The sequence below is a fragment of the Burkholderia sp. 4M9327F10 genome (assembly GCF_005503145.1).
Taxonomy (GTDB): domain Bacteria; phylum Pseudomonadota; class Gammaproteobacteria; order Burkholderiales; family Burkholderiaceae; genus Paraburkholderia.
The window spans coordinates 57,313-102,651 of the sequence record NZ_SCNV01000028.1 but is presented as its reverse complement, the minus strand read 5'-3'; the positions used below and the strand labels follow the sequence as shown (position 1 = coordinate 102,651).

The 45,339-nt window shown below is 63.1% G+C and carries 45 protein-coding genes, 1 tRNA gene and 1 riboswitch (1 of these 47 only partly in view); of the genes, 17 read left to right on the top strand and 29 right to left on the bottom strand.

Annotated features, from left to right (window positions below):
* Positions 1-333 precede the first annotated feature (333 nt).
* Both FFS45_RS23670 and FFS45_RS23665 read left to right on the top strand, forming a co-directional pair.
* Entirely contained in the window at positions 334-708 is a 375-nt protein-coding gene (locus FFS45_RS23670; RefSeq protein ID WP_137957057.1) for a type II toxin-antitoxin system RelE/ParE family toxin, read from the top strand.
* On the top strand, positions 701-1,006 hold the full coding sequence (locus tag FFS45_RS23665; RefSeq protein WP_137957056.1) for a DNA-binding transcriptional regulator: 306 nt from the start codon (positions 701-703) through the stop codon (positions 1,004-1,006). Before FFS45_RS23670 ends, FFS45_RS23665 begins: the two co-directional genes overlap by 8 nt.
* A gap of 52 nt (positions 1,007-1,058) precedes the next feature.
* Here FFS45_RS23665 and lnt read toward each other — a convergent pair whose 3' ends face one another.
* The 7 genes from lnt to FFS45_RS23630 form a co-directional block, all read right to left on the bottom strand.
* Positions 1,059-2,729 (bottom strand): apolipoprotein N-acyltransferase, encoded by a 1,671-nt coding sequence (lnt, locus tag FFS45_RS23660; protein ID WP_137957055.1) that lies wholly within the window; start codon positions 2,727-2,729, stop codon positions 1,059-1,061.
* 34 nt (positions 2,730-2,763) lie between these two features.
* Entirely contained in the window at positions 2,764-3,660 is an 897-nt protein-coding gene (locus tag FFS45_RS23655; RefSeq protein ID WP_137957054.1) for a transporter associated domain-containing protein, read from the bottom strand.
* Positions 3,661-3,894: 234 nt separating this feature from the next.
* On the bottom strand, positions 3,895-4,566 hold the full coding sequence (locus FFS45_RS23650; RefSeq protein WP_137957053.1) for a gamma-glutamylcyclotransferase: 672 nt from the start codon (positions 4,564-4,566) through the stop codon (positions 3,895-3,897).
* A gap of 34 nt (positions 4,567-4,600) precedes the next feature.
* Positions 4,601-5,062 (bottom strand): rRNA maturation RNase YbeY, encoded by a 462-nt coding sequence (gene ybeY / locus FFS45_RS23645; protein ID WP_137957052.1) that lies wholly within the window; start codon positions 5,060-5,062, stop codon positions 4,601-4,603.
* Between the two features lie 66 nt (positions 5,063-5,128).
* Positions 5,129-6,190: a PhoH family protein gene (locus FFS45_RS23640; RefSeq protein ID WP_137957051.1), complete on the bottom strand. Its 1,062-nt coding sequence runs from the start codon at positions 6,188-6,190 to the stop codon at positions 5,129-5,131.
* Between the two features lie 33 nt (positions 6,191-6,223).
* The gene (gene miaB / locus FFS45_RS23635; RefSeq protein WP_137957050.1) at positions 6,224-7,609 is read right to left on the bottom strand and encodes a tRNA (N6-isopentenyl adenosine(37)-C2)-methylthiotransferase MiaB; all 1,386 of its coding nucleotides are present in this window, start codon (positions 7,607-7,609) and stop codon (positions 6,224-6,226) included.
* A gap of 144 nt (positions 7,610-7,753) precedes the next feature.
* Positions 7,754-8,725 (bottom strand): LysR family transcriptional regulator, encoded by a 972-nt coding sequence (locus FFS45_RS23630; protein WP_137957063.1) that lies wholly within the window; start codon positions 8,723-8,725, stop codon positions 7,754-7,756.
* Between the two features lie 113 nt (positions 8,726-8,838).
* On the opposite strand from FFS45_RS23630, the gene FFS45_RS23625 reads away from it, so the two are divergent.
* The 3 genes from FFS45_RS23625 (at position 8,839) to ribB (ending at position 11,960) form a co-directional block, all read left to right on the top strand.
* Positions 8,839-10,014: an MFS transporter gene (locus tag FFS45_RS23625; RefSeq protein ID WP_137957049.1), complete on the top strand. Its 1,176-nt coding sequence runs from the start codon at positions 8,839-8,841 to the stop codon at positions 10,012-10,014.
* 145 nt (positions 10,015-10,159) lie between these two features.
* Positions 10,160-10,843, top strand: coding sequence for an XRE family transcriptional regulator (locus FFS45_RS23620; protein WP_137957048.1), 684 nt, complete (start codon positions 10,160-10,162; stop codon positions 10,841-10,843).
* A gap of 93 nt (positions 10,844-10,936) precedes the next feature.
* Positions 10,937-11,097, top strand: a riboswitch (FMN riboswitch).
* Positions 11,098-11,240: 143 nt separating this feature from the next.
* Positions 11,241-11,960, top strand: a complete 720-nt coding sequence (gene ribB / locus FFS45_RS23615) for a 3,4-dihydroxy-2-butanone-4-phosphate synthase (RefSeq protein ID WP_137957047.1) — start codon at positions 11,241-11,243, stop codon at positions 11,958-11,960.
* A gap of 139 nt (positions 11,961-12,099) precedes the next feature.
* Here the strand turns inward: ribB and FFS45_RS23610 are convergent, their stop codons facing one another.
* The 4 genes from FFS45_RS23610 to glpD all read right to left on the bottom strand — a co-directional run bounded on the left by FFS45_RS23610 (position 12,100) and on the right by glpD (position 17,074).
* Positions 12,100-12,786 carry an HAD family hydrolase gene (locus FFS45_RS23610; protein WP_137957046.1) on the bottom strand — a complete coding sequence of 229 codons (687 nt, stop codon included), beginning with the start codon at positions 12,784-12,786 and terminating at the stop codon, positions 12,100-12,102.
* A gap of 117 nt (positions 12,787-12,903) precedes the next feature.
* On the bottom strand, positions 12,904-13,611 hold the full coding sequence (locus tag FFS45_RS23605) for an MIP/aquaporin family protein (RefSeq protein WP_137957045.1): 708 nt from the start codon (positions 13,609-13,611) through the stop codon (positions 12,904-12,906).
* 155 nt (positions 13,612-13,766) lie between these two features.
* A complete protein-coding gene (glpK, locus tag FFS45_RS23600; protein WP_137957044.1) occupies positions 13,767-15,266 on the bottom strand; it encodes a glycerol kinase GlpK in 1,500 nt (499 codons plus the stop codon).
* Positions 15,267-15,508: 242 nt separating this feature from the next.
* The gene (gene glpD, locus FFS45_RS23595; RefSeq protein ID WP_137957043.1) at positions 15,509-17,074 is read right to left on the bottom strand and encodes a glycerol-3-phosphate dehydrogenase; all 1,566 of its coding nucleotides are present in this window, start codon (positions 17,072-17,074) and stop codon (positions 15,509-15,511) included.
* Positions 17,075-17,254: 180 nt separating this feature from the next.
* Between glpD and FFS45_RS23590 the strand changes: the two genes are divergently transcribed.
* Positions 17,255-17,632 carry a hypothetical protein gene (locus FFS45_RS23590; RefSeq protein ID WP_137957042.1) on the top strand — a complete coding sequence of 126 codons (378 nt, stop codon included), beginning with the start codon at positions 17,255-17,257 and terminating at the stop codon, positions 17,630-17,632.
* A 14-nt stretch (positions 17,633-17,646) separates the two neighbouring features.
* Here the strand turns inward: FFS45_RS23590 and FFS45_RS23585 are convergent, their stop codons facing one another.
* From FFS45_RS23585 to FFS45_RS23575, 3 genes are all read right to left on the bottom strand, one after another.
* The gene (locus FFS45_RS23585; protein WP_137957041.1) at positions 17,647-18,294 is read right to left on the bottom strand and encodes a TetR/AcrR family transcriptional regulator; all 648 of its coding nucleotides are present in this window, start codon (positions 18,292-18,294) and stop codon (positions 17,647-17,649) included.
* A 207-nt stretch (positions 18,295-18,501) separates the two neighbouring features.
* The gene (locus FFS45_RS23580; RefSeq protein ID WP_171029726.1) at positions 18,502-18,699 is read right to left on the bottom strand and encodes a hypothetical protein; all 198 of its coding nucleotides are present in this window, start codon (positions 18,697-18,699) and stop codon (positions 18,502-18,504) included.
* 354 nt (positions 18,700-19,053) lie between these two features.
* Positions 19,054-19,833, bottom strand: coding sequence for a DeoR/GlpR family DNA-binding transcription regulator (locus tag FFS45_RS23575; protein ID WP_137957039.1), 780 nt, complete (start codon positions 19,831-19,833; stop codon positions 19,054-19,056).
* 315 nt (positions 19,834-20,148) lie between these two features.
* Here FFS45_RS23575 and ggt point away from each other — a divergent pair, with 315 nt between their 5' ends.
* The 3 genes from ggt to FFS45_RS23560 all read left to right on the top strand — a co-directional run bounded on the left by ggt (position 20,149) and on the right by FFS45_RS23560 (position 23,873).
* Positions 20,149-21,786: a gamma-glutamyltransferase gene (gene ggt / locus FFS45_RS23570; protein WP_137957038.1), complete on the top strand. Its 1,638-nt coding sequence runs from the start codon at positions 20,149-20,151 to the stop codon at positions 21,784-21,786.
* 574 nt (positions 21,787-22,360) lie between these two features.
* The gene (locus FFS45_RS23565; protein ID WP_137957037.1) at positions 22,361-23,188 is read left to right on the top strand and encodes a ferritin-like domain-containing protein; all 828 of its coding nucleotides are present in this window, start codon (positions 22,361-22,363) and stop codon (positions 23,186-23,188) included.
* 163 nt (positions 23,189-23,351) lie between these two features.
* Positions 23,352-23,873, top strand: coding sequence for a hypothetical protein (locus FFS45_RS23560; protein ID WP_137957036.1), 522 nt, complete (start codon positions 23,352-23,354; stop codon positions 23,871-23,873).
* A 123-nt stretch (positions 23,874-23,996) separates the two neighbouring features.
* On the opposite strand, the gene FFS45_RS23555 is transcribed toward FFS45_RS23560, so the two are convergent.
* From FFS45_RS23555 to FFS45_RS23540, 4 genes are all read right to left on the bottom strand, one after another.
* On the bottom strand, positions 23,997-25,592 hold the full coding sequence (locus tag FFS45_RS23555; protein ID WP_137957035.1) for a DEAD/DEAH box helicase: 1,596 nt from the start codon (positions 25,590-25,592) through the stop codon (positions 23,997-23,999).
* Positions 25,593-25,775: 183 nt separating this feature from the next.
* On the bottom strand, positions 25,776-26,396 hold the full coding sequence (locus tag FFS45_RS23550) for a hemolysin III family protein (protein WP_137957034.1): 621 nt from the start codon (positions 26,394-26,396) through the stop codon (positions 25,776-25,778).
* A 124-nt stretch (positions 26,397-26,520) separates the two neighbouring features.
* Positions 26,521-27,819 (bottom strand): cytochrome c, encoded by a 1,299-nt coding sequence (locus FFS45_RS23545; RefSeq protein ID WP_137957033.1) that lies wholly within the window; start codon positions 27,817-27,819, stop codon positions 26,521-26,523.
* Positions 27,820-27,840: 21 nt separating this feature from the next.
* The gene (locus FFS45_RS23540) at positions 27,841-28,572 is read right to left on the bottom strand and encodes a c-type cytochrome (protein ID WP_137957032.1); all 732 of its coding nucleotides are present in this window, start codon (positions 28,570-28,572) and stop codon (positions 27,841-27,843) included.
* Positions 28,573-28,947: 375 nt separating this feature from the next.
* Here FFS45_RS23540 and FFS45_RS23535 point away from each other — a divergent pair, with 375 nt between their 5' ends.
* Positions 28,948-29,154, top strand: coding sequence for a hypothetical protein (locus tag FFS45_RS23535; RefSeq protein WP_137957031.1), 207 nt, complete (start codon positions 28,948-28,950; stop codon positions 29,152-29,154).
* A complete protein-coding gene (locus FFS45_RS23530; protein ID WP_137957030.1) occupies positions 29,151-30,080 on the top strand; it encodes a CopD family protein in 930 nt (309 codons plus the stop codon). Before FFS45_RS23535 ends, FFS45_RS23530 begins: the two co-directional genes overlap by 4 nt.
* Before the next feature lie 93 nt (positions 30,081-30,173).
* Here the strand turns inward: FFS45_RS23530 and FFS45_RS23525 are convergent, their stop codons facing one another.
* The 4 genes from FFS45_RS23525 to dgoD form a co-directional block, all read right to left on the bottom strand.
* Positions 30,174-30,395, bottom strand: a complete 222-nt coding sequence (locus tag FFS45_RS23525; RefSeq protein WP_137957029.1) for a YodC family protein — start codon at positions 30,393-30,395, stop codon at positions 30,174-30,176.
* 110 nt (positions 30,396-30,505) lie between these two features.
* Complete coding sequence (locus tag FFS45_RS23520; RefSeq protein WP_137957028.1) at positions 30,506-30,808, bottom strand: hypothetical protein; 303 nt, start codon at positions 30,806-30,808, stop codon at positions 30,506-30,508.
* 233 nt (positions 30,809-31,041) lie between these two features.
* Positions 31,042-32,310 carry an MFS transporter gene (locus tag FFS45_RS23515; RefSeq protein ID WP_137957062.1) on the bottom strand — a complete coding sequence of 423 codons (1,269 nt, stop codon included), beginning with the start codon at positions 32,308-32,310 and terminating at the stop codon, positions 31,042-31,044.
* Between the two features lie 114 nt (positions 32,311-32,424).
* Positions 32,425-33,573, bottom strand: a complete 1,149-nt coding sequence (dgoD, locus tag FFS45_RS23510) for a galactonate dehydratase (RefSeq protein WP_137957027.1) — start codon at positions 33,571-33,573, stop codon at positions 32,425-32,427.
* Between the two features lie 135 nt (positions 33,574-33,708).
* Between dgoD and FFS45_RS23505 the strand changes: the two genes are divergently transcribed.
* Positions 33,709-34,449, top strand: a complete 741-nt coding sequence (locus FFS45_RS23505; RefSeq protein ID WP_249362901.1) for a FadR/GntR family transcriptional regulator — start codon at positions 33,709-33,711, stop codon at positions 34,447-34,449.
* Between the two features lie 36 nt (positions 34,450-34,485).
* Here FFS45_RS23505 and FFS45_RS23500 read toward each other — a convergent pair whose 3' ends face one another.
* Positions 34,486-36,024 (bottom strand): DHA2 family efflux MFS transporter permease subunit, encoded by a 1,539-nt coding sequence (locus FFS45_RS23500; protein WP_137957026.1) that lies wholly within the window; start codon positions 36,022-36,024, stop codon positions 34,486-34,488.
* 194 nt (positions 36,025-36,218) lie between these two features.
* On the opposite strand from FFS45_RS23500, the gene FFS45_RS23495 reads away from it, so the two are divergent.
* Positions 36,219-36,665 carry a MarR family transcriptional regulator gene (locus FFS45_RS23495; protein ID WP_137957025.1) on the top strand — a complete coding sequence of 149 codons (447 nt, stop codon included), beginning with the start codon at positions 36,219-36,221 and terminating at the stop codon, positions 36,663-36,665.
* Positions 36,666-36,728: 63 nt separating this feature from the next.
* Here the strand turns inward: FFS45_RS23495 and FFS45_RS23490 are convergent, their stop codons facing one another.
* Together FFS45_RS23490 and FFS45_RS41820 are read right to left on the bottom strand one after the other, a co-directional pair.
* Positions 36,729-37,160 carry a response regulator gene (locus tag FFS45_RS23490; protein WP_137957024.1) on the bottom strand — a complete coding sequence of 144 codons (432 nt, stop codon included), beginning with the start codon at positions 37,158-37,160 and terminating at the stop codon, positions 36,729-36,731.
* 76 nt (positions 37,161-37,236) lie between these two features.
* Positions 37,237-37,608: a response regulator gene (locus tag FFS45_RS41820; protein WP_171029725.1), complete on the bottom strand. Its 372-nt coding sequence runs from the start codon at positions 37,606-37,608 to the stop codon at positions 37,237-37,239.
* Between the two features lie 531 nt (positions 37,609-38,139).
* Here FFS45_RS41820 and FFS45_RS23480 point away from each other — a divergent pair.
* The 3 genes from FFS45_RS23480 to FFS45_RS23470 all read left to right on the top strand — a co-directional run bounded on the left by FFS45_RS23480 (position 38,140) and on the right by FFS45_RS23470 (position 39,489).
* Entirely contained in the window at positions 38,140-38,526 is a 387-nt protein-coding gene (locus tag FFS45_RS23480) for a DUF2917 domain-containing protein (RefSeq protein ID WP_171029724.1), read from the top strand.
* 70 nt (positions 38,527-38,596) lie between these two features.
* Entirely contained in the window at positions 38,597-38,869 is a 273-nt protein-coding gene (locus tag FFS45_RS23475; RefSeq protein WP_137957021.1) for a hypothetical protein, read from the top strand.
* On the top strand, positions 38,866-39,489 hold the full coding sequence (locus tag FFS45_RS23470) for an alpha/beta fold hydrolase (protein ID WP_137957020.1): 624 nt from the start codon (positions 38,866-38,868) through the stop codon (positions 39,487-39,489). The genes FFS45_RS23475 and FFS45_RS23470 overlap by 4 nt, the downstream gene beginning before the upstream one ends.
* 84 nt (positions 39,490-39,573) lie before the next feature.
* On the opposite strand, the gene FFS45_RS23465 is transcribed toward FFS45_RS23470, so the two are convergent.
* The 4 genes from FFS45_RS23465 to FFS45_RS23450 form a co-directional block, all read right to left on the bottom strand.
* Positions 39,574-39,650 (bottom strand) — tRNA-Met (locus tag FFS45_RS23465).
* Positions 39,651-39,768: 118 nt separating this feature from the next.
* Positions 39,769-41,427, bottom strand: a complete 1,659-nt coding sequence (locus FFS45_RS23460; RefSeq protein ID WP_137957019.1) for an MFS transporter — start codon at positions 41,425-41,427, stop codon at positions 39,769-39,771.
* 232 nt (positions 41,428-41,659) lie between these two features.
* Entirely contained in the window at positions 41,660-43,201 is a 1,542-nt protein-coding gene (locus tag FFS45_RS23455; protein WP_137957018.1) for a sensor histidine kinase, read from the bottom strand.
* A gap of 9 nt (positions 43,202-43,210) precedes the next feature.
* Positions 43,211-44,059, bottom strand: a complete 849-nt coding sequence (locus FFS45_RS23450; RefSeq protein WP_137957017.1) for a response regulator transcription factor — start codon at positions 44,057-44,059, stop codon at positions 43,211-43,213.
* A 228-nt stretch (positions 44,060-44,287) separates the two neighbouring features.
* On the opposite strand from FFS45_RS23450, the gene recA reads away from it, so the two are divergent.
* A protein-coding gene (gene recA / locus FFS45_RS23445; protein ID WP_137957016.1) for a recombinase RecA crosses the window boundary here: on the top strand, positions 44,288-45,339 show its 5' portion. 19 nt of this gene lie beyond the right edge of the window; the window shows 1,052 of its 1,071 coding nt (coding positions 1-1,052); the start codon lies at positions 44,288-44,290; its stop codon lies off the right edge, out of view.

The window sequence follows — 45,339 nt, the reverse complement described above, 5'->3', positions numbered from 1 at the left end:
GGTGGGGAGCGGCAGTCTTGAGGCACGAAAGACCTGGGAGCCCAACTTCATGGATGGTGGTCTAACGGACGCTTATGTGCGGATTGTCCCGCGCGACGTCGGAGTCGCCTGATAGACGCTTCAATTGCGATTCGATATCTTTCTGAAATATTAAGTAAATCTAAGTTTTATGTTTTTTTGGAAGGTTTAGCCCAGCTGCGATGTGTTGTCCGCAGCTGGGCTACACAGCCGGTCCCACGCAGAGGGGTGTGCGGGGACTTGAACACGGACGGCGCTCGCGCAGGCAATCTATAGCACTGAGTGCTATAATTTAAACCGTAGGGTAGGAGTGGTATGCGGGTCTTCAAGACCAGATTGTTTGCCCGCTGGGCCGATCGGGAAGGTTTGGTCGATGCGGCGTTGCTGGGAGCAGTGGAAGAAATGGACCGGGGTCTGATCGACGCGAATCTGGGTGCGAATGTGTTCAAGAAGCGGGTCGGTGTCGACGGACGGGGTAAGCGCGGCGGACTGCGCACGTTGTTGGCGTTTCGGACGGGTAAGCGGGCCTTCTTCGTGTTCGGGTTTGCAAAGAACGAGCGGGCGAATGTGAGCCACAAGGGACTGCTGACGCTGAAACTGCTGGCGTCGCAACTGCTCGGTTATGACGAGCGTAGCCTGGCCCAGGCGCTGCGGGCGGGCGAGTTGCATGAGATAAAGAGCGATGAGTGACAAACTGTTGAAGGCGTTGCACGAAACAGCGCACGGGCTGCACCGGGCCGGAACGATGGATGCGGTTACGATGCGGGAGTTCGATGCGCTATGCCTGCCACCGGTGAAGGATTACAGCGCTGCGCAGATCAGGCGGCTGCGCCAGCGCAGCAAGGCCAGCCAGGCGGTGTTCGCGGCATGCCTGAACACCAGCGCCTCGACAGTTCAGAAGTGGGAGCAGGGGCAGAAGCGGCCGAACGGCCCGTCGCTGAAACTGCTCAGCCTGGTGGACCGCAAGGGTCTGGAGGCTCTGCTTTGAGGTCTTAAGATTGGGCAAAAAAGGCGCTCTTTCAACCAGAGCGCCACCCCACTCACCCCTCTCCGTTCCTTCTCCGTATCCCCGGCCCAAACGCAAACCCGAACGCGAGCAACAGCAACGAAACCGCCAGCACAGTGTTATTCCCACTCGTCACATACGGCGTGTTGCCGGTAGTCCCCTGCACGGTTACATCAATCGATCCAACCGTATAAGGCGCAAGCCGCGCCAGCACCTTTCCGTGCGCATCGATAGCCGCGGTCGTGCCAGTATTCGTCGCCCGCAACATCGGCCGCCCCGTTTCCAGCGAACGCATCCGAGCAATCTGCAAATGCTGATCGAGCGCGATCGTGTCGCCGAACCAGGCGAGGTTGGTGGAATTGATCAGCACCCCTGCCGGCGTAGCATTGTCACGAATCGACCGCGCAATCTCTTCGCCGAAAATATCCTCGTAACAGATATCGACGGCAACCGGCTGGTTATGCACAAGAAACGGCTTCTGCACCGGCGCTCCGCGCGAAAAGTCACCGAGCGGAATATTCATCATGTTGACGAACCAGCGGAAGCCCCACGGCACGAATTCGCCGAACGGCACCAGATGATGCTTGTCGTAGCGGTACAGTTCGTGCGAACCCGGCGTGATGCCGAACAGGCTATTCGTATAGTCGACCAGCCTGCCTTCCGGCGTAATGGTTCCGCCAATCGCACCGAAAATCACCGATGTACCAGTTGAATCGACAAACTTGCGCACCGCCAAGGCAAACGGCTCCGGCAGTTCCTGGATGATGACCGGAATCGCGGTTTCCGGCGTCACCACAAGGTCGGCCGGCTTCGCGGTAATCATCTGCTGATATTCGTTAATGGCGGCAACCATGCCGGCCTGCTCGAATTTCATTTCCTGCTTCACGTTGCCTTGCAGCAGGCGCACGTTCAGCGGCGCGTTGGCCGGCACGGTCCACGCTACAAGCGGCAGCAGCATGCCGGCTGCGATCAGCGCCACTGCCACAACGGCCGCCGGCAGCACGCGGCCGGCGCGCGAGGCGCCCTTGGCGGCCTCGACAGGTTCACGCACGCGCACCAGCGCCTGCACGATCAGCGCTGCCACCAGCGCCAGCATCCAGCCCACACCATACACGCCCGCAATCGGCGCAAATCCGGCGAGCGGCCCATCAACTTGCGCATAGCCGCTCGAGAGCCACGGAAATCCGGTGAAGACATAGCCGCGCAGCCATTCGCCGAGCGCCCACGCGCTGGCGAACGCAAACGCGCCGTGCCACGTAGGCGAAAACGGTTGGTCATCGCGCACGCCGTTTTGCGCGTGCCCGGCGCAGAACGACCAGACACCCGCCGCCAGCGCCGGATAGAGCGCGAGGTAGAGCGAAAACAACACCAGCGCCGCGCCCGCCAGCGGCGCAGGCATGCCGCCGTAGTGATGCATGCTGACGTACAGCCACCACACGCCCGTAACGTAGTTGCCAAACCCGAATGCGCCGCCCGTCAGCGCTGCGCTCTTCCACCCGCTCGTGCGGGTGAGCCACGCGAAGAAAAACGCGAACACCACCACTTCGAGCCAGCCTCCATGCGGCGTCGGTGCGAACGACAACGTGTTCACCGCACCCGCAAGGAGTGCGACGAGGTAATGCCAGCGAGGCAAGCTTCGGACCGGCGCTTGCGCAACGGTGGACGCCACGCTACGGCGCAGACGGGAAGTGATCGGGTCGGCCATTATTGCGTGGTCGTCTTAAGGGGAGGGAAAGAGGTCAGGTCTGCACGTGCTGTGCGTCGCGCTCGCGCTGGCCCGCAAGCGGATCGCGGCGCACCAGCAGCATGTGAATCTGCCGCGCGTCGCCGCGCAGGATTTCGAAGATGAGGTCGTCGATGCGCACCTTCTCGCCGCGATGCGGCACGCGCCCGAAATGATGCGTCACGAGCCCGCCGATTGTGTCGACTTCTTCGTCCGAGTACTGCGTGCCGAACGTTTCGTTGAACTGCTCGATCTCGGTCAGTGCCCGCACGCGGTAGCGGCCGTCCGGCGAGGCGATGATGTTGCCGCTTTCCTCGTCGAAATCGTATTCGTCCTCGATGTCGCCGACGATCTGTTCCAGCACGTCTTCAATCGTGATGAGGCCCGCGACGCCGCCGTATTCGTCGACGACGATGGCAATGTGATTGTGGTTCACGCGGAAGTCATGCAGCAGCACGTTCAGGCGCTTGGACTCCGGAATGAACACAGCAGGGCGCAGCATGCCGCGCACGTCGAATTCTTCTTCGGCGTAGTAGCGCAGCAGGTCTTTGGCGAGCAGCACGCCGATGATGTTGTCGCGATTGCCTTCGTAGACCGGATAGCGCGAGTGCGCTTTTTCCAGCACGAATGGAATGAACTCCGCCGGTGTTTCCGCGATATTGATCGCGTCCATCTGGGCGCGCGGGATCATGATGTCGCGCGCGCAGAGTTCGGAGACCTGGAAAACGCCTTCGATCATCGACAGTGAATCCGCGTCGATCAGGTTGCGCTCGTGCGCGTCCTGGAGGATTTCCAGAAGTTCGCCGCGAGATTCGGGCTCGGGCGAGATGAAGTCGGTCAGACGCTCAAGCAGGGAGCGTTTTTCCTGAGGTTTGTCGCTAGTTCGGTGTCGACTGGGATACGTGTCGTTCATGGTGGTGCGCCCGGCAAGTCTGGGCGCGCTGTTGCAGAGCGTTAAGGATACACCACGCACATGGCAGCACCGTGTCCCGGCGGACGCGCCGGCGAGACAGGCGGTGGCGCCGCGTGCGCAGGGCCTGGTTCAATGCTAACGGATAACGCCGTTCGAGGGGCGCTGGAGCAAAAATTCGCGACGCAAGGCGGGTGTAAGACTGGATTCGCCTTACAGCGGCGACGGGTGACCTGGCTAGCCGCCGTCGCTTTCCGCTTCGCGGCAGCGCGCCAGCAGCGCCTCCAGCGCGCGGTCCGGCATGCCGCACTCGCGCAGCGCAGCGACAGTGCGGCTCACGTAGTCGAGCGTCGTGCCGTAGCGGCCGCTGGCGCAGCCGAACACCGTCTGCACCACCTCGTCGGCCAGTTTGCCGGTGTAGGTGGGCACGTCGCGGCGCATCACGAAGGCGAGTGCGTCGACGCGGCGGCCGTCGGCGAGGTTGCACGGCAGCCAGGCGGGCCGGTACGAGCCCATCGCCATTTCCCGGCGCCATAGCGTCTCCAGATGCGGCATGGCGCCGTCGGCGGCGAGCCGGAACGCAATGCCGGTGCACGAACCGCCGCGGTCGAGCGCCAGCACGAGGCCCGGCTGCTCTGGCGTGCCGCGGTTGACGCGCGACCACAGATACAGGCCACGGTGGTAACCATGCACCTTGGAGCGCGTTGCTTCGACCGTCGGCATGCCGGGATTCCAGATCAGCGAGCCATAGCCGAACAGCCAGAGATCGCTTGTGCGGTCCCAGTCACGCAGGGTGCATTCGAGCGAGACGCGCAGTTCCTCGTCCGTCAGCAGCCGCGATTCGCCGAGCGAAGGCGGATAGCCGGGGCAGGGCGGACGCTCGTCGGGTACGGAATAGGGGGCGCTCACGGTGCGTGGTTGGTGTGGTTAAGCGGGAGGTGAGCTATTGGTATGGGTCGCTGAAACCGAGTGTGGCCAGGATTTCGGTTTCGATGGCTTCCATTTCCTGCGCTTCTTCTTCCACCTCGTGATCGTAGCCTTGCGCGTGCAGGGTGCCGTGCACCAGCAGATGCGCATAATGCTCGGCGAGTGTCTTGCCCTGCTCGGCCGCCTCCTTCTCGACCACCGGGCAGCACAGGATCAGATCGCCGGTCACCGGATCGTCTTCCGATTCGGCGTAGGCGAAGGTCAGCACGTTGGTCGAATAATCCTTGCCGCGATAGGTGCGGTTCAGCGTGCGGCCTTCCTCGGCGTCGACGAAGCGCACGGTCAGTTCCGCATCGGCGAACAGGGCCGCCTTGACCCATCCCGCAACCGTGGCGCGCGGCAGAACCGCCTTATGCTCGGGCCAGGCCTTGGCGGCGGGGAATTGCAGGTTTAACGTCAGTTTCGGGGCGCGGCTCATGCGTCTTGGTGCTGTAGCGTTTTTAACGGTCGAATGCGCAGCTCTTTGCGATGCGGCATGGCTGATTCAACGGGCATCGGCGGGACTCACGTTTTTCTGCGAGTGCGCGTCGTAAGCCTCCACGATACGCGCCACCAGCGGATGGCGCACCACGTCTGCACTGGTAAAGCGCGTGAGTGCAATGCCGCGCACGTCCGAGAGCACCTGCTGCGCTTCGATCAGCCCGCTCTTGTGGCCGCGCGGCAAGTCGACCTGGGTGGTGTCGCCGGTCACCACAGCCTTCGAGCCGAAGCCGATCCGCGTGAGGAACATTTTCATCTGTTCGGGCGTGGTGTTCTGCGCTTCGTCGAGAATGATAAACGCGTGATTCAGCGTGCGGCCGCGCATGTAGGCGAGCGGCGCGATCTCGATCATCTGCCGCTCGAACATCTTCGCGGTCTTGTCGAAGCCGAGCAGGTCGTAGAGCGCGTCATACAGCGGGCGCAGATACGGGTCCACCTTCTGCGCCAGGTCACCCGGCAGGAAGCCCAGGCGCTCGCCCGCTTCCACGGCCGGGCGCGTCAGCACGATGCGCTTGACCTGGTCGCGCTCCAGCGCGTCCACCGCGCAGGCCACCGCCAGATACGTCTTGCCGGTGCCCGCCGGGCCCACGCCGAATGTCACGTCGTGCGAGACGATCTGTTTCAGATATTCACGCTGTGCCGGCGTGCGGCCGCGCAGATCCGCACGCCGCGTGTACAGCTTCGGGCCGAGTTCTTCAAGGTCTTCGTCGCCGGTGTCGGCCGGTTCGTCGAACGGATGGTCGGGGTCGTGGCGAAAGCGCGCATCCGTGCTATCCGTGCCGTTCGGGCGGTTGCGCGCCGGATGACGCGCCTCGACGAGCGCAAGCTGGATGTCGTCGACCGACAGCGGATCGCGCGCGCTGTTGTAGAAATTTTCCAGGGCGCTGAGCGCCAGCTTGGCGCCCCGGCCGCGGATCGAAATCCGGTGACCGCGGCGTTGCAGCGTCACATCGAGCGCCTGCTCGATCTGCCGCAGGTTTTCGTCGAGCGGTCCGCAGAGGTTGGCAAGCCGCGCGTTGTCTTCGCGCGGTGCGGTGAATTCCAGATGCTGCTGGGTGGTCTTCAAGGCGGTGGATCGATCCTGTCGGTTTTAGTGCGCTTAATGGGTGGTGGCCGGCGAGCCGTCATGCATCTCGTCGTGCACCAGTACGAGTTCGCCGCGTAGCGAATGTGGGTACGCCTGCACGATTTTCACGTCGACCATCTGGCCGATCAGCCGCGCGTGCGATGCCAGCGGCACCGGGAAATTCACCACGCGGTTGTTTTCGGTGCGGCCGGCGAGTTCGTTCGGGTCTTTGCGCGCGGGACGCTCGACCAGAATCCGCTCGACCTTGCCGACCATCGACTCGCTGATACGGGCGACGTTTTCTTCGATGGTAGCCTGCAGATGTTGCAGCCGTTTGAGTTTCACTTCACGCGGCGTGTCGTCATGCAGATTGGCTGCCGGCGTGCCGGGGCGCGGGCTGTAGATGAACGAGAAGCTGGTGTCGTACTTCATCTCGTGAACCAGCGCCATCATCTTGTCGAAGTCTTCCTCGGTCTCGCCGGGGAAACCGACGATCATGTCGGTGGACAGCGACAGGTCCGGGCGAATCGCACGCAGCTTGCGGATCACCGACTTGTATTCGAGCACGGTGTAGCCGCGCTTCATGGCCATCAGGATGCGGTCGGAGCCGTGCTGCACCGGCAGGTGCAGATGGCTCACGAGCTTGGGCACCTTTGCGTACGTGTCGATCAGGCGCTGCGTGAATTCCTTCGGATGCGACGTGGTATAGCGGATGCGTTCGATGCCGGGAATATCCGCGACGTATTCGATCAGCGTCGCGAAGTCGGCGATCTCGGACGAACCGAGCGTGAGGCCGCCACGGTAGGCATTCACGTTCTGGCCGAGCAGCGTGACTTCGCGCACGCCCTGGTCGGCGAGGCCGGCGATTTCGGTGAGCACGTCGTCGAGCGGACGCGACACTTCCTCGCCGCGCGTGTACGGCACGACGCAGTAGCTGCAGTACTTGCTGCAGCCTTCCATGATCGAGACGAAGGCGCTCGGGCCGTCGACACGGGCCGGCGGCAGATGGTCGAATTTTTCGATTTCCGGGAACGAGATGTCGACCTGGGCGCGGCCGCTCTCACGGCGCTTGTCGATCATCTGCGGCAGACGGTGCAGGGTCTGCGGGCCGAACACCACGTCCACATACGGCGCACGCGCGACAATCGAGGCGCCTTCCTGGCTCGCCACGCAGCCGCCCACGCCAATAATCAGGTTCGGATTCGCTTCTTTCAGCTCGCGCGCGCGGCCGAGTTCGGAGAAGACTTTCTCTTGCGCTTTTTCGCGCACCGAGCAGGTGTTGAACAGAATGACGTCCGCGTCTTCCGGGGTGTCGGTCTTGACGAGGCCTTCAGCCGCACCGAGTACGTCGACCATTTTGTCGGAGTCGTACTCGTTCATCTGGCAGCCGTAGGTCTTTACATAAACTTTCTTGATCATCGAATTTCGCCGGTCGCAGTGGTTAATCTGGGGGCGTCGTTTAAAGAGTGAAGAGAGGCGACAACATGCGCGGGCCAGGGCGCGGCGCGAGGCCGGATGAAGCCGTGGGGTAGCCGGGCGGCACGTTCTCAGCGTAGTGCAACATTATAGCCCTTCGCCGGATGCGGGTTTTTTCTGCGGACGCAGTTGCGGCAGGCCCAGCAGGCGTTCCAGTTCGTCCGAAACCAGCGCGAAACGCTCGCTCAGAAAGTCCAGCAGCACCCGCACGCGCGGCGCCATGTAGCGGTTGCGGTGGTATAGCGCGTGCAGCGGCGCGTCCGGGTAGCGCCAGTCGGGCAGCAGCACCTTGAGCCCGTCCGAGCGCAGGTCCGCTTCCACGTCCCACATCGACTTCACCACAATTCCGTAGCCGCGCAGCGCCCATTCGCGGGCGACGGCGCCGTCATTGGTTTCGCGGGCGGTCTCGAGCGGCACGGTGTAGTGCTGAACCTCGTCGCCGCGCGTGAAGTGCCATTCGTTGACGGGGCCGGACGCCGTACCGAGCACGATGCAATCAAATCGCGCCAGATCGAGCGGGTCCTTGGGCTCGCCGTGCTTCTCGACATACTCCGGCGCGGCGCACAGCACCCGCCGGTTCGGTGCGAGCGGCCGGGCGATCAGCGAACTGTCCTGCGGCACGCCGAAGCGGATGGCGAGATCAATGTCTTCCTGCACCAGATTCGACAGCGAATCCGAGAGCGTCAGGGCGAAGCTCACCTCGGGATAAACCTCGTTGAACTCGTCGAGCCAGTGCATCAGCAGGTTGCGGCCGAAATCGGAGGTGGCGGAAATCCGCACCTTGCCGCGCACCACGCTTTGCCCCTCCTGCAGCAAAGCTTCCGCGTCGTCGAGCGCTTTCAGCGCCTGGCGGCAGCAGTTGAGGTAGAGACGCCCTTCGTCGGTGAGGCGCAACTGCCGCGTGGTGCGCTCGAACAGGCGCGCCTTCAGGCCGGTTTCGAGCTTCGTCAGCCGCGCGCTGGCGGCGGCCGGCGTGAGGCCGAGCTTGCGGCCCGCCGCCGAGAGGCTGCCCAACTGCGCGGCTTCGACGAACAGGCGCACGTCGCCGAGGTTATCCATGGGCATAGATTGTTCGAAACAATTTGAAAATGATTCAAATGCTACGCCAATTCTCAAATGGATGGGCGAGGCCGACAATCCGCTTACCGAAATTTTGCGGCTGGAGTCTTGCGATGCCTATCCCCCTTCTTGCGCTGGCGATCAGCGCCTTTGCCATTGGCACGACCGAGTTCGTGATCATGGGTTTGCTGCCCGAGGTGGCGCGCGATCTGGCGGTCTCGATCCCGTCTGCCGGCTTGCTGGTGAGCGGTTATGCGCTGGGCGTCGCGGTCGGCGCGCCGCTGCTGGCGGTGGTGACCAGCAAGATGCCGCGCAAGCTCGCGCTGCAGTTGCTGATGGGCGTGTTTATCGTCGGCAACGTGCTGTGCGCGGTGGCATCGGACTACTCGGTGCTGATGATTGCGCGCGTCGTGACGTCGTTTGCGCACGGCTCGTTCTTCGGCATCGGCGCGGTGGTGGCGGCCTCGCTCGTGCCGCAGGAGAAGCGCGCCAGTGCGATTGCGCTGATGTTCACCGGTCTCACGCTCGCCAATGTGCTCGGCGTGCCGTTCGGCACCTTCATCGGCCAGCAGTTCGGCTGGCGCACGGCGTTCTGGGTCGTCGCCGCGCTCGGTGTGGTCTCGCTGGCGGGCGTCGCGGCGCTGGTGCCGAACCGGCACGACACAGGGCCGGCCGGGCTGATGCACGAAGTGCGCGTCATGAAGGACCCGCAAGTGTGGATGGCGCTGGCGATGACGATTGTCGGCTTCGGTGGCGTGTTCGTCGTGTTCACCTACATTGCACCGATTCTCGAGCAGGTGAGCGGTTTCTCGCCGCGCGGCGTCACGCTGATTCTGGTGCTGTTCGGCGTGGGGTTGACGCTCGGCAATACGATCGGCGGCAAGCTCGCGGACCGCGCGTTGATGCCCTCGCTGATGGGGATTTTGCTGGCGCTTGCCGTCGTCATGGCGGTTTTCACGCGCACCAGTCATTCGCAGGTGGCCGCGGCGGCGACGATTTTCGTGTGGGGGATCGCCGCGTTCGCCACGGTGCCGCCGCTGCAGATGCGCGTGGTCGAAAAGGCGACGGCGGCGCCGAATCTGGCGTCGACGCTCAATATCGGCGCGTTCAACCTGGGTAATGCGGGTGGCGCGTGGCTCGGTGGCCTCGCCATCAGTCACGGCCTGGGGCTCGATGCACTGCCGTGGGTCGCCGCGGTGGTGTCGCTCGCGGCACTGCTGCTGACATGGTTTGCAGCCCGCACGGATGCGCCGGCCGGCAAGCGTGCGGTCAGCGGCCAGGCCATATGAAAATTCGGCACAAGCTTTGCCGGAATCGTCCTCCGCAATACTGATAACAGTGTGAAGATAACTTCGTTGGGCGTAGCGAATCGCAATGCTATCTTGCCTCCACTAACCCTTTGCCCGCCATCTGGCGGCGCTACTGGAGGTACTCATGAATTCACCGCTTGCGCTGGTTCGCGATGCCACACTCGATGCTAACGACGGGTCGCGGGCCGCGGAACCCTTTGACGCACTGGAACATCTGGTCGGCGTCAATCTAGCCCGTCTGCGGGCCGAACGGCAGTTGTCGCTCGACGCGCTGGCTCGCGCTTCGGGCGTCTCGCGTGCCATGCTGGCGCAGATCGAGTCGGCCCGCAGCGTGCCGTCGATCAAGGTGCTGTGTAAGGTCGCGGCGGCGCTGAAGGTCTCGGTTGCCGCGTTTCTGCGCCGCCATGCCACCAACGGCTTCGAGCATCTGCCCGCCGACCGGGCGACGCGCCTGGTCAGCTCGAACGGCCGTTATTCGGCCCGGCCGCTGTATCCCGATGCGGAGCCAGCGACTGCCGAGTTTCACGAATTGCGCATCGCGCCGCTGCATACCGAGCCGGGCGTGCGCCGCGCGCCGGGCACCACGGTCAATCTGGTGGTGAGCGAAGGCACGCTGGAAGTCAGCGTGCACGATCAGCGCCAGTTGCTGGCCACGGGCGACGCCATCGTATTCGACGCCGATCAGCCGCATAGCTTGCGCAATCCCGGCGACACCGAGGCGCGCGCGTTTCGCGTCACGCTGAATGCCGAAACGCCGCCGCGCTGGGACGTGCCGCACGACCCGGCGCGCCATGCGGCGCCGGTCTGACGGCTAGCGAGGCGCCGTTCTAATCCACGACTGCTGCGCTGCAGAACGGGCGCGGCTGTTGTATGCTTCCCCTGCCGGAATTTCCGGCAATCAGTGCGTCTTCAGGGCGGGGTGAAATTCCCCACCGGCGGTATGCCGGCAGCGCAATCGCGCTTGCCAGTGAGCCCGCGAGCGCCCGCGTTGTTGTTGCGGGGTCAGCAGATCTGGTGCGATGCCAGAGCCGACGGTCACAGTCCGGATGGAAGAAGATGTGCAGATAGTCATGTCGGTCCCCGTTGCGCTGCTCGATGGCCTGAGCGGAGCAGGGTCGTTCCCCTGGAGCGCCCGGCGGGGCGAGTGCTGCCTGTTTGCAATGCCCTGAAACGTTTTTCGCCCAACTTTTGCGAGAGCGTTTCACATGTCCTTGACTACTTTTCCTGCCCCTTCGACGATTGCGGAAAGTGCATTCGCCGATCTCCCCCTGCTTGCGACCGAACCGGTTCCGCCGCGCATTGCCGCCGCATTACAGGCTATGCGCGATGGCCGCGCCGTCGTCCTGCAGGATGACCACGACCGCGAGAACGAAGCCGATCTGATCGTCTCCGCCGAGCGTCTCACCAACGAGACGATGGCGCTGCTGATTCGCGAGTGCAGCGGCATTGTCTGCCTGTGCCTGCCCGACGAGAAGATTCGCGCACTTGAACTCCCGCCGATGGCCGTCAACAACGAGAGCCGTCACGGCACGGCGTTCACGGTGTCGATCGAAGCGCGTGAAGGCGTGACGACCGGCGTCTCCGCCGCCGACCGCGTGACGACGATACGCGCCGCCATCGCCGACACGGCGAAGCCGGCCGACATCGTCCGCCCGGGCCACGTGTTCCCGCTGCGCGCGATGCCCGGCGGCGTGCTGGCGCGGCGCGGCCACACGGAAGGCACGGTCGATCTGGCGATTCTGGCCGGCCTCAAGCCGGCTGGCGTGCTATGCGAGTTGATGAACCCGGACGGCACGATGACGCGTGGCGCCGATGTGGAGCGCTTCGCTGCGCAACACAATCTGCCGATTCTGACGATCGCCGAGCTGGTGGAATTCCGTGAGGCGCTGGCCGCGGCGCGCGAGTGCTGCGCAGACGAGGTTTGAGCGGCCCGTAGCGGTTTGTACGTAACATGACCTGCAAAACCCGCGCTTTGCCAGCGCGGGTTTTGCATTTTGCGTAGAGGGATGTGTCGCGGGACGTACATTAACTCGCATCATCCCGCGCGAGTGCTTCTGCGTACTACTACGACTGCACGTCCGCAAACTCACCGCGCACGCCTGCTTCTACGAGCGCGGGCAGTTCATCCATGTGCTGCATGATTCGCGTCATGCCCATCTTGCGGAGCGCATCCGCATACCCATCCGGAATATGACTCGCGCCGACGAAGGCGATGGTCTTCATGCCGGCCGCACGCGCCGCATTTAGTCCGGCGACGCTGTCTTCGATCACGAGGCACTTGGCCGGCTCCACCCCCAACTGCTGCGCGGCAAACAGATACACGTCAGGGTACGGCTTGGGCCGCGACACCTGCTCGGCGCTGAAAACGCGTTCGCCGAACACCTGCTGCAACCCGGCGCGTCGCACCGAAGCCTGCACGCGCTGCATGCGGCTATTGGATACAACTGCCGCCGGCAGCGACACGCGTTGCAGCGCGTCGCGCACGCCGCCCACGGCGCTCAGCTTCGAGCCCAGCGCCAGTTCGACGTTGTGCTCGACCGTTTCCAGAAAATTCTCCGGCAGGGTAATGCCGAACGATGCCTCGATGCCTTCGAGAAAGCGCGAGGTCTGCTGGCCGAACGCCGTTTTTACGACGCTGGTGAAGTCGAGGCCGGGGAAGGTGGCCGAGAGCGTTTCAAGAAGTACGTGGTCAGCGATAACTTCGCTGTCGACGAGAACGCCGTCGCAGTCACAGATAAGATGATCGAGCATGCCGGAACAGGGAGCGAGAGGAGCGTGGACCTTTCGGTCCGTGCGCAAACTGAAAGCATCATCATACGTGCTTTGTTGGGCTCTGCGCGACCTGTTCGCTCCTGTCCGCGGTTCTTCTCAATGCATGTGCAGATAAAGCCACGCAGCCGCCGCACCGCCGGCGAGCGGACCCAGCACCGGCACCCAGGCATAACGCCAGTCGCTGTCGCGCTTGCCGGGGATCGGCAGCAGCGCGTGCATCAGACGCGGCGCCAGATCGCGCGCCGGGCTCATGGCATAGCCCGTCGGGCCGCCGAGCGAAATACCGATGCCGAGCACCAGCAGGCCCACCGGCAGGGCATCCAGCGCACCCAGACCGACCTGCGGCGAAGCCAGATACAGCACGCCGAGAATCAGCACGAACGTGCAGATCATTTCTGTCAGGAAATTGTGCGGGGCGCTGCGAATGGCGGGCGCCGTGCAGAACGTGGCCAGCTTGATGTCGGCATCCGGCTCTTTTTCGAAGTGCTGACGGTACGCCATCCACACCAGGCCCGCGCCTGCCATGCCGCCCAGCATCTGCGCGGCGATATAGCCGGCCACCTTGCTCCAGGCGAACTTGCCGGCCAGCGCGAGGCTGATGGTCACGACCGGGTTCAGGTGGGCGCCGCTGAACGACGCCGTAATGAAGACCGCAATAAAGACCGCCATGGCCCAGCCCATCACGATAACGATCAGGTCGGCGCCCTTGCCCTTGGTGCGGGCGAGCAGCACGTTGGCAACGGCCCCGTTGCCGAGCAGAACGAGCATGGCTGTGCCGATGAATTCGGCTATGTAAGGTGACATGATTGGTTCTCCGAAATTTATTTTTTAGGGAGACCGTTGTACAAGCGGTCTCTCGGCGTCAATGAATAATCAGGTGCGCGGCAAATTACAGGGCCGAGCGGTTTTTGTCGAGGTGTATAGGCTCTACAGAACCTATACACGATGACCTTGACCGATCAGGGCGTGTCGGCCCATGCCTTGGCGGCACGGATCGCACGTTGCCAGCCCGCCAGATTCTCCGTGACCTCGCGCGGCTCCATATCCGGCGTGAAACGGCGATCGAGTGCCCACTGGCTCTGCACTTCGTTGACGTCCTTCCAGTAGCCGACAGCCAGACCCGCCAGATACGCTGCGCCGAGCGCCGTGGTTTCGCTGATCTTCGGACGCACCGTGTCCACGCCGAGAATGTCGGCCTGGAACTGCATCAGCAGATTGTTGGCGCAAGCGCCGCCGTCGACACGCAGCTCGCCGATGCGAATACCCGAGTCGGCTTCCATGGCCTTCAGCACGTCGACCGACTGGTAGGCGATCGAATCGAGCGCGGCGCGGGCGATATGCGCCGAGGTCGTGCCGCGCGTGACGCCGAACAGCGTGCCGCGTGCGCGAGCGTTCCAGTGCGGTGCGCCAAGGCCCGCGAAAGCCGGGACGAGGTACACGCCGTCGCCGTGCGGCACGGTGCGCGCAAGCGATTCGATTTCGGAGGCGCTCTTGATGATGCCGAGACCGTCACGCAGCCACTGCACCACGGCGCCCGCGATAAAGATGCTGCCTTCGAGCGCGTAGTTGATCTGGTCGCCGATCTGCCAGGCGATCGTGGTCACGAGGTTGTTCTTCGATTCGATCGGCTTTTCGCCGGTGTTCATCATCAGGAAGCAACCCGTGCCGTAGGTGTTCTTCACCATGCCCGAGCGCGTGCACATCTGGCCGAACAGCGCGGCCTGCTGGTCGCCCGCGATGCCGGCGAGCGGGATCTTCGAGGCGAACACGGTGGTCTTGCTGTGGCCGTAGATCTCCGACGATGCACGCACTTCCGGCAGCATGCTGCGCGGAATGTCGAGCGCCTGCAGCAGCTCGTCGTCCCATTGCAGCGTGTGGATGTTGAAGAGCATGGTGCGCGACGCGTTGGTCACGTCGGTGACGTGCAGTTCGTGCTTGGTGAAGTTCCACACCAGCCAGCTATCGACGGTACCGAAGGCGAGGCGGCCCTGGTTGGCCTTTTCGCGTGCGCCCTCGACGTTGTCGAGAATCCAGCGGATCTTCGTCGCGGAGAAATACGCGTCGATCGGCAGGCCGGTCTTCGCGCGGACTGTTGCTTCGAGCCCCTTGGCTTTGAGCTCGTCGCAGAAGTCGGCGGTGCGGCGGTCTTGCCAGACGATCGCGTTATAGATCGGGTGGCCGGTCTCGCGGTCCCACACAATCGTGGTTTCGCGCTGGTTGGTGATGCCGATGGCGGCGATTGAGGTGCCGTTCAATCCCGTGCGGGTCACGGCCTCGGCGGCGACGCCCGCCTGGGTCGACCAGATTTCCTGCGGGTCGTGTTCGACCCAGCCCGGACGCGGATAGATCTGCTGGAATTCCTTCTGTGCCGTCGAAACGATGTTGCCCTGACGGTCGAAAAGCATGGCGCGCGAACTGGTTGTGCCTTGGTCGAGCGCGAGGATGTACTGATCCGGCATTGTCTCTTCTCCATGTTATGAGTCGCAGGACTAACGATCCGGCGACGGGAACGGCTTGTTGTTTTGGGTTACTGCAACTGCCGTGGCTTTGTGCATTCCGGTTGCCGATCGGCAGGCCGGAATACGGTGTTATTGCGATGCTATTGGTGCTATCTGCGTTACGGGTGCTATTGATGCGTTGTACGAAATACACCTGCGGCGGGCTCGCCGTGCTGCTTATGCGTCTTGCTTATGCACTCTGCTTATGCGTGCTCCCCAGCGGCCGCCTGCTTGAGCGGTGCACGCTCGAGCGCGGCGGGCGAGTGGGCAAACCAGCCGTCGATCTCCTGTGTGACGCTTTCCAGCGTGCCCGGCTCGACATGCAGACCGAGCTTCGAGCGCCGCCACAGCACGTCCTGCGCGCTGCGGGCCCATTCGACGTCGCGCAGATAGCGTAGCTCGGCTTCATACAGCCCCGGGGCAAAGGCGCGGCCCAGCTCGTCGAGCGAGCGCGCCTCGCCGATCACGTGCTTTGCGCGCGTGCCGTAAGCACGGCCGTAGCGATGCGCGAGATCGGCGGGCAGCCAGCCGTATTGCTGCTTGAGCTGCGTGAGGAAGCGTTCGAAATTGGCCTGCGGAATATCGCCACCGGGCAGCGCCGCGCCGGCAGTCCACGCCGGCGCGGGATTCTGCAGCGCGCGGCAGAGTTCGTCGACGGCTTCTTCGGCAAGCTTGCGGAAGGTGGTGATCTTGCCGCCGAACACCGACAGCAGCGGCGCTTCACCGGCGGGTGCGTCAAGCTCCAGACGGTAGTCGCGCGTCACGGCCGAGGGATTGTCGGCGCCTTCTTCCTCGAGCAGCGGACGCACGCCCGAGTAGGTCCAGCGCACGTCGCGCGGCGAGATCTGCTGCTTGAAGTAGCGGTTGATCGATTCGCACAGGTATTGCGTTTCGTCGGCGTTGATCGCCACTTTGGCGGGGTCGTCGCGGTATTCGATATCCGTGGTGCCGATCAGCGTGTAGTCGTGCTCGTAAGGGATCGCGAAAATGATCCGCTTGTCCGGATTCTGGAAGATGTACGCGTGATCGTGCTCGAACAGGCGCGGCACGACAATGTGGCTGCCCTTGACAAGGCGCACGCTATGGTTCGCGTCGCGGCCGAGCGCGCCGTGCAGCAGTTCGCCGACCCACGGGCCCGCTGCGTTCGCAATCGAACCGGCGCGCACTTCAAGCAGCGTGCCGTCGGCGCGGCGCAGTTTCGCATGCCATTCGCCGCCGGCGCGCACGGCGCTGACGAGCTTGGTGCGGGTGAGGATGGCGGCGCCGTTTTCCTGCGCGTCTAGCGCATTGAGCACGACGAGGCGTGCGTCGTTGACCCAGCCGTCCGAGTACACGAAGCCGCGCTTGATCGATTCGATCAGCGGCGCCCCTGCTGGATGGCGGCGCATGTCGATGCCGCGCGAGGCCGGCAGCAGTTCGCGGCGGGCGAGGTGATCGTAAAGGAACAGGCCGGCGCGGATCATCCAGGCCGGCCGCAGGTTCGGCATGTGGGGCATCACGAAGCGCAGCGGCCACATGATATGCGGCGCCGCGCGCAGCAGTGTTTCGCGTTCCTGCAGCGCCTTGCGCACGAGGCCGAACTCGCGGTACTCGAGATAGCGTAGGCCGCCGTGAATCAGCTTGGTGCTGGCCGACGACGTATGCGCCGCCAGGTCGTCCTGTTCACAGAGCAACACGGACAGGCCGCGCCCCGCGGCGTCGCGAGCGATGCCGGCGCCGTTGATCCCGCCGCCCACGACGAGCAAATCGTATCTAGAGCCTTGCGTCACCTGCTGTGTCCCCTACGACATGTAAAGAAGAAAGCTATCGAACTGATAGTGTTCGTTTTCGAACTTTAATGAACATAATCGAAAAAGTAAAGTTCGACTTGACTGAGCGTATGTCCTGGGTAGTAGCGCGACGCATCGGCACCGACGATACTCAAGGCATTAGCCAACTCGAGGTGAAACATGCGGGGATTGTGGGCAATCAGTGTGACGGCGCTGCTGGCGGGTTGCGTGGGTACGCCGAGTCTGAACGGCAGTTTCGGTGCGCCGTCGTTTGCAGCGCTACAGCAGATCTGCAGCCCGGCGGCGCCGGTGGATTACGGCAATGACGCGCAGTCGGTCTACACGACTTTCTACGATGCCTATGTCGCCAATCGGCACGGCAAGGTCTCGACGGCGGATTACTGCGCCTTCCAGGGGGCGATCGCGCAGCACTACACGACGCTCGGCACCAGCAGCGATCCGCAGGCGCGTGATCAATGGGTGGCGTTTTTCCTCGATCAGCGCGCGAAGGCGATTAGCTGGCGCGCAGCGGTCGATCCGACGCTCCGCAGTGGTTAAGAGGTGAGTGGTTACTACGGTGCTGGTTGAGGCTGTGCGCCGCGCCATAGCATCTTGCGAAGCTGGGCCAGCACGGCCTCGCGCGTGAGCGCCGCGTTTGCTGCGTCCTCCAGCGGAGGATGCTGATCCGCTGGCAGCGGTAATTTGTTAGCGAGCGCCAACATCGCAAAGCCGTGCAGACCCGCCCAGTAGGCATAGGCGATCAGGCGCGGATCGCCCTCCAGGCGCCCGGCCGCCACGAGCGGCTCGAAATGCGCGCCGAGGATGCGCCAGGCGCGCTGCGACGCGGCGGCCAGTCCGGGGTGGGTGGTCTCATCCGGTTGTGCGAGATCGAACATCAGACGATACGCATGAGGTTCATCGAGCGCGAACGTCACGTAGGCCTCGCTGAGCGCCGTTCCCTGGCGGGCGGGTTCGGCAGCCTGTGCGGCCGCTTCTAGCCGCTGCGCGAAGCGTGTGAAGGCCGCGGCGCGCACCATCGCGAGGATTTCTTCCTTGTCGCGGAAATACCGGTAGGGCGTCATCGCGCTGCAGCCCAGTTCCTTGGCCAGCTCGCGCATCGTCACGCCTTGCGCGCCACGGGTGGCGAACGCGTCTTCGGCGACGCGGCGCATGGCTTCGCGAAACTGGTGAATGTCTTCGTCAGAGAGTGTTTTTGGCATGCCGGATGGCGCAGAGGTCCATCGCGTCAATTTACTGCGTAAATCAACACGGCACAACCAATGACGAAAATGAGTCCCAACGTGGAGTTTCTGGGCTTAACTGGCGCGCACCGGTACACGGCACGCGTTTGGTCGCTGCGGGCGGCGCACTGCGCCGCCCGCGAATCCTTGCTTGTATAAGATCACGCGCCGGAACACCCCGGCGCACTATGAGAGACGCTTGATTGCCCGGATCGCCGTATCGCCGATGTCGGTGATGCGCCATTGCTTGAGTCCGGAGGCAAGCTTTTCGAGTTGTACAAGCTGTCGTTCGAGCAGCGCATCCAGCTCCTCCCGATCCATATCGACCTGATTGGGAGCATCCTTTACGAGCAACAACGTGGCGAATTCATGCGGACTCAGCATCGTTCTCTCCATGTCAAGCGTAACGCGGACTGCCGCGTGGGCGGCTGCGCCGGCGCGATGGCGGGGCGCAGCGCAATCCGCTACAGGATCAGGCGGGAGTGACAGAGGTCACGACCGGCGCGCATCGAAAATGGCGTCGGGGAACTGGAGTGTAGTCAACCGCACACTGAACGCCAAATCGGCCCCTGAAAATTTTCCATTTGACAATTGAAGGCTTGAGGGGCGGTCTGGATGGGCGGGCAAATCCTTGATTTCACTCGAGGTTTCGCGTGCGGTGCAGCAAATGGTCCGGATGTGCGGCGACTGGCGGAATCGGCCAGCTGATAGGCGCGGGTGAGTTGCCCCCACCCGCTCTCACTCGGCGATGTAAACCTGGGTGCCGGCCGTAGCCAGCGTTTCGGCCATGTCGGCGGGCGGCGCTGCGTCGGTGAAGAGCGCGTCGATCTGGTTCAGATGGCCTTGGCGGACCAGCGCCGGCCGGCCGAACTTCGAATGATCCGTAGCGAGGAACACCGTGCGCGCGTGCTCGATGATCGCCTCGGCTACACGCACTTCGCGGGTGTCGAAGTCGCGCAGAGTGCCGTCGGTTTCGATGCTCGATGTGCCGATGATCGCGAAATCCACCTTGAACTGGCGGATGAAATCGATCGCGAGTTCACCCACGATACCCTTGTCCCACGGCCGCACGATGCCGCCCGTGACCAGCACCTCGCAGTCCGGATAGCCGCTCATCATGCTGGCGACGTTCAGGTTATTGGTGATCACGCGCAGCCCCCGATGGCGGTTCAGCGCGCGCGCCACTTCCTCGGTAGTCGTGCCGAGGTTGATGAAGAGCGATGCCTGATCGGGGATATGCGTGGCCACGAGCGCCGCAATGCGCCGCTTCTCGTCGTGGAACATCCGTTGCCGTGCAGTGTACGAGACGTTCTCGGAACTGGTCGGCAGGCTGGCGCCGCCGTGGTAGCGGCGCAGCAGATTCATGTCGGCCAGCCAGTTGACGTCGCGCCGGATGGTTTGCGGCGTGACGTCAAAGTGAGCAGCCAGGTCATCCACGGTCACGAAGCCGTCGCGTTGCACCCACTCGAGCAATTCCTGTTGACGTGCGTTGAGGGTCAGGCGGGGGTCTCGGGTCATGTGTCTCGGGTCTAGTGATGGTGCCGGCGCCGGGTGCGGCCGCCAGCGCCAGGAGCGAGCGATGATTCTACGGTGAGTTATTGTAAGACCAACAGCCCGGTTGTCCGCCAACATAGACGACATGCGCAAGATCACAACCGCCCCGCAAGTCATCGCCGGCCGATTTATTCAGCATGTTTCTGCATTTATTCATTTGATAAATGAATTTGTTTTTTCGGCCGGTTCGCGCTGCAATCAAAGGTTCTTCCCGTGCTGCTTTTCCAATGGCGCCAGTGGGCTACCCGCGCTGGGCCGCGCTTTCCGAGAGTCTCCTACATGACCCGCTTCAACTGGCAAAACCCTTACCCGACGCCGCGCCTGCCGGTGTTCGCGCGCAATATCGTCTCGACTTCGCATCCGCTCGCCGCGCAGGCCGGCCTGCGCATGCTATGGAAGGGCGGCAATGCGGTCGATGCGGCCATCGCGGCGGCGGCGGCCATCACCGTCGTCGAACCGGTCTCCTGCGGGCTGGGCGGCGATGCGTTCGCGCTCGTGTGGGATGGCGCCAGATTGCATGGGCTGAACGCGTCCGGCGTGGCGCCGGCGGCCTGGAACGTCGATTACTTCAAGGGCAAATACGGCGAGGAGAACGGTCTCGCGAAGCAGCCCAAGCGCGGCTGGGATGCCGTGACCGTGCCCGGCGTGATCGCCGGCTGGGAGGCGTTGCACCAGAAATTCGGTTCACTGCCGTTTGCCGATCTTATGGAGCCGGCCATTGAGATCGCCGAGCGCGGCCACGCAGTCGCAAGCATCGTGGCCTACAAATGGGCGGCGGCTGTGCCCGAACTGAAAGACCTGCCGGGCTTTGCGCAGACCTTCATGCCGCGCGGCCGGGCGCCGCAAGTGAGCGAACTGGTGCGTTTTCCCGGACACGCCAGCACGCTGCGCAAGCTTGCCGAGCAAGGTCCGCGTGCTTATTACGAAGGTGAGATTGCCGAGCAGATCGCGGCATTCGCACGCGAAGGCGGCGGCGCCTTGACCGCGGCAGACCTGCGCAATTACCGCCCCGACTGGGTCGAGCCGATCAGCAAAGACTATCGCGGCTACACAGTGCACGAGATTCCGCCTAGCGGCCAGGGGATTGCCGCGCTGATCGCACTGGGCATCCTTGAAAAATTCGACATGGGTGCGCTCGCGGTGGACAGCGTCGAGTCGCAGCACCTGCAGATCGAAGCGATGAAGCTCGCGTTTGCCGACGTCTACCGCTACGTTGCCGACCCGCGCTCAATGGAAGTGACGCCCGAGCAGATGCTCGACGATGCTTATCTGAGCTCGCGCGCCCGGCTGATCGATCCGAAGCGCGCGACGCGGTTCGACTTCGGCATGCCCAAGGCGGGCGGCACCGTCTATATGTCGGTGGCCGACGAGCGCGGCATGATGGTGAGCTTTATTCAGTCGAACTACATGGGCTTCGGCTCCGGCATCGTCGTGCCGGACACGGGCATCGCGCTGCAGAACCGCGGCTGCGGTTTCTCGATGGACCCGAAGTCGCCGAACGTTGTCGCAGGCGGCAAGCGGCCGTTCCATACCATCATCCCGGCCTTCCTCACGCAACAGGTCGACGGCAAGCAGGAAGCGGTGATGAGTTTCGGCGTGATGGGCGGCGACATGCAGCCGCAAGGCCATCTGCAATCGATCGTGCGCATGCTCGATTACGGCCAGCAGCCGCAGGCGGCGTGCGATGCGCCGCGCTGGAAGGTGAACCGCGACTTCACCATCGACATCGAAGCAACGCTCGACGCCAACACCGCCCGCGCGCTCGAAAATCTTGGCCATACGATCAAGTCTGTCGACGATTCTTACATGGACTTCGGCTCCGGCCAGTACATCTGGAAGCTCGATCGCAACGATCCGGAGCGTGGCTACGTGGCCGCGAGCGACAGCCGGCGCGACGGTCTTGCAGCGGGTTTCTGATCTGTTTTAAACCTCGCGCTGCAGCGCGAGTGTGCTGTTGACCTGCGGCTATGCCGATTGCGTGAAGCTTGTCTGGCGCATCGGCATAGCCGGTTATTGCCGATTATTGCCGCTCATTTCCGGGTGCCGCAGGGCACGGCCATGCACCCTGGGCCGTTCGGTCTGCTAATCGGCTTGCCCGCCAACGGCATCGCCGTGCACCGGCGAGGGTCCCCATCCCCTTTGATCTGCGGCAAATTTTCGCGCCTTACGCGAGGCCGCTGATACCTTACCGCGCCTTGCGCACCATCCCCTTGACGCACGCCGTGGCGGCCCCTTACGCACTGCCGTTGCCGTGCCGCACGCCGCGTCTGTGTTGTATTGGAACAATTCGACTATCCCGTCTCCGGAACTGCTGATCTTGGGTAAGGTCTGTGCTCTGTTGTCTGCAGAGTTGCGGAACACCAGCTAAGATGCAAGATACAAGGGGTTAACTCTAATTCAAGGTGCTGTATCGAAACAAAGGCGGCCCGGCGAACGCAAGTGGCGTGAGGCACGCTCCATCAGTCGATACAGCTTTCGGAGCAAGAAACAAATGCACACTGAGCGTAACCATGTGATGCCCTGGCGGATTGAGGACATTGACCTCACCCGGATCGACCGGCAACAGGCCGTGGCCAACGAAGATCTGCTGCTTCTGCTGTGCGCGGCCTCGTTTATTGAAAGCGGTACGGATCTCTACACCAGCAACCTGAGCACCTTCTTCAATGGCGACCCGGAAGTATCGGCGTGGCTCAACAATGAGTGGGAGCCCGAAGAAATGCAGCACGGCCGGGCCCTGAAGACCTATATCGCTTACGTCTGGCCGGAGTTCGACTGGGATACGGCCTTCCATAACTTCTTCGAAGAGTATTCGAAGACGTGTTCCGTCGAGGACTTCGAGAAAACGCGTGCGCTTGAAATGGTTGCACGCTGCGTGGTTGAAACCGGCACGGCAACGCTGTACCGGGCGATCGGCGAGTGCTCGGATGAGCCCGTGCTCAAGCAGATCACGGACAACATTCGCACCGACGAAGTGCGTCACTACAAGCACTTTTTCAAGTATTTCAAGAAGTACAACAAGATCGAAGGCAATGGCCGGCTTGCAGTACTTGGCGCGTTGATGCGCCGTGTGCTGGAAATCAAGAACGAGGACTCGGAGATTGCGCTGCGTCATGTGTTTGCGATCCGCTATCCGGAGCGCGTGCACGATTCTGCCTATAACCGCGAACGTGCTGCACGCATCAACGCACTCGTGCGCCGCAATCTTTCAGCCGACATGTGCGTGAAGATGCTGCTCAAGCCGCTCGACCTGCCGGCGCGCATTCAGCCCGGCGTGCATTACCCGCTCGCGAAGATTACGCAGCATGTATTCTTCCGCTGATGGCCGGTGGGAGGCGCACGGCTCGCTTGCCGGACGCCTCGGCCGGATCGTTCCGGCGCGTTGAGTGAGTGAACGTTTGAACGAATGGCCCGCCTGCGCGGGCCATTCGTGTTTTCATAGTGCGTATTTCGATTCAAGACGATCGACCAACCGGAGTCCGGCGATGACCGATTCTGTATCCAGGCGTCAGCTCGAGCAGGACGTCTTCGACGAATGGCCGCCTGCGGCGCGTGCCTTGTTCGACGGCAGCGCACTGGCGAGCAAGACCGGCTTTACCGCATCGTTGCTGACGGCCGGCGCGAACGGCTACGTGCGGACTTCGCTGCTGGGCGTGGGCGAGTTGTATGCGCCCGATTCACGCACGCTCTGCATCGCGCTATGGCCGCAGTCGCGGGCTGCCGGCGTGCTGACGCAGAGCGGCCGCGCGGCGCTGACCTTTGTCTGCGAAGACGCGTTCTATCAGGTGCAGTTGCAGTTCGAGCCGCTGGCCTCGGCGAGTGGCGACGACAGCGGGCTGGCCCACTTTATTGGCTTCATCGATAACGGCGAGACGCAGCGGGTTCGCTATGCGCGCCTGACGGGCGGTATCACGTTCGAACTGGAAGAGGGGAGTGGGGCGGTGCTCGATCGATGGGAGCGGCAGATCGAGCACCTGAAGCGGGCCGCTGCGGCGGCCCGTTTGTGACGGCGAGGACTGGTGCCGATGAGTAGCGTCAATAAATAGCGCCAACGAATGAAGGCGATGAGGCTTGCCGGCTAACGCCTGCGCCTAACGCCGACACCCAACGCCGACACTCAATGTCCGCGCTCAACGCCCGCGCTGACCGCCGTTGCGCGGCGGTTGCGAGCTACGCGGCGCATCGCTGCGGGGCTTGGCGCCGCCGCCCAGCAATGCGCCCGGGTTGCCGCCCTGCGGCCTGCCCTGACCCTGCGGCTTGCGCGGTGCATGCGTGGCGCCGGCGCCGTCATGCGTGGAAGGTCCAGGTTTGCCGTGATGACGAGTGGTCTCGTGGCGCGGATTGTCCTTGCGCACTTGCGGTTGGCCCGTCGTGCCGGCGCCGGCCGGTTTGGCGCCCTGCGCCTTGGCTTGCTGGCTGCCGGCCGGGCGCTGACCCGAACGCTGTGCGGGCTTGGCCGCACCACCATCGCGGCGCGCGCCGTCGCCCCGCGGCGCACCTTGACCCTGACGCGGCTGACGGCCACCACCACCGCCGCCACCGCCCTGGCCGCGGCGCAGGATCGGCTCCGGCTTCGCGTTCGGATCCGGTTCGAACCCGGCGATCACTTCCTGCGGCACCGGACGCTTGATCAGCTTCTCGATATCCTTGAGCAACTGCAGTTCGTCGACGCACACCAGCGACACCGCCTCACCCGTCGCGCCGGCGCGGCCAGTGCGGCCGATACGGTGCACATAGTCTTCCGGCACGTTCGGCAGGTCGTAGTTGACCACGTGCGGCAACTGGTCGATATCGATGCCGCGCGCCGCGATATCGGTCGCCACCAGCACCTGCAGCGTGTTGTTCTTGAACTCGGCGAGCGCACGGGTGCGCGCGGACTGGCTCTTGTTGCCGTGAATCGCGAGGGCGCTGATACCGTCCTTGGTCAATTGCTCGGCAAGGCGGTTCGCGCCGTGCTTGGTGCGCGTGAACACCAGCACCTGAAACCAGTTGTGTTCCTTGATGAGGTGCGTGAGCAGCTCGCGCTTCTTGTCGCGGTCCACCGGGTGGATCTTTTGCGCCACGGTTTCGGCCGTCGTGTTGCGGCGCGCGACTTCGATCAGCGCCGGCGAATCGAGCAGGCTGTCGGCGAGCGTCTTGATCTCGTCGGAGAAGGTCGCGGAGAACAGCAGGTTCTGGCGCTTCGGCGGCAGCTTGGCGAGCACGCGCTTGATGTCGTGGATGAAGCCCATGTCGAGCATGCGGTCCGCTTCGTCGAGCACGAGGATCTCGAGATGCGACAGGTCGATGGTCTTCTGCTGCATGTGATCGAGCAGACGCCCAGGCGTGGCCACCACGATATCGATGCCGCGACGCAGCGCATCGATCTGCGGATTGATGCCCACACCGCCGAACATCACCGTGGACTTCAGCTTCAGGTACTTGCCGTAGGCGCGCACGCTTTCCTCGACCTGCGCCGCGAGTTCGCGCGTCGGCGTGAGGATCAGCGCGCGGACCACGCGCTTGCCGGCGGCCGTGGTGACCGGCGGCATGCTGTGCAGACGCTGCAGGATCGGCAGCGTGAAGCCGGCCGTCTTGCCGGTGCCGGTCTGCGCACCGGCGAGCAGGTCGCCGCCGTTGAGCACGGCCGGAATCGCCTGCAACTGAATGGGAGTAGGGTTGGTGTAGCCGAGTTCGTGAACAGCACGGACCAGCGGTTCGGACAAGCCGAGAGAATCAAAAGACATAAAAACTCTTTGCAATGCAGTATCGCGAAACGGCAAACGCGCGGCCAGCAGGCGCGCCTCGGGGCTAGAGCCCTGGTCCGTTCGCAGGGAAATCGGCGGCACACGCCAGCGTGTGCCGAATGCTTCAACGCGCTATCAAGACACGTTGACTGGCCTTAAGTTGCACTTCGCCGTCGTGGCGTGTCACGCGACGTAGCGCGCAACACTGACGAATTGACACAGACTGCCCGCCAGAACGAACAGGTGCCAGATACCATGTCCGTGCCGGATGCGCTCGTCGTTGATGAAGAAGTAGATGCCGACGCTGTAGATGATCCCGCCGGCCACGAGCCATGCGGTGCCCGCGGTCGGTAACGCTTCGACCAGCGGACGAATGGCAACGAGCGCGAGCCATCCCATCAAGACATACAGCACCATCGATACGCTGCGGGTGCGTCGCCCGAGCGTGAGTTCCTGCACGATCCCCAAGGCCGCAAGGCCCCAGCTTACCCCGAACAGGGACCAGCCCCACGGTCCACGCAGCGTGACCAGCGTGAACGGCGTGTAGCTGCCGGCGATCAGCAGGTAGATAGCCGAATGATCGCATTTCTGCAGGACCGCCTTGACGCGCGGGTTGCGCACGCTGTGGTAGAGCGTGGAGATAGCATACAGCACGAACAGCATGGCGCCGTAAACGCTGAAGCTGACGACCTTGTACGCATCGTCGTCCAGCGCGCCCATCGTGACGAGCGTTGCCAGCCCCGCCACCGACAGCACCGCGCCGACGAGGTGGGTAATGCTGTTAAAACGCTCACCGACATGCACGACATTTTCTCCTGCCTGATCCAGTATGCCATTGTGCCTGTACTGGTCCGGCTATGGTCCTAAAAAACGAAGGGCGCGGCCTGCGGGAAACCGCAGGCCGCGCCCTCCTTATTGCTTGTGCCGTCTAGTCGAGCGGCGCGGAACGCAGATCGGCCACCTGTTGCGGCGACACTGCCGTACCGTGGTTGCCCCACGACATACGGATATACGTTACCACGGCAGCCACTTCCTGGTTCGACAGCGACTGCGCGAACGGCGGCATGCCGTAAGGCTTCGGATTGCCGTCCGTGCTCGGCGGGTAGCCACCGTTCAGCACCATACGGATCGGGTTCACCGCCGACGGCATCTGAATGGACTGGTTGTTGGCGAGCGGCGGGAAGTTCGGCGGCTGGCCGAGACCGTTCGCCTCGTGGCACTTCGCGCAGTTGTCCGTATAGATCTTCTGACCTTGCTGCAGCAGCTCCGTGCCGAACTGAGCCGAGGTTTCCAGCTGCAGGTTTTCCGGCGCTTCACTCTTCTGCGGAATGGTCTTCAGATACGTGGCCATCGCCTGGATGTCGTCGTCCGACATGTACTGCAAGCTGTTGTGAACCACTTCGGCCATCGGACCGAACACCGCGCCACGCTGCGACACGCCGTTCTTCAGCAGATCCTGGATGTCCTTGATGTCCCAGTCGCCCAGACCTGCTTCCTTGTTCGACGTGAGCGACGGAGCATACCAGTTCTGCAGCGGGATCAGGCCGCCGGCGAAGGCCGCCGAGTTGACCGGACCACCCATTGCGTTGATCGAGGTGTGGCACATGCCGCAGTGGCCGAGGCCTTCGATCAGGTACGCGCCGCGGTTCCATTCGACCGACTTGGTCGGATCCGCCTTGTACTCGCCTTCGCGGAAGAACAGCGTACGCCAGCCGATCAGCAGGTTGCGGTTGTTGAACGGGAATTTCAGTTCATGCGGGCGGCTCGGAATGTTGACCGGCGGAACCGAGCGCAGATACGCGTAGATGGCGTCCGAATCGGCGCGCGTGACCTTCGTGTAGCTCGTGAACGGGAAGCCCGGGTACAGCAGGCTGCCGTCCTTCGAGCGGCCCGTATGCAAGGCGCGGTAGAAGTCGTCCTGGGTCCACTTGCCGATGCCGTACTGGTCGTCAGGCGTGATGTTCGGCGTGAACATCGTGCCGAACGGCGTCAGCATGGGCAGACCGCCGGCGAATTCCTTGCCGCCACGCACTGTATGGCAGGCAATACAGTCGCCGGCGCGGGCGAGATACTCGCCCTTCTTGACCAGGGCAGCCTGGTCGGCGGGGGTGGCCGCCATGGCGCTGCCGTTGTGCAGGTTGTCGCCGCCCGACCACAGGACGGGAACGAGGGCAGCGGCCGCAACCACGACGACTGCCGAAAGGGCGAACACAGTCTTGCGTTTCATTTGGTCATCTCTCCCGGTGCCTTATTGCGGTTCGCTGCCGCAGGCAAGCGGAGTCTTCAACGAGCGCGCCGGAGCCGGCACGGGGTTTTGCGGAGCCGTCTGGGTGGACAACCATGAAGCGACGGCATTCACGTCATCATCGGTCAAGCGGGTGGCGATGGTGTGCATGCAGTCAGGCGCAATGGCGTGACGCGAGCCGGAGCGCCACGCGCCGAGCTGCGCGCTGATGTAGTCGGCGTGCAGGCCGACCAGACCCGGAATGGCCGGTTGCATGCCGGTCAGCGCCTTGCCGTGGCAAGCGGCGCAGGCCGGAATCTGCTTCGCAGCGTCGCCGTGCAGCACGATCTCCTGGCCGCGCGCCAAGGTGCTCGACGACACCGTCGGCTTGGCCGGCGGCGGGTACGGCGGGCGCTGTTGCGAGAAGTACGTGGCAATCTGATGAAGGTAGTCGTCCGAGAGATACGTGACGAGGTAGTTCATGGGCGGATACTTGCGGCGCGCCTCGCGGAAATTCTTGAGCTGGTTGTACAGATAGTCAGCCGGCTTGCCTGCGAGGCGGGGGAAGTAGTCGTTGTCCGTCCCTTGACCGTGCGTGCCATGGCAGGCTGCACAAGCCTGTACGCGCGCTTCCATCGTGTCCGGGGTCTGGGGCTGAGTCTGCGCTTTCGCAGCGCTATAGACGCCTGCAGCGCCGATCAGCAGAAAGGCAAGCAGCGGGCGGAAAATGCGTCTTGAAGACACGCGTAACTCCATCAGATTCGGGGACCCGACCGAGCTTCGACCGGCTCGGCTTGGGGGCAAGTGGGGCTGCGGCGACGCAGCATTCTATCATCGCTGTGTAATGGTGACTATTTGCCACAGGCCACCTGGCACCTCCTCGTAAACGCCGATGGGACAGTTTGACGCAGTGTGTATCGGGCACCTCTCCCATGCCTTTTGGGTTTCGCCCGGGTTGCCTTTGCGTTGATCTCCTACCCGTGCCTCGACTGTTTCCCCAGCATGAAGACGCAACTCGGTTGAACCCACACGCATGCGAACCATCGAAGCGTACACTCCCGGGGCGCCGGTGTCTTGTTGCACCGCGCGCAATCCGCCTCCGTGTATTTTTCGACAAGCAATTCGCCTTTCATGAAGCTATCCGATTTCAACCGCCCGTCGCCGTGCGCGACGGCTGCCGGTGCCGCGGCACTTGCCGCGATCTCTTGCGCGCACGCCGATGCGCGTCCCGCTTCGCTCAAACTTGCGCCGAACGTTGAAGTCGCGCTGTTGGGGCTGCCGACGATCCATTTCACCGCGCCGCGCGAGACGGCCACTTACGCGTTCACTGTGCAATGAGAGTAGACGGATTGTGGATCGGGCAGGTCGCAATGGCCGCGCTCATGAATGTCGCGTTTGCGTTTGCAGTCGGTTCGGCGCTGCTTGGCGCCTGGCTTGCGAAGGATGCCCAGGCGAAGGTTGCACCGGCGCGTCCGGCGTGGTTGCGTGCGCAACGCTCGATGCTGACGGCGAGCCTCGTGCTTGTGCTCGCCGACCTCGGCTGGCTGCTGTACGAGGCCGCGGCGATGAGCGGCAGTGCCTTGCCGCAGGCGTTCGGCGTCATTCCCACGGTGCTGTCGCAGACCCATGTCGGCTACGCCTGGAGCGTCGCGTTTATCGGTGCGCTGGTGTTGCTGCTCACCGCGCTGTCCTCGCACACGGGCACGCTGCGCAATGCGCTGCTGTGGCTGGCGGTGATCGCTATTGCCGGCGGCAAGGCGTCGCTCGGACATGCGGCCGACGGGGGGCCCGCCTCGGCGGCAATCGGCGTGCATACCTTGCATGTGCTGGCCACCAGCGTGTGGGGCGGTCTCGTTGTGGCGGCCGGTCTGGTGGCGCTGCCGGCGCTCGGCACCTCGACCGCCCGCGGCATCCTGATCCGTACGGCCACGCAGGTGTCGAACGTGTCGCTGGTCGCGGTGGCAGTCGTGCTGGTGACCGGTGTCTTCAATGCCGTGCGCGGTTCGGGCGGCTCGTTTGAGGCGATTGAGATCAGCACCTGGGGGCACGTCCTGACGCTCAAGCTTGCACTCGTTGCGCTGGCGCTGTTGTTTGGCGGCCTGAACCGCTTCTCGGCACTGCCGCGGCTGCGCCGCACCGCCTCGACGATGGACGCGCATACCTTCACGAACGTGCTTTACCTCGAAGCCCTGGCGATGATCGGTGTGTTCGTGGCCGCCGCCGCGTTGTCGCATAGCGTGCCGGCGTACGTTTCGCTGGGCTGAGCGCGCCTGGCAAAAAAAACGCCGCACAGCAGGTCTGTGCGGCTTTAACACACACGGTCGCCCGGCAGGAGCCGGTTGCCCCGGTACTGCCCGTTAAGCTGCGAGTGCTTTCGGCACTCGCTCCAGCATCGTTTCAGGGAACATCTCCTGGCGCAGTTCGCCGTCGTCGTCGAACCACTGGCAGATCAGCCAGGTGCCCGGCGCGAATACCACGGGACCCACCCACGTCGCGGTCATCGGCCGGCCGCCCGATTTGAGCGTCAGTACATCGCCGCCGCGGTAAGTCTTTCGTCTGGACAGGAACGTCGTTTTCATTGCTTTGCTCTTCCACTCGGGTCGCTCAGGCCGCTCTCAGACGGTTCTGGCGACGGGTTCGATCGGCCGGGCTTGCAGCGTGCCGGTCCGCTCCATTCGATTCGCGTGAATTATTCGAAGCCCAGCTTGTGGCCGAGGATCGGCGCACAGAACAGCGCGATTGCGCAGCCGCTCACCTTGCCTTCGAGGTCGGCTGCCGCGGCGTGCGAGCCGTAGAGCTGGGTGAGCAGGTCGAACAGCTGTGGCGCGCAATAGATCACTGCCGCGACAACAAAACACTTTTCGACCGTCGAGATGCGCCAGCCGCGCTGAAACGCGAGTGCCGCGCCGATCACCCGCAGTACGCCGAACACCACCAGCGCGCCCACGGCCGCCTGTTCGCGGATCAGATAGTCAGGAAGGAATTCGCCCATGATTGCCTCTCGCATTGTCTTTTGACTGCGATGGAGCAAGGAGTGGGCCAGGCGTGCGGCGAGCGCCGGTGGTGCGACTGGAAACCCTTATGCAGAAAGGCTTCCCGGCACAGAGGGAGGGTGAGCTTGTGGAGTCAAACAGGCGTTTTCAGGCCGGTTCCGTCCGGGATGTTACGTAACTGAGACGCCACGGCCGAGCGCGCACGTAACGTCCCGGGACAGAACCCGCTCGCCTAGCGGATCCGTTCGATCCGGCCGACCAGAAAGAGATACGACAGCGCGCCCACCACGCCGACCGCGCTCATGAACACGAGGGCCGGTGCGAAGTCGTTACCTTTGACGAGCAGGCCGATTACGATGGGTACGCAGATCGACGACAGGTTGCCCATCAGGTTGAACATCCCGCCCGTGAGTCCGAGCAGTTCCTTTTTTGCCATCGATGAAACCAGCACCCAGGTGATCGACGAAAAGCCGCTGCCGAAAAAGGCGATGGCCATGAACAGGATCACCATCGAGGGGCTGTCGACGAAGTTCGCGCCGACAATGGCCGTGGACAGCAGCAGGCCCGTGACGATCGGCACCTTGCGCGCGACCGTGGCGGAGACGCCGCGCCGGATCATGGTATCGGAGATCAGCCCCGAGGCCAGAATGCCGACGAAGGCGGCGAGAAACGGCACGGCGGCCATGAAGCCCGCCTTCAGGAAATCCATGTGGCGGTATTTGACGAGGTAGGTGGGAAACCACGTCAGGAAGAACCACAGCGTCGAGGTCACGGCGATCTGCCCGATATAGACGCCCCAGAGCTTGCGGTTGCCGAGCACGGCACGCCAGTCGGCGGAACTGTAGCGTGTGTGAGACGCGCGGTTGCTGCTGAGTTCGACGAGGCCGCCGCCGCCGCGGATCGTGTCGAGTTCCGCCTGATTGATGCCGGCCGTTTCGGAAGGTTCGCGATACAGCGCATACCAGACCAGCGCCCACAGCACGCCAATTAGCCCGGTCAGGAGAAACACGCCGTGCCAGCCGAAGTGTTGCTGGGTGAGGACGAGCGCCGGAGTCAGGAACGCGAGGCCGACGTACTGCCCCGAGGTGTAGACCGCAATGGCGCGGGCTCGCTCGCTGTCGGGAAACCAGGTGGTGACGATGCGGTTGAGCGTCGGATAGGCCGGTGCTTCGAGCACGCCGAGCAGCACGCGCAAGGACAGCAGCAGGACGAAGGCACTGGCGAAACCTTGCAGGATGGTGGCGATAGACCAGAGCCCGATGATCAGCGCCATCATCAGCCGGGGCCGGGCACGGTCCACCAGCATGCCGCCGGGGATCTGCAGCAAGGCATACGACCAGCCGAAGGCCGAGAACACCAGCCCCATATGGGCTGGATCGAGTTGCAGGTCTTGCGCGATGGCGGTGGCCGCAATCGACAGGTTGCTGCGGTCCAGATAGGTGATGACGACGGTGATGAACAGCATGACCAGCAGGCGATGCCGCTTGCCGGTCGCCTGCATGGCGAATGTGGTTGTGTCCACTGTGTCTCCTTCTTTTAATTGCGTGCGCGCCGGCTCTCCATGTACGCAAAGGCGCGCAAAAACGCCGCCCGCAGGCGGCGTTTCATCAGAGGCTTACCACTCGGCGACGCTGCCGTCGGTGTGGCGCCACACCGGGTTGCGCCAGCGATGGCCGACCTTGGCCATTTCGCGCACCTTCTCCTCGTTGACCTCGATGCCGAGCCCCGGGCCTTGCGGAATGGAGACGAAGCCGTCTTCGTATTTGAAGACTTCGGGGTTCCTGATGTAGTCGAGCAGATCGTTACCCTGGTTGTAGTGAATGCCAAGGCTCTGTTCCTGGATGAACGCGTTGTAGCTGACCGCGTCGATCTGCAGGCAGGTGGCCAAAGCGATCGGCCCGAGCGGACAGTGCAGCGCGAGCGCCACGTCGTAGGCTTCGGCCATTGATGCAATCTTGCGACACTCGGTAATGCCGCCCGCGTGCGAGGCGTCCGGCTGGATGATGTCGACATAGCCACCCGAGAGGATGTGCTTGAAGTCCCAGCGCGAGTAGAGCCGCTCGCCGAGCGCGATCGGCGTATTGGTCTGGTTGACGATGTCGCGCAGCGCCTCGGCGTTTTCCGATAGCACCGGCTCTTCGATGAAGAGCAGCTTGTACGGGTCGAGTTCCTTGGCGAGCACTTTCGCCATCGGCTTGTGCACGCGGCCGTGGAAATCCACCCCAATGCCGATGTTCGGCCCCACCGCCTCGCGCACGGCGGCGACATTGTTGATGACGCCTTGCACCTTGTCGAAGGTATCGATGATCTGCAGCTCTTCCGAGCCGTTCATCTTGACCGCCTTGAAGCCGCGTTCCACCACAGCGCGTGCGTTGTTGGCGACGTCGCTCGGACGGTCGCCGCCGATCCATGAATACACCTTGATCTTGTCGCGTACCTGGCCGCCCAGCAGCGCGTGCACGGGAACGCCATGGTGCTTGCCCTTGATGTCCCACAGCGCCTGGTCGACGCCGGCAATCGCGCTCATGGTGATCGGGCCGCCGCGGTAGAAGCCCGCGCGGTACATCACTTGCCAGTGGTCTTCAATCAGCAAGGGGTCTTTGCCGATCAGATAGTCCGACAGTTCTTCGACCGCCGCCGCGACGGTATGCGCGCGGCCTTCGACCACCGGCTCACCCCAGCCGACAATGCCTTCATCGGTTTCGATCTTGAGGAAGCACCAGCGCGGCGGAACGATGAAGGTTTCGAGCTTGGTGATTTTCATGGTGAACGTCTCCTTGTGGCTGCCTGCTGGGAGGCTGAGGAGTCACATGCTACAACAAAATCGCCTTTAAATACTATTAATAGTACTATTGGCGTGTGTATCCGACGAATATGTGCGGTAGGTTTTACCGTCGGAATGCCGGATAATCGCGTTCGTTCCGATCATAAAGAACGCCGGAAGACGGCGGGGAGAGCCCTTATTCAGCACGATCTGCACGGCCGCGTGGCCCAACAGCTGGCCACCGCCATCCTGCGCGGTGACTATGCGCCGGAGACCATCCTGCCACGCGAGGCCGAGTTGATGGACACCTTCGGCGTGAGCCGCACAGTGCTGCGCGAGGCGCTGCGCACCCTGACTTCGAAAGGGCTGATCGAATCGCGGCCGCGCGTCGGCACGCGGGTAAGGCGGCGCGAGGCGTGGAACCTGCTCGACGTCGATGTGCTCGACTGGTACTCGCGGGTGGCCGAGCCGATGAGCTTCGCGCTCAAGCTACAGGAGATGCGCGAGATGATCGAGCCGTATGCCGCCGGACTGGCTGCGGCGTCCCACACTGAAGACACCTTCAGCGCGCTCGACGCGGCGCATTCCGCGATGGTGGCGGCGCGTAACGTGGATGAATGGGTGCGGGCCGACCTGCGCTTTCACATCAGCGTGCTGGCCGCGTGCAGCAATGAATTGCTGATTCCGCTGGGTACGCTGATCGAGCGAACGCTCGAAGCGCAATTGCGCCTCAATGCGAAGCGGGCCGATGTGTACAACGCATCGCTGGCCGAGCATACGGCCGTGTTCGAAGCGATTCGCACGCGCGATGCCGCGGGAGCACAGCAGGCCATGGCTCAGTTGCTTGGCGTGACCCGCAGGCGGATCGAAGGCTGAGCGCCGCCGGGCGCTGTGTGGCCCCCAAACGGCCTGCTAATCCATCGCCGCATGTGCCGCCGTGGCATCCGGCATCTTTCTCGCGGGACGAATCAACAGCAGCAGCGGAACCACCAGCAGCGTCGCCACGAACATCAGCTTGAAATCGTTCAGATAAGCGATCATCGACGCCTGCTGCGTGATTGACGCATTCATCACCGCGAGGTCGTAGCGCGAGCCGCTTTCCAGCATCGGCTGCATCAAGGGATTGAAGAGGTTGACGTTCGCCGCCAGGTCCGCGTGCGCGACCTGGGTGTTGCGGGTCATCAGCGTCTGCACGATTGAAATGCCAATGCTGCTGCCGATATTGCGCATCAGGCTATAGGTTGCGGTGCCGTCCGCACGCAGCGCCGGCGTGAGCGTAGAGAACGTCAGTGCGCTCAGCGGCACGAACACGAGGCCGAGCCCGAAACCCTGGATCACGCCGGGCCAGACGATATCCGCTGCCGACAGCACGATCGTGTAGTGCATCATCTGCCACAGCGCGAATGCCGAGATCAGGAACCCCGCGAGCAGCATCAGGCGTGCGTCGATCCGTTTGAGCAGCCGGCCGGCGCATAGCATGGCGATCATCGTGCCGGCGCCGCTCGGCGCCGTGACGAGTCCGGTGGTGGCGACCGGATAGTTCATCAGCGTCTGCAGCATCGGCGGCAGCAGTGCCCGCGTCGCATACATCACCGCACCGATGACGAAAATAAAGAACGTGCCGGTGGCGAAGTTCGGGTCTTTCAGCAACTCGGATTTGAAGAACGACGTCTTGCCCACCGTTGCCGTGTGCACCAGAAAGAACGCAAAGCTGATAGACGCGAGCAAGGCCTCGATGACGATTTCATGCGAGCCGAACCAGTCGAGCTGCTCGCCGCGGTCGAGCATGGCCTGTAGCGCACCGATCGCGAGCGCCAGTGTCGCGAAGCCGAAGGCGTCGAACTTCGCGTCATGTCGTGGCTCCTTGCCTGGCAGAAACGTCAGGACGCCAAATAGCGCAAAGGCGCCGACCGGCAGATTGATGAAGAACACCCAGCGCCAGTTATAGCTGTCGGTCAGCCAGCCGCCGAGCGTCGGCCCGAGAACCGGACCGACCATCACGCCCATGCCCCACACGGCCATCGCCTGGCCCTGCTTCTCGCGCGGGTTGATGTCGAGCAGGATAGATTGCGACAACGGCACCAGCGAGGCGCCGAAGATCCCCTGCAGCAGCCGGGAAGCGACGATCTCGCTCAGCGTGTCCGACAGACCGCACAGCGCCGAGGCGATCGTGAACCCCGCGATCGAGAAAGCCAGCAGGCGTTTGATGCTGAAGCGATCGGACAGCCAGCCCGTCAGCGGTGTGGCGATGGCGGCGGCGACGATGTATGAGGTCAGCACCCACGTGATCTCGTCCTGCGACGCGGACAGCGTGCCCTGCATGTGCGGCAGGGCCACGTTCGCGATGGTGCTGTCGAGCGTTTGCATCAAGGTGGCGAGCATGATCGACACAGTGATCATGGGCCGGTTAAGCGCAGCGGCAGGGCTCCCTGACGGGGTTTCCGAGGTCATGGGCGGGCGAGTTGAAGGGCGAGGACAATATAATAAGCATGCTTAGTGTAGTGAATGGAGCCGCCCACGAATACCAGGAACTGTACGAAGGTGAAAGGGCCTCCATCCCAAGGTCTCCATCCCAAGGCCTCCCCCAGGGGCCGCGCCGCCGCTGTTCGCCGCCCGCTTAGCTTTTGCTTTCGTATAATCGCGCGATGGAAAAAACCCAACTCGAAGAGCGCTTCGGCTTCTTGATCTCGGACGTCGGCCGCCTGTGCGGCAAGCGTTTCGACGATCTCGCCAAGTCAACCGTCGATCTGACGCGAGCCCAATGCCGCGCGCTGGCCTATCTCTCGCATTACGGCGACGTCAACCAGGCACGCCTCGCGGATCTGCTCGAAGTCGCGCCGATTTCGGCTGGGCGTCTGCTGGACCGCATGGAAGAGGGCGGCTGGATCGAGCGCTGGAGCAATCCCGACGACCGCCGCGAGCGTCAGGTGCGCATGACCCCCAAGGCAGAGCGCACGCTAGGCAAGGCCCGCAAGGTTGGCGACGAAGTGGCTGCCGAGGGCCTGAACGGCTTCAGCGACGAAGAAGCGCGGCAACTGATCACGCTGCTGCAAAGGGTGCGGGGCAATCTGAGCCGGATTGTGGACCGCTGAAGATTGAGGACGCGACGGTCGGCCTGTGCACGCGCGGTCAAAGCGGTCAAAGGCCGTCATGCGCTAAACCGGGAGTTTCCAGGGGATCGGCTGCCACCGTGAAGGTGCGGACGCGTTGGCGCCGTGATGTGGACTTGCAAGGCGCCTGGCGAGCAACGAATCGATCACCGATTCGAGCGCTTCCAGTTTGACAGGCTTGGGAATGAAAACATTCCACAGGGTCGATTTTTCCGCGGGCGGCGTGTCGCCGGACGACAGCACCACCGGAATCTGCGCCAGCGCCGGATAAAACTTGAGCCGCTGGCACAACTCGATGCCATCCATTTCCGGCATATTCCAGTCCGTCACGATCAAATCGGGGAGCCATCGGCTCGCTTTCGCGAGCGCGGCGCCGCCGTTTTCCGCGAGGATGACATGGTAGCCGTGCCCTTCCAGCACGAGCTGGAAGAGCCAGAGTGAATCGACTTCATCGTCAACGAGCAGAATGGTGGACATAGTTCGGAGGTCGCAGGCCTTTCTGCTTTTTCCGCAACAAGCATGCCGCCTGGGCTCGCTTTCTTACGATGCCGAGCTAATCAGCGGCGCTCGCGATCAGTTGCGCGAGTTCGTCCGCGCAGACGGGTTTGGTCACATGCGCGTCGAAGCCCGCTTCCACGGCCTCCCTGCGGTCGGCGTCGCTACCGAAACCGGTAAGCGCGATCAGTCGCATGTTCGTCAGAACCGCGTTATGCCGCAGCAGTCGCGCGAGTTGCATGCCGCTCATATCGGGCATGGAGACGTCGATTAGTGCGAGCTCGGGTATAAACGTTTCAACCACTGCCAGCGCATCCTTGCCGCTGTAGGCAGTGCGGACCGTGTGCCCATCCAGTTCGAGCAGCATGGCGAGGGCGTCGATGGCGTCGGCCTGGTCGTCGACGAGGAGAATCTGTTTTGCTTGCGCCATGGTGGAATCTCCGTGCAAACCCAAACCGTTGGTGAGCAGCAAGCGGCGTGCCACAGGTGTAGGGTGCGGCGTGGCTGCGCAGTCACGTGCGCAAGACACGGTGGATGCCGTTTCTTTTGTAGAAACGTTATTCATCGGATGGCGGTTATGACCGACGCGTTCGCGGAACCCGATCGCGGGTGCGCGGAATTGCACTGTCGCACTGTCGCGAGCGAGTGGTTGCCGACACAGTGTGCACCGACGGGCAACATTAGACTCGGACCGTGTTGTGCTCGACATGCACTGCGCCGAAAATTTTGATTGACAAGCCATACCGTGCCCATAGAAACTTAAGCACATGAAAACGCCCGCCCATATCGCCGCTGCGATTAATCACCGAATGATCACCACTTGGGGTGCATCATCGGAGGCGTGTGCGCGTTAGCAGTTTGCAGTAACAGTAACGCAAGTCACAAGGCCTCGCCGGAAACGGATGAGGCCTTTTTCTTTTGGTGGCCTATCCGTCTTTCGGCTCAATCGACGGAGATGACCATGCACGACGCTAGCAGCAAGTTCGACTGTTTTCCTGTACCGGATGATCCGTGTGCCGGCGAGATTCGCTCGCCCAAGATGGTGATTCACTTAAGCCTCGAGCCCCGACAGACGGTGTCCTGGCGAGTGACTGCGCGCTCGGAGATTCGCGCGCAGGGCTCGCGGGTCTGGATGACACGGGTGTTTTCGCCATATGACTATTGGCTGCAAGCGGGCGACGTGATTCGCGTGACGCGCGGCGAGCGCATCTGGTTGTCCGCCGACGACGATGGACCGGCCGAAGTCACGGTAACGAGCGAATACGTGGAGCGACGACGAAGATATGGTTTTGGGCCCGTGCGCTGGCTGGAGCGCGTGTTCAGCTTTTTGGCGCCGATAGCTCGTTAGTTAAGTATTGGATGGTTGCTCAAAGTATTCATCGCAATTATCTGTATAGGAGTGCGAAATGGATTGTGACATGCAGAAGCCGGAAATGAATGGCGTCGCTTCCCGGAGGCAAGGGTTTCTTTCGGAGGCGGGTTGGCAATGGCTGGTCGGCATCGCGAATATGCTGTTGATACTCGCCCTGTTTGTATTGGCGGTCGTGAAAGCGCCATCGAGCGTGAGATCGAATAATATGCGCTGCCTGCAGGAGGTCGCGAATGAGGAGCATGCGAGCCTCGAAGCGTTTTTTCAGAATTCCGCGGGCCAGGATGCGCTTGTTCAAGCTATGAGGATCTGTTCACGGTGAATCTTTCTACGCAAACTAAACTGTTGTTCTTGCCCGGCGCCTCTGGCAATACGTCGTTCTGGCATCCGGTGGCCGACCGGCTGGAGCATCCGGGGGAGCGGGTGCATTACGGTTGGCCCGGGTTTGGGCCGACTCCCCGCGATCCTGCGGTGAATGGGATGGATGACCTCGTTGCGCGCGTGGTGGCGGATATCGATCGGCCCACTGCTTTGATCGCCCAGTCGATGGGCGGTGTGGTTGCGATTCGGGCAGCGCTTGAGAAGCCTTCGCTGGTGACACACCTCGTTTTGAGCGTGACTTCGGGTGGGATGGATGTGGCGGCGATGGGCGGGGTGGATTGGCGGGAGGCGTTGCACGCCGGTGCGCCGGCGTTGCCGCGCTGGTTTGCGGACTATCGTGAGGACCTGACCGAGCTGTTGCCGACGATCGGGGTTCCGGTTTTGCTTTTGTGGGGCGATGCCGATCCGGTTAGTCCGGTTGCGGTGGGGGAGCGGTTGGCTCGCTTGCTACCGAGGGCGGAACTGCATGTGATTGCGGGTGGGGATCACAATCTGGCTAACACTTGGGCGGCGCACGTCGCACCCTTGATTGATCGGCATTTGGGGAGGCTGGCGGAGTGAGCAAGGCGGTCCGCTGATTCATGTCGGTGGACTAAAACGAAAGGCCCGCTCTCGGTTAAGAGTAGCGGGCCTTGCGAGTAATACTGGTGGCGAATCAGGGATTCGAACCCCGGACCTGCGGATTATGATTCCGTCGCTCTAACCGGCTGAGCTAATTCGCCTAAAGAAGAAGCGAGATTATGAAGATGGCGGCGGAGTCTGTCAACCCCCCCCACCGCCAACATTTTCAGCCGCCATGCGCCGAGCTACAGACGGGCATCCAGGCAACAGCAACCACCCTCAATCCTTCGCATAAATATCCGAGTCCTTGGTCTCCCTGACGAACAGCATGCCGATCACGAAGGTGGCGAGCGCAACCACAATCGGATACCAAAGCCCGGAGTAGATATTCCCCTTCGCCGCCACGATGGCGAACGCCGTAGCCGGCAAGAACCCGCCAAACCAGCCATTGCCGATGTGATACGGCAGCGACATCGACGTATACCGGATCCGCGTCGGGAACATCTCCACCAGCATCGCCGCAATCGGCCCATACACCATCGTTACGTAGATCATCATGATGGTCAGGATCACCACGCTCATCGGCCAGTTGATCTGCGCCGGATCGGCCTTGGCCGGATAGCCCGCTGCCTTGAGCGTCGAGCCGAGCGTTTCGTCGAACACCTTGCCCTGCGCCTTCGCGTCCGCTGCCTTGCCGTCAAACGTATTGACAACCGTATCGCCCACCTTGATCTGCGCGATCGTCCCGGCCGGCGCCGCCACGTTGTCGTAGTTCAAACCCGCTTTCGACAGCGCGCTCTTCGCAATGTCGCATGACGAGGTGAACTTCGCCGTACCCACCGGGTTGAACTGGAACGAACACTCATCCGGGTTGGCGATCACCACAATCGGCGACTTCTGCGTTGCGGTCTCGAGCGCCGGGTTGGTGAAGTGTGTGAGCGCCTTGAACAGCGGGAAGTAAGTCAGCGCCGCGATCAGCAGGCCGGCCATGATGATCGGCTTGCGGCCGATCCGGTCCGACAGCGAGCCGAAGAACAGGAAGAACGGTGTGCCGATCAGCAACGCAAGCGCGATCAGGATGTTGGCGGTGGGGCCGGCCACCTTGAGCGTCTGCGTCAGGAAGAACAGCGTGTAGAACTGACCCGTGTACCAGACCACGGCCTGGCCGGCGGTCAGGCCGATGAGCGCGAGAATCACGATCTTCAGGTTCTTCCATTGGCCGAACGACTCGGTCAGCGGCGCCTTGGACGTCTTGCCTTCGGCCTTGATGCGCGCGAACACCGGCGACTCATTCAGTTGCAGCCGGATCCATACGGACACGCCCAGCAGGATGATCGACGCGAGAAACGGCACGCGCCATCCCCATGCGCCGAACGAGTCTTCACCGATCGAAGTACGCACACCGAGAATCACCAGCAAGGACAGGAACAGGCCAAGTGTGGCCGTCGTCTGGATCCATGCCGTGTAGAAGCCGCGTCGGCCGGCCGGTGCATGTTCCGCGACGTAGGTCGCGGCGCCCCCGTACTCGCCGCCCAGTGCCAGGCCCTGCAGGAGCCGCATGGCGATAAAGATCACCGGCGATGCCATGCCGATCGAAGCGTAGCCGGGCAGGAAGCCGACCAGGAACGTCGACAGACCCATGATCACGATTGTGATCAGGAACGTGTATTTGCGCCCCACCAGATCGCCGAGACGCCCGAATACGATCGCGCCGAACGGCCGCACGGCAAAGCCTGCCGCGAAGCTGAGCAGCGTGAAGATGAAGCCGGCTGTGGGATTGACCCCGGAGAAGAAGCTCTTGCTGATGAAGACCGCGAGTGAGCCGGCCAGGTAGAAGTCATACCACTCGAAAACAGTGCCTAGCGACGATGCGAAGATCACCCGCTTCTCGTCGTGCGTCATCGGCACGTGGGACACTTGCCCGCCAACGGTAGCCATATGTCGTCTCCAATATTTTGATATCTGCACGCGGGAGCGCCCGGAATGCGCTGCCGTGAATCGGATTATTGGAGCGGAAACTTACGGCCTACTGACGTTGTGTCTCAAAATTAACGGCGCAATGGGGTAAGTGTGGGTGGGGTTATATTCCGTCAAATTATGGCTAAATATGCCAGATTTTCTCCTAAATTGACGACATCGTGAATTCTCGATTGTGTTCGGCTCGGCCCGCTTAGGGTAAGTCCCGTGCCGCCTCGCGTGCCAGCAAGCTGACACGCACGAGCGTACCGGCCAGACGCGGCGTGGCTTGATAGACGTTGTCGTCGATCGTCAGGGTGCCGCCGTGCATGGTGGCAATCTCGCGGACAATGGCGAGCCCCAGTCCGCTGCCGTCGCCCTCGCGCCCGAGAATCCGGTAGAAGCGCTCGATCACCCTTGCTCGCTCCGCTGCCGGGATGCCGAGACCCGTGTCCTCGACTTCCAGATGCACCTGTCGCGCCGCCGGATCGGGCCGGACCCGCACGGTGATGCGTCCGCCGGCCGGCGTATAGCGGATCGCGTTGTCGATCAGGTTGGAGAGCATCTCGCGCAGCATCAGCAGACTGCCGTCTATTTCCACCGCTTCGTCCGGTCCCTCGTAGCCGAGGTCCATCTGCTTGGCGAGCGCCGCCTGCAACCAGTCGCGCACCGCACTGCGGGCGACCTCGGTGACTTCGACCGGCGCAAAAATCTGCCCGGAGAGCCGGTTTTCGGCGCGCGCCAGCGCCAGCAATTGCGTGACGAGCCGTGCCGCGTGCTCGGAGCTTGTCGCGATCTGCTCAAGGGAGCGATGCACTTCCGCCGACACGTCCTGGCGCAGCGCCAGTTCGGCCTGAGTGCGCAGACCGGCGAGCGGGGTCTTCATCTGATGGGCGGCGTCGGCGATGAAGCGCTTTTGCAGCTCCATGTTCTGTTCAAGGCGTGTTAGCAGGTCGTTGAACGACGTTACCAGCGGTTCGATTTCCGGCGGCGCGCGATGGGCTTCGAGCGGCGAGAGGTCGTCCGGACGGCGCGCCCGGATATGCGCCTGTAGCGCGTGCAGCGGCGCGAGCCCGCGCGAGAGCCCGAACCACACCAGCACGATCGCGAGCGGCAGGATCACGAATTGCGGCAGGATCACACCTTTGATGATGTCGTTGGCGAGCTGGCTGCGCTTGTCGAGCGTCTCGCCCACCTGCACCAGCACGGGCAACGCGCCCGGGGTCTGCGGAAACTCGACGGTCGTGTAGGCGACGCGGATCTCGTTGCCGCGCAGCATGTCGTCGCGAAACTCGACCAGCCCCGGCGGTGGCCGGTCTTCTTCGTGCGGCAACGGCATGTCGCGCTCGCCACCCACCAGTTCGCCGCGTGTGCCGAGCACCTGATAAAACACCTTGTCGACGTTGTCCCCGCTCAGGAAATCGCGCGTCGCGTCAGGCAGCGACAATACCGCGACCCCGTTTACCGGATGGATCTGGCGCGCCAATACATAGGCGTCGGTTTCGAGGGCCCGGTCGAACGGGCCGTTGGCGATCGACTTGGCGACCAGATACGTCACCGCGATGCTCATTGGCCACAACAGCAGCAAAGGCGCCAGCATCCAGTCGAGAATTTCGCCGAACAGCGAGCGCGGGCGCGCCGCGGCAGCGGTCTCCGTTTCGTCGGGCGGCGCGAACGGGTTCGCGTAACGGGCGTCGCGCGCCTCGTCGTCGAGGTCCGCCGCTGGCGCCGCGGCGCGCTCTGCGCGTGCGGACATGGGCGGTCTCTATTTGAAGTGGTGGCTCGCGGGCATCGCGGCGGATGCGGGCGAGGAGGGCGCAGCGGTGGCGGGCGCCGCCGACGCGGCCGACGAATTGGACGGACTGGCCGCTGCGGCCGGCGACGCCGCGTCCGTGGCTGCACCGGACGCCACCCCAGCGGGCGCCGCGCTCGCGCCGGCCCCCGTCTGAGCGGCCTTCTCCAGGCAGTACCCAAGGCCGCGCACGGTGAGAATGCGCACGCCGCTCGGTTCGATCTTCTTGCGCAGCCGGTGCACGTAGACTTCGATCGCGTTGTTGCTGACCTCTTCGCCCCACTCGCACAGGTGATCGACCAGTTGCTCCTTCGACACGAGCCGGCCGATCCGTTGCAGCAGCACTTCGAGCAGGCCCAGTTCGCGTGCCGACAGCTCGATGACCTGGTCGTTGATATACGCGATCCGCCCCACCTGGTCGAACGACAGCGAGCCGTGCCGCACCACCGTCGGGCCCCCGCCGGCGCCGCGCCGGGTCAGCGCCCGCACGCGGGCTTCGAGTTCGTTGAGGGCAAACGGCTTGGCCATATAGTCGTCGGCGCCGAGGTCGAGCCCTTTGACGCGCTCGTCGACGCTATCCGCTGCGGTCAGAATCAGCACCGGCAGGTTCGAGTTGCGCGCCCGCAGGCGGCGCAGCACCTCGAGCCCGGACATGCGCGGCAGGCCGAGATCGAGAATCAGCAGGTCGAAAGTTTGCACCGACAGCGCGGTATCCGCCTCGACGCCGTTCTTCACGTGATCAACGGCGTATGCCGATTGGCGGAGTGATCGAATCAGACCGTCCGCGAGTATGCTGTCATCTTCGGCAATGAGAATTCGCATGATGCGCCAGCCTGCCATGCCGGCACCGTGGTAACGCCCGGCGCGCAGCGGTCTCCAGAGATTCTTGTGGGTAGTCGGCGCATTGACCGCACATAAATAACGCCATGTGCGAATCGTGCTTGCCAAAACTACTGTTTTTTTATACAGTGTCTGCGTTTAGGGTGCTGTCCGTGATGAATGGGCTGCACATCTGCCTCAGACGCCGTTCATCATAGCAAAGGACGATTCATGGAAGAAAGCAAGAAAGGCTCGGCTGGACTGACGGCTGAAAAGAGCAAGGCCCTCGCTGCCGCGCTCGCACAGATCGAAAAGCAGTTCGGCAAAGGGTCGGTCATGCGGCTCGGCGCAGGCGAGGCAGTCGAAGACATTCAGGTGGTCTCAACGGGATCGCTTGGCCTCGACATCGCGCTTGGCGTCGGCGGTTTGCCGCGTGGCCGTGTGGTTGAAATCTACGGACCGGAATCGTCGGGTAAAACCACGCTGACGCTGCAAGTCATCGCCGAAATGCAGAAGCTCGGCGGCACGGCAGCGTTTATCGACGCGGAACACGCGCTGGACATCCAGTACGCGGGCAAGCTTGGCGTGAACGTCTCTGATCTGCTGGTTTCGCAACCGGACACGGGTGAACAGGCGCTGGAAATTGCCGACGCACTGGTGCGCTCGGGCTCGATCGACATGATCGTGATCGACTCGGTTGCGGCACTCGTGCCGAAGGCCGAAATCGAAGGCGAAATGGGCGACTCGCTGCCGGGTCTGCAAGCACGTCTGATGTCGCAGGCGCTGCGCAAGCTCACCGGCACGATCAAGCGCACCAACTGCCTCGTCATCTTCATCAACCAGATCCGTATGAAGATCGGCGTGATGTTCGGCAACCCGGAAACCACCACCGGCGGTAATGCACTCAAGTTCTACGCATCCGTGCGTCTGGACATCCGCCGTATCGGCTCGATCAAGAAGAATGACGAAGTGATCGGCAACGAAACGCGCGTGAAGGTCGTCAAGAACAAGGTGTCGCCGCCGTTCCGTGAAGCGATTTTCGACATCCTGTATGGCGAAGGCATTTCGCGTCAGGGCGAAGTCATCGACCTGGGCGTGGCAGCGAAGATCGTCGACAAGGCCGGTGCCTGGTACAGCTACAACGGCGAGCGCATTGGTCAAGGTAAAGACAATGCGCGCGAATTCCTGCGCGAAAATCCCGAGATCGCCCGCGAAATCGAGAACCGCATCCGTGAATCGCTGGGCGTGAATGCGATGGCGGAAGCTGCCGCAGGCGCTGAAGT

Bases quoted from the DNA above. Each gene is read 5' to 3' on its own strand.
- FFS45_RS23670 (WP_137957057.1), top strand. From the start codon at position 334: ATGCGGGTCTTCAAGACCAGATTGTTTGCCCGCTGGGCCGATCGGGAA.
- FFS45_RS23665 (WP_137957056.1), top strand. From the start codon at position 701: ATGAGTGACAAACTGTTGAAGGCGTTGCACGAAACAGCGCACGGGCTG.
- lnt (WP_137957055.1), bottom strand. From the start codon at position 2,729: ATGGCCGACCCGATCACTTCCCGTCTGCGCCGTAGCGTGGCGTCCACC.
- FFS45_RS23655 (WP_137957054.1), bottom strand. From the start codon at position 3,660: ATGAACGACACGTATCCCAGTCGACACCGAACTAGCGACAAACCTCAG.
- ybeY (WP_137957052.1), bottom strand. From the start codon at position 5,062: ATGAGCCGCGCCCCGAAACTGACGTTAAACCTGCAATTCCCCGCCGCC.
- miaB (WP_137957050.1), bottom strand. From the start codon at position 7,609: ATGATCAAGAAAGTTTATGTAAAGACCTACGGCTGCCAGATGAACGAG.
- FFS45_RS23630 (WP_137957063.1), bottom strand. From the start codon at position 8,725: ATGGATAACCTCGGCGACGTGCGCCTGTTCGTCGAAGCCGCGCAGTTG.
- FFS45_RS23625 (WP_137957049.1), top strand. From the start codon at position 8,839: ATGCCTATCCCCCTTCTTGCGCTGGCGATCAGCGCCTTTGCCATTGGC.
- FFS45_RS23620 (WP_137957048.1), top strand. From the start codon at position 10,160: ATGAATTCACCGCTTGCGCTGGTTCGCGATGCCACACTCGATGCTAAC.
- ribB (WP_137957047.1), top strand. From the start codon at position 11,241: ATGTCCTTGACTACTTTTCCTGCCCCTTCGACGATTGCGGAAAGTGCA.
- FFS45_RS23610 (WP_137957046.1), bottom strand. From the start codon at position 12,786: ATGCTCGATCATCTTATCTGTGACTGCGACGGCGTTCTCGTCGACAGC.
- FFS45_RS23605 (WP_137957045.1), bottom strand. From the start codon at position 13,611: ATGTCACCTTACATAGCCGAATTCATCGGCACAGCCATGCTCGTTCTG.
- glpK (WP_137957044.1), bottom strand. From the start codon at position 15,266: ATGCCGGATCAGTACATCCTCGCGCTCGACCAAGGCACAACCAGTTCG.
- FFS45_RS23590 (WP_137957042.1), top strand. From the start codon at position 17,255: ATGCGGGGATTGTGGGCAATCAGTGTGACGGCGCTGCTGGCGGGTTGC.
- FFS45_RS23585 (WP_137957041.1), bottom strand. From the start codon at position 18,294: ATGCCAAAAACACTCTCTGACGAAGACATTCACCAGTTTCGCGAAGCC.
- FFS45_RS23580 (WP_171029726.1), bottom strand. From the start codon at position 18,699: ATGCTGAGTCCGCATGAATTCGCCACGTTGTTGCTCGTAAAGGATGCT.
- FFS45_RS23575 (WP_137957039.1), bottom strand. From the start codon at position 19,833: ATGACCCGAGACCCCCGCCTGACCCTCAACGCACGTCAACAGGAATTG.
- ggt (WP_137957038.1), top strand. From the start codon at position 20,149: ATGACCCGCTTCAACTGGCAAAACCCTTACCCGACGCCGCGCCTGCCG.
- FFS45_RS23565 (WP_137957037.1), top strand. From the start codon at position 22,361: ATGCACACTGAGCGTAACCATGTGATGCCCTGGCGGATTGAGGACATT.
- FFS45_RS23560 (WP_137957036.1), top strand. From the start codon at position 23,352: ATGACCGATTCTGTATCCAGGCGTCAGCTCGAGCAGGACGTCTTCGAC.
- FFS45_RS23555 (WP_137957035.1), bottom strand. From the start codon at position 25,592: ATGTCTTTTGATTCTCTCGGCTTGTCCGAACCGCTGGTCCGTGCTGTT.
- FFS45_RS23545 (WP_137957033.1), bottom strand. From the start codon at position 27,819: ATGAAACGCAAGACTGTGTTCGCCCTTTCGGCAGTCGTCGTGGTTGCG.
- FFS45_RS23540 (WP_137957032.1), bottom strand. From the start codon at position 28,572: ATGGAGTTACGCGTGTCTTCAAGACGCATTTTCCGCCCGCTGCTTGCC.
- FFS45_RS23535 (WP_137957031.1), top strand. From the start codon at position 28,948: ATGAAGCTATCCGATTTCAACCGCCCGTCGCCGTGCGCGACGGCTGCC.
- FFS45_RS23530 (WP_137957030.1), top strand. From the start codon at position 29,151: ATGAGAGTAGACGGATTGTGGATCGGGCAGGTCGCAATGGCCGCGCTC.
- FFS45_RS23525 (WP_137957029.1), bottom strand. From the start codon at position 30,395: ATGAAAACGACGTTCCTGTCCAGACGAAAGACTTACCGCGGCGGCGAT.
- FFS45_RS23520 (WP_137957028.1), bottom strand. From the start codon at position 30,808: ATGGGCGAATTCCTTCCTGACTATCTGATCCGCGAACAGGCGGCCGTG.
- FFS45_RS23515 (WP_137957062.1), bottom strand. From the start codon at position 32,310: ATGCAGGCGACCGGCAAGCGGCATCGCCTGCTGGTCATGCTGTTCATC.
- dgoD (WP_137957027.1), bottom strand. From the start codon at position 33,573: ATGAAAATCACCAAGCTCGAAACCTTCATCGTTCCGCCGCGCTGGTGC.
- FFS45_RS23505 (WP_249362901.1), top strand. From the start codon at position 33,709: ATGCCGGATAATCGCGTTCGTTCCGATCATAAAGAACGCCGGAAGACG.
- FFS45_RS23500 (WP_137957026.1), bottom strand. From the start codon at position 36,024: ATGACCTCGGAAACCCCGTCAGGGAGCCCTGCCGCTGCGCTTAACCGG.
- FFS45_RS23495 (WP_137957025.1), top strand. From the start codon at position 36,219: ATGGAAAAAACCCAACTCGAAGAGCGCTTCGGCTTCTTGATCTCGGAC.
- FFS45_RS23490 (WP_137957024.1), bottom strand. From the start codon at position 37,160: ATGTCCACCATTCTGCTCGTTGACGATGAAGTCGATTCACTCTGGCTC.
- FFS45_RS41820 (WP_171029725.1), bottom strand. From the start codon at position 37,608: ATGGCGCAAGCAAAACAGATTCTCCTCGTCGACGACCAGGCCGACGCC.
- FFS45_RS23480 (WP_171029724.1), top strand. From the start codon at position 38,140: ATGCACGACGCTAGCAGCAAGTTCGACTGTTTTCCTGTACCGGATGAT.
- FFS45_RS23475 (WP_137957021.1), top strand. From the start codon at position 38,597: ATGCAGAAGCCGGAAATGAATGGCGTCGCTTCCCGGAGGCAAGGGTTT.
- FFS45_RS23460 (WP_137957019.1), bottom strand. From the start codon at position 41,427: ATGGCTACCGTTGGCGGGCAAGTGTCCCACGTGCCGATGACGCACGAC.
- FFS45_RS23455 (WP_137957018.1), bottom strand. From the start codon at position 43,201: ATGTCCGCACGCGCAGAGCGCGCCGCGGCGCCAGCGGCGGACCTCGAC.
- FFS45_RS23450 (WP_137957017.1), bottom strand. From the start codon at position 44,059: ATGCGAATTCTCATTGCCGAAGATGACAGCATACTCGCGGACGGTCTG.